The 57,671-nt window shown below is 35.9% G+C and carries 47 protein-coding genes and 2 riboswitches (2 of these 49 cut by a window edge); of the genes, 38 read left to right on the top strand and 9 right to left on the bottom strand.

What is annotated here, in order from left to right; genetic code table 11:
* Nucleotides 1–463, bottom strand: the 5' portion of a protein-coding gene (locus CXF59_RS14505) for an electron transfer flavoprotein subunit beta/FixA family protein (RefSeq protein ID WP_101138441.1). The gene continues 284 nt to the left of window position 1, outside the view; only the first 463 of its 747 coding nucleotides appear in the window; it begins with the start codon at nucleotides 461–463; its stop codon lies off the left edge, out of view.
* Nucleotides 464–739: 276 nt separating this feature from the next.
* Between CXF59_RS14505 and CXF59_RS14510 the strand changes: the two genes are divergently transcribed.
* The 5 genes from CXF59_RS14510 (at nucleotide 740) to CXF59_RS14530 (ending at nucleotide 8,170) form a co-directional block, all read left to right on the top strand.
* A complete protein-coding gene (locus CXF59_RS14510) occupies nucleotides 740–1,717 on the top strand; it encodes a pyruvate dehydrogenase complex E1 component subunit beta (protein WP_101138442.1) in 978 nt (325 codons plus the stop codon).
* Nucleotides 1,718–1,785: 68 nt separating this feature from the next.
* Complete coding sequence (locus CXF59_RS14515) at nucleotides 1,786–4,272, top strand: DUF5686 and carboxypeptidase-like regulatory domain-containing protein (protein WP_101138443.1); 2,487 nt, start codon at nucleotides 1,786–1,788, stop codon at nucleotides 4,270–4,272.
* Between the two features lie 88 nt (nucleotides 4,273–4,360).
* Nucleotides 4,361–4,969 (top strand): DNA-3-methyladenine glycosylase, encoded by a 609-nt coding sequence (locus CXF59_RS14520; RefSeq protein WP_101138444.1) that lies wholly within the window; start codon nucleotides 4,361–4,363, stop codon nucleotides 4,967–4,969.
* Between the two features lie 101 nt (nucleotides 4,970–5,070).
* Nucleotides 5,071–5,601, top strand: a complete 531-nt coding sequence (locus tag CXF59_RS14525; RefSeq protein ID WP_101138445.1) for an inorganic diphosphatase — start codon at nucleotides 5,071–5,073, stop codon at nucleotides 5,599–5,601.
* Nucleotides 5,602–5,713: 112 nt separating this feature from the next.
* Nucleotides 5,714–8,170, top strand: coding sequence for a sodium-translocating pyrophosphatase (locus CXF59_RS14530; protein WP_101138446.1), 2,457 nt, complete (start codon nucleotides 5,714–5,716; stop codon nucleotides 8,168–8,170).
* Nucleotides 8,171–8,268: 98 nt separating this feature from the next.
* On the opposite strand, the gene CXF59_RS14535 is transcribed toward CXF59_RS14530, so the two are convergent.
* From CXF59_RS14535 to metK, 3 genes are all read right to left on the bottom strand, one after another.
* The gene (locus CXF59_RS14535) at nucleotides 8,269–8,883 is read right to left on the bottom strand and encodes a deoxynucleoside kinase (RefSeq protein WP_101138447.1); all 615 of its coding nucleotides are present in this window, start codon (nucleotides 8,881–8,883) and stop codon (nucleotides 8,269–8,271) included.
* Nucleotides 8,883–9,674 (bottom strand): hypothetical protein, encoded by a 792-nt coding sequence (locus CXF59_RS14540; protein ID WP_101138448.1) that lies wholly within the window; start codon nucleotides 9,672–9,674, stop codon nucleotides 8,883–8,885. Before CXF59_RS14540 ends, CXF59_RS14535 begins: the two co-directional genes overlap by 1 nt.
* Before the next feature lie 140 nt (nucleotides 9,675–9,814).
* Nucleotides 9,815–11,065 carry a methionine adenosyltransferase gene (gene metK / locus CXF59_RS14545; protein ID WP_101138566.1) on the bottom strand — a complete coding sequence of 417 codons (1,251 nt, stop codon included), beginning with the start codon at nucleotides 11,063–11,065 and terminating at the stop codon, nucleotides 9,815–9,817.
* A 658-nt stretch (nucleotides 11,066–11,723) separates the two neighbouring features.
* Between metK and CXF59_RS14550 the strand changes: the two genes are divergently transcribed.
* From CXF59_RS14550 to CXF59_RS14580, 7 genes are all read left to right on the top strand, one after another.
* Entirely contained in the window at nucleotides 11,724–12,029 is a 306-nt protein-coding gene (locus CXF59_RS14550; protein ID WP_101138449.1) for a hypothetical protein, read from the top strand.
* A gap of 206 nt (nucleotides 12,030–12,235) precedes the next feature.
* Entirely contained in the window at nucleotides 12,236–12,433 is a 198-nt protein-coding gene (locus CXF59_RS14555; RefSeq protein WP_101138450.1) for a hypothetical protein, read from the top strand.
* A gap of 580 nt (nucleotides 12,434–13,013) precedes the next feature.
* The gene (locus CXF59_RS14560) at nucleotides 13,014–14,288 is read left to right on the top strand and encodes an O-acetylhomoserine aminocarboxypropyltransferase/cysteine synthase family protein (RefSeq protein ID WP_101138451.1); all 1,275 of its coding nucleotides are present in this window, start codon (nucleotides 13,014–13,016) and stop codon (nucleotides 14,286–14,288) included.
* Nucleotides 14,289–15,197: 909 nt separating this feature from the next.
* Nucleotides 15,198–15,306, top strand: a riboswitch (SAM riboswitch).
* 80 nt (nucleotides 15,307–15,386) lie between these two features.
* Nucleotides 15,387–18,773 (top strand): bifunctional aspartate kinase/homoserine dehydrogenase I, encoded by a 3,387-nt coding sequence (gene thrA, locus CXF59_RS14565; RefSeq protein WP_101138452.1) that lies wholly within the window; start codon nucleotides 15,387–15,389, stop codon nucleotides 18,771–18,773.
* A 116-nt stretch (nucleotides 18,774–18,889) separates the two neighbouring features.
* A complete protein-coding gene (locus CXF59_RS14570) occupies nucleotides 18,890–19,324 on the top strand; it encodes an OsmC family protein (protein ID WP_101138453.1) in 435 nt (144 codons plus the stop codon).
* 98 nt (nucleotides 19,325–19,422) lie between these two features.
* Complete coding sequence (locus CXF59_RS14575; RefSeq protein ID WP_101138454.1) at nucleotides 19,423–20,595, top strand: PLP-dependent aspartate aminotransferase family protein; 1,173 nt, start codon at nucleotides 19,423–19,425, stop codon at nucleotides 20,593–20,595.
* A 102-nt stretch (nucleotides 20,596–20,697) separates the two neighbouring features.
* Entirely contained in the window at nucleotides 20,698–21,108 is a 411-nt protein-coding gene (locus CXF59_RS14580; RefSeq protein WP_101138455.1) for an Rrf2 family transcriptional regulator, read from the top strand.
* Nucleotides 21,109–21,199: 91 nt separating this feature from the next.
* On the opposite strand, the gene CXF59_RS14585 is transcribed toward CXF59_RS14580, so the two are convergent.
* Nucleotides 21,200–21,988, bottom strand: a complete 789-nt coding sequence (locus CXF59_RS14585) for a sulfite exporter TauE/SafE family protein (protein ID WP_101138456.1) — start codon at nucleotides 21,986–21,988, stop codon at nucleotides 21,200–21,202.
* A gap of 327 nt (nucleotides 21,989–22,315) precedes the next feature.
* Between CXF59_RS14585 and CXF59_RS14590 the strand changes: the two genes are divergently transcribed.
* The 11 genes from CXF59_RS14590 (at nucleotide 22,316) to CXF59_RS14645 (ending at nucleotide 36,361) form a co-directional block, all read left to right on the top strand.
* Nucleotides 22,316–23,017: a phosphoadenylyl-sulfate reductase gene (locus tag CXF59_RS14590; RefSeq protein ID WP_101138457.1), complete on the top strand. Its 702-nt coding sequence runs from the start codon at nucleotides 22,316–22,318 to the stop codon at nucleotides 23,015–23,017.
* Nucleotides 23,018–23,129: 112 nt separating this feature from the next.
* The gene (cysD, locus tag CXF59_RS14595; RefSeq protein ID WP_101138458.1) at nucleotides 23,130–24,029 is read left to right on the top strand and encodes a sulfate adenylyltransferase subunit CysD; all 900 of its coding nucleotides are present in this window, start codon (nucleotides 23,130–23,132) and stop codon (nucleotides 24,027–24,029) included.
* Between the two features lie 171 nt (nucleotides 24,030–24,200).
* A complete protein-coding gene (locus CXF59_RS14600; protein ID WP_101138459.1) occupies nucleotides 24,201–25,445 on the top strand; it encodes a sulfate adenylyltransferase subunit 1 in 1,245 nt (414 codons plus the stop codon).
* Between the two features lie 190 nt (nucleotides 25,446–25,635).
* Nucleotides 25,636–27,729: a HEPN domain-containing protein gene (locus CXF59_RS14610; RefSeq protein WP_101138461.1), complete on the top strand. Its 2,094-nt coding sequence runs from the start codon at nucleotides 25,636–25,638 to the stop codon at nucleotides 27,727–27,729.
* A complete protein-coding gene (gene cobA / locus CXF59_RS14615) occupies nucleotides 27,719–28,513 on the top strand; it encodes a uroporphyrinogen-III C-methyltransferase (protein ID WP_101138462.1) in 795 nt (264 codons plus the stop codon). Before CXF59_RS14610 ends, cobA begins: the two co-directional genes overlap by 11 nt.
* Nucleotides 28,500–29,081: a bifunctional precorrin-2 dehydrogenase/sirohydrochlorin ferrochelatase gene (locus CXF59_RS14620; protein ID WP_101138463.1), complete on the top strand. Its 582-nt coding sequence runs from the start codon at nucleotides 28,500–28,502 to the stop codon at nucleotides 29,079–29,081. Before cobA ends, CXF59_RS14620 begins: the two co-directional genes overlap by 14 nt.
* Before the next feature lie 168 nt (nucleotides 29,082–29,249).
* Nucleotides 29,250–30,302, top strand: a complete 1,053-nt coding sequence (locus CXF59_RS14625) for an NAD(P)/FAD-dependent oxidoreductase (protein WP_101138567.1) — start codon at nucleotides 29,250–29,252, stop codon at nucleotides 30,300–30,302.
* A 93-nt stretch (nucleotides 30,303–30,395) separates the two neighbouring features.
* A riboswitch (SAM riboswitch) is annotated at nucleotides 30,396–30,516 on the top strand.
* A 204-nt stretch (nucleotides 30,517–30,720) separates the two neighbouring features.
* On the top strand, nucleotides 30,721–31,722 hold the full coding sequence (locus tag CXF59_RS14630; RefSeq protein WP_101138464.1) for a homocysteine S-methyltransferase family protein: 1,002 nt from the start codon (nucleotides 30,721–30,723) through the stop codon (nucleotides 31,720–31,722).
* 335 nt (nucleotides 31,723–32,057) lie between these two features.
* Nucleotides 32,058–34,742, top strand: coding sequence for a methionine synthase (gene metH / locus CXF59_RS14635; RefSeq protein WP_101138465.1), 2,685 nt, complete (start codon nucleotides 32,058–32,060; stop codon nucleotides 34,740–34,742).
* A gap of 93 nt (nucleotides 34,743–34,835) precedes the next feature.
* Complete coding sequence (gene metF, locus CXF59_RS14640) at nucleotides 34,836–35,792, top strand: methylenetetrahydrofolate reductase [NAD(P)H] (RefSeq protein WP_101138466.1); 957 nt, start codon at nucleotides 34,836–34,838, stop codon at nucleotides 35,790–35,792.
* Between the two features lie 161 nt (nucleotides 35,793–35,953).
* Complete coding sequence (locus CXF59_RS14645) at nucleotides 35,954–36,361, top strand: hypothetical protein (RefSeq protein WP_232758912.1); 408 nt, start codon at nucleotides 35,954–35,956, stop codon at nucleotides 36,359–36,361.
* Between the two features lie 128 nt (nucleotides 36,362–36,489).
* Here the strand turns inward: CXF59_RS14645 and gldA are convergent, their stop codons facing one another.
* Nucleotides 36,490–37,389 (bottom strand): gliding motility-associated ABC transporter ATP-binding subunit GldA, encoded by a 900-nt coding sequence (gene gldA / locus CXF59_RS14650; protein ID WP_101138468.1) that lies wholly within the window; start codon nucleotides 37,387–37,389, stop codon nucleotides 36,490–36,492.
* A 361-nt stretch (nucleotides 37,390–37,750) separates the two neighbouring features.
* Here gldA and CXF59_RS14655 point away from each other — a divergent pair, with 361 nt between their 5' ends.
* The 12 genes from CXF59_RS14655 to kynU all read left to right on the top strand — a co-directional run bounded on the left by CXF59_RS14655 (nucleotide 37,751) and on the right by kynU (nucleotide 50,503).
* Nucleotides 37,751–39,004 carry a dicarboxylate/amino acid:cation symporter gene (locus CXF59_RS14655; RefSeq protein ID WP_101138469.1) on the top strand — a complete coding sequence of 418 codons (1,254 nt, stop codon included), beginning with the start codon at nucleotides 37,751–37,753 and terminating at the stop codon, nucleotides 39,002–39,004.
* Between the two features lie 383 nt (nucleotides 39,005–39,387).
* Nucleotides 39,388–40,215: a prephenate dehydratase gene (locus CXF59_RS14660; RefSeq protein ID WP_101138470.1), complete on the top strand. Its 828-nt coding sequence runs from the start codon at nucleotides 39,388–39,390 to the stop codon at nucleotides 40,213–40,215.
* A 102-nt stretch (nucleotides 40,216–40,317) separates the two neighbouring features.
* Nucleotides 40,318–41,463: a pyridoxal phosphate-dependent aminotransferase gene (locus CXF59_RS14665; protein ID WP_101138568.1), complete on the top strand. Its 1,146-nt coding sequence runs from the start codon at nucleotides 40,318–40,320 to the stop codon at nucleotides 41,461–41,463.
* 243 nt (nucleotides 41,464–41,706) lie between these two features.
* Nucleotides 41,707–42,567, top strand: a complete 861-nt coding sequence (locus tag CXF59_RS14670) for a prephenate dehydrogenase (protein ID WP_101138471.1) — start codon at nucleotides 41,707–41,709, stop codon at nucleotides 42,565–42,567.
* 73 nt (nucleotides 42,568–42,640) lie between these two features.
* Entirely contained in the window at nucleotides 42,641–43,723 is a 1,083-nt protein-coding gene (locus tag CXF59_RS14675) for a bifunctional 3-deoxy-7-phosphoheptulonate synthase/chorismate mutase type II (RefSeq protein ID WP_101138472.1), read from the top strand.
* A gap of 110 nt (nucleotides 43,724–43,833) precedes the next feature.
* Nucleotides 43,834–44,358, top strand: coding sequence for a hypothetical protein (locus CXF59_RS14680; RefSeq protein ID WP_101138569.1), 525 nt, complete (start codon nucleotides 43,834–43,836; stop codon nucleotides 44,356–44,358).
* A 113-nt stretch (nucleotides 44,359–44,471) separates the two neighbouring features.
* Nucleotides 44,472–45,452, top strand: a complete 981-nt coding sequence (gene rsgA, locus CXF59_RS14685) for a ribosome small subunit-dependent GTPase A (protein ID WP_101138473.1) — start codon at nucleotides 44,472–44,474, stop codon at nucleotides 45,450–45,452.
* Between the two features lie 35 nt (nucleotides 45,453–45,487).
* Nucleotides 45,488–45,940: a D-aminoacyl-tRNA deacylase gene (gene dtd, locus CXF59_RS14690; protein ID WP_101138474.1), complete on the top strand. Its 453-nt coding sequence runs from the start codon at nucleotides 45,488–45,490 to the stop codon at nucleotides 45,938–45,940.
* A gap of 1 nt (nucleotide 45,941) precedes the next feature.
* Nucleotides 45,942–46,268: a nucleotide pyrophosphohydrolase gene (locus tag CXF59_RS14695; protein WP_101138475.1), complete on the top strand. Its 327-nt coding sequence runs from the start codon at nucleotides 45,942–45,944 to the stop codon at nucleotides 46,266–46,268.
* Between the two features lie 99 nt (nucleotides 46,269–46,367).
* Nucleotides 46,368–47,597 carry a 3-phosphoshikimate 1-carboxyvinyltransferase gene (gene aroA / locus CXF59_RS14700; RefSeq protein WP_101138476.1) on the top strand — a complete coding sequence of 410 codons (1,230 nt, stop codon included), beginning with the start codon at nucleotides 46,368–46,370 and terminating at the stop codon, nucleotides 47,595–47,597.
* A gap of 184 nt (nucleotides 47,598–47,781) precedes the next feature.
* Nucleotides 47,782–48,831, top strand: coding sequence for a tRNA preQ1(34) S-adenosylmethionine ribosyltransferase-isomerase QueA (queA, locus tag CXF59_RS14705; protein WP_074721045.1), 1,050 nt, complete (start codon nucleotides 47,782–47,784; stop codon nucleotides 48,829–48,831).
* Between the two features lie 388 nt (nucleotides 48,832–49,219).
* Nucleotides 49,220–50,503, top strand: coding sequence for a kynureninase (kynU, locus tag CXF59_RS14710; protein WP_101138477.1), 1,284 nt, complete (start codon nucleotides 49,220–49,222; stop codon nucleotides 50,501–50,503).
* Between the two features lie 119 nt (nucleotides 50,504–50,622).
* Here the strand turns inward: kynU and CXF59_RS14715 are convergent, their stop codons facing one another.
* Complete coding sequence (locus tag CXF59_RS14715) at nucleotides 50,623–51,261, bottom strand: flavin reductase family protein (protein ID WP_101138570.1); 639 nt, start codon at nucleotides 51,259–51,261, stop codon at nucleotides 50,623–50,625.
* A 549-nt stretch (nucleotides 51,262–51,810) separates the two neighbouring features.
* Between CXF59_RS14715 and CXF59_RS14720 the strand changes: the two genes are divergently transcribed.
* The 3 genes from CXF59_RS14720 (at nucleotide 51,811) to CXF59_RS14730 (ending at nucleotide 56,183) form a co-directional block, all read left to right on the top strand.
* Nucleotides 51,811–52,209, top strand: a complete 399-nt coding sequence (locus CXF59_RS14720; protein ID WP_101138478.1) for a glycine zipper family protein — start codon at nucleotides 51,811–51,813, stop codon at nucleotides 52,207–52,209.
* Between the two features lie 165 nt (nucleotides 52,210–52,374).
* Entirely contained in the window at nucleotides 52,375–54,762 is a 2,388-nt protein-coding gene (locus CXF59_RS14725; protein WP_101138479.1) for a penicillin acylase family protein, read from the top strand.
* A 62-nt stretch (nucleotides 54,763–54,824) separates the two neighbouring features.
* Nucleotides 54,825–56,183, top strand: a complete 1,359-nt coding sequence (locus CXF59_RS14730; protein ID WP_101138480.1) for an NAD(P)/FAD-dependent oxidoreductase — start codon at nucleotides 54,825–54,827, stop codon at nucleotides 56,181–56,183.
* A gap of 27 nt (nucleotides 56,184–56,210) precedes the next feature.
* Here the strand turns inward: CXF59_RS14730 and CXF59_RS14735 are convergent, their stop codons facing one another.
* The gene (locus tag CXF59_RS14735) at nucleotides 56,211–56,570 is read right to left on the bottom strand and encodes a cupin domain-containing protein (protein WP_101138481.1); all 360 of its coding nucleotides are present in this window, start codon (nucleotides 56,568–56,570) and stop codon (nucleotides 56,211–56,213) included.
* Between the two features lie 352 nt (nucleotides 56,571–56,922).
* Nucleotides 56,923–57,671, bottom strand: the 3' portion of a protein-coding gene (locus tag CXF59_RS14740; RefSeq protein WP_101138482.1) for a carbon starvation protein A. Its footprint extends 673 nt past the window's final position; only the last 749 of its 1,422 coding nucleotides appear in the window; its start codon lies off the right edge, out of view; its stop codon occupies nucleotides 56,923–56,925.

A 57,671-nucleotide genomic window follows, 5' to 3' on the forward strand; every position in this document is an offset into this window, starting at 1 on the left:
GAATTGCTGTTACAGCTGATCCGTCAATGGTAAGGCTAGTACAAGAATTAATGAAATTATAACCAAGGATGCCTGAAATCATTCCAGGAACCATTCCTCCATTATAATCTAACGATTCTTTTCCTGCGATAACAAGATCATATTCACCATTTTTTATTACATCGGCAAGTTGTTTTGCTACGAAGAAACCATCAGTAGCGGTCGCGTTTACACGAATTGCTTCGTTTGCTCCAATAGCTAATGCTTTCCTTAGAGTAGGTTCAGTTTCTGGTCCTCCAACATTTACAACAGTTACTGTTGCTCCTTGTTTTTCTTGAAACCATATTGCACGTGTTAATCCGAATTCGTCATTTGGATTAATTACATATTGTACCCCATTGGTATCGAATTCTGAATCACCATTGGTAAAATTAATTTTTGAAGTAGTATCAGGAACGTGACTGATGCAAACTAATATTTTCATAGGATTGTTTTTTATTTTTCTAATAGTCTTTTACAAAATTAGAATAATATTTCGAATAATATACTATGCGCGCATAGTTTTTTTAGCTAGCTATTACGTTTTCGTTCTGGTGACAATAGCGGCATCTTTATTGCAGTAGAGTTTATTGGAACTAAACCACAGGAAGATGTAGCATCTAAGAGGAAGCGCTGCTGATTATTTTAGAGCAATTTATGCGAAAAAGTGAGATAAAATATTTATTTTTGTATTCGAAATTACACACATACAATATCAAATATGAGAACGATACAATTTAGAGAGGCCATTTGTGAAGCAATGAGCGAAGAAATGCGTAATGATGAGTCTATATACTTAATGGGTGAAGAGGTTGCTGAATATAATGGCGCTTACAAGGCATCAAAGGGTATGCTTGCAGAATTTGGAGAAAAAAGAGTTATCGACACTCCTATTGCGGAGCTAGGATTTACTGGAATTGCAGTGGGTTCAGCAATGAATGGTTGCAGGCCGATTGTGGAATACATGACTTTTAATTTCTGTCTTGTCGGAATTGATCAAATTATAAATAACGCAGCCAAAATGCGTCAGATGACTGGAGGTCAGTTTAATGTGCCTATCGTTTTTCGTGGACCAACTGCTTCAGCTGGACAATTAGGGGCAACGCACTCACAGGCATTAGAAAACTGGTTTGCAAATACTCCGGGTCTTAAGGTAATTGTTCCTTCGACGGTTTATGATGCGAAAGGGCTTTTGAAAGCAGCTATACGTGATAACGACCCCGTGATTTTTATGGAATCCGAACAAATGTACGGTGATAAAGGTGAGGTGCCAGACGGCGAATATATTATTCCAATCGGTGTTGCGGATATTAAACGTGAAGGAACTGACGTGACTATCGTTTCTTTCGGAAAAATCATAAAGGAAGCGCATATTGCAGCAGAGGAATTAGCCAAAGAAGGTATTTCATGTGAGATTATCGATTTGAGAACGGTTCGTCCAATGGATTATGACACTATTTTAACGTCCGTTAAAAAAACAAATAGATTAGTTGTTCTTGAAGAAGCTTGGCCTTTTGCAAGTGTTGCTTCTGAGATCACCTATATTGTTCAAGAACGTGCTTTTGACTTTCTTGATGCACCAATTCAGCGTATTACAACTGCTGACACGCCAGCTCCTTATTCTCCAGTCTTGTTGAAAGAATGGTTGCCTAACGCTGATGACGTGATTAAAGCGGTTAAAAAAGTAATGTATAAATAATATAACAATTATACTATTAAGGCTTCATCATGCGTTAGTATGATGAAGTTTTTTTTTTAAAGTGAATTATGAAAAAGATTATAATATTTAGTCTACTTTGTGTATTCTTACAAGCGAGCGCTCTCTTTGCCCAAACGAAAGTGAGTGGTATAATTGTGGACAAAATGAACCAGCCGGTTCCTTTTGCAAATGTAGTCTTCAAGGGTGCTAGTGAAGGGACTGTTGCTAATGAAGAGGGTCGTTTTTACCTTGAATCAACTAAGAAATATACTGCATTGCTAGTTGCATCCGTTGGTTTTTCCGATCGGGAAATTACGTTAGCGAACGCGGTTAGTTATAATTTCAGGATTCAGTTAAACGAAGCCGAAAACCTGAAAGAAGTCGTTATTTTTACCGGAAAAACTTCGAAAAAAGACAATCCTGCTTTAGACATACTTAGAAAAATTTGGGAAAGAAAGCGCAAAAATGGCTTGAGTCAGTTTGACCAATACCAGATGGAAAAGTATGAAAAAGTTGAGTTTGACATGAACACAATTGACAGTGCTTTTATGAAAAGCAAGATTTTTAAGGGGATGGAATTTATATTCGATCAAGTGGATACGTCTAGAGTCACGGGAAAAACTTATTTGCCTATATTTATAAACGAATCATTGTCTGATGTTTACGGAAGTAACAAGCTGAATAAAGTAAAAGAAAAATTAAAGGCAAATAAAAACTCCGGCTTCAGTAATAATCAACAAATTATGTCTTTTGTGAAAGATTTGTATTCAGATTATGATATTTACAATAATTATTTGACCTTTTTTGATAAAAGTTTCACTAGTCCGTTGTCAAAAACAGGGATTGATGTGTATAATTATGTTCTTAAGGATAGTGCTTATATTGGTGAGAAATGGTGCTACAATATTGTGTTCTATCCCAGAAGAAAGAACGAATTGACTTTTAAAGGTGATTTTTGGGTAAATGATAGCACGTTTGCCATTAAGAAAATTAATATGGCGGTTACAAAAAGCGCCAATATCAACTGGGTAAAGGAAATCTATATCGAACAGGAATTTGATGTGCAGAATGACTCGATATTTTTGCTGACGCGAGATTACATGATGTCCGACTTTGCATTAAATAAAAAAGAAGAGTCTAAAGGGGTTTATGGCAAGCGAACAACACTTTATGATAATCACGTATTTAATAAAGAGAAACCGGCAGCTTTTTATCGAGAAGAGGTAAGCTTTATAGATAATGAAGTCTACAATAAATCAGAAGAATATTGGCGGGAAAACCGGTATGAAAAGTTGACTAAAGACGAAATAGGCGTTTATAAAATGCTGGATACTTTGAAAACGGTAAAGAAATTTCAGCAAATATATAATTTGGTTCAAATTCTGGGTAGTGGTTACGTACAAGTTGGACATTTTGATTACGGCCCCATTTTTTCGTCATTTGGTTTTAATGAAGTAGAGGGTGTTCGATTAAGGACTGGGGGAAGAACTTATTTTGGACCAAATGATACTTGGCGTCTACAGGGTTATACTGCCTACGGTTTTAAAGATGATAAATTCAAATACGGACTTTCTGGTAAGTGGATGGTTGATAAGAAAAAGCGAATTATTTTGTCAGGAGGTAATAGACGCGATGTTGAACAAATAGGGGCAAGTTTGACCACGACAAATGATATTTTGGGCAGAAGTTTTGCCTCATCATCCGTTTTTTCGTCTGGAAGTAACGGTAAACTGACTAATATCAACCTTACCAATGTTGGTGTCGAGATGGAACCTGTCAAGAATTTGACTTTCCAAACGGGATTTTCGTATAGGACATTGGAAGCGGCTTCTGATGCTTTCAGTTTGGATTATTATACGGATGCGGCACGTACGGTGACGAAAAGTGACGTGAAACAATCAGAGGTTAATTTCCAGGTAGAGTATACGCCCAATAGAAAAACAATAGGATATGGCGTAGAAAGGGATAATGTCGACAGTCCGTTCAGTCGTTTTTACCTGAATTACAGTCACGGTTTTAAAGGACTTTTGGACAGTGATTTCCAGTATGAAAAAATACAATTGTATTACAAACAGCCCATAATCATTGGGCCATTAGGACGCACGAACATAATTATGGAAGTGGGGAAGACTTTTGGAACGATTCCTTTGGGGTTGATGAGTGTCATTCCCGGAAACCAAACGTATTTCACTATCGAAAATACGTTTAGCAACCTTAATTTCTATGAATTTGTGACCGACCAGTATGCAACTTTGGAGTGGAACCACAATTTCAGCGGAAGGCTTTTTGCCAGGATTCCTTTTATGAGGAAACTTAATTGGAGAGAGATTATTGGCGTAAAAGGGGTTTACGGAACCATTTCAGACGAAAATCGAGCTATCAATGCATCTGGTTTGGTTTACAGTGCACCGGAAAAAGTGTATTGGGAATATAGTGCAGGAATTGGAAATATATTCAAGGTATTTCGTATCGATTTTGCCTGGAGAGGAAATTATTTAAACGCACCAGATACGCAGCGATTTTCAATAAAAGGATCTTTTGGATTTTATTTTTAGGACCCATTTCCAGCTGTACACTATATCTTTGGTGCCAAACCCTGGCACAAAAGGATGTCGTTTCCATCTGGGCTAAAGAAATCAGCACATGAAAGAAGCTATTGACTACCTTTCAGCAGTAGATCCTATTTTCAATGTCATAATTGAAAAATACGGAATACCAATCACGCCAAGGCGTCCGCAAGGATTGGAGACCTTAGTATTGCTGATTTTAGAACAACAAGTGTCTATTGACTCAGCCAAAGCTACTTTTTTAAAATTAAGGGAAAGGATAAAAATCTTTGAGCCGACTATTTTTTTGGATTTAGCGGATGAAGAATTTAGAAGTATTGGCGTAAGCCGGCAAAAGACGTCCTACATCAAAGCTTTGTCGACAGCAGTGCTTAGCAAGAATGTCGATTTGGAGTCTTTAGCAAGCAAAACTCCAGAGCAGGTGCGTGAAGAACTTATTAAAATCAAAGGAATAGGAAACTGGACTATCGACGTCTATTTAATGTTTAGCCTTCAAGCCCCGGATTTAATTCCGTTGGGAGATGTCGCAGTGGTAAATACCATCAAAGAATTACTTGATATTAACGAGAAAGAAGCCATGGAACTGCATACTGAAAAATGGAGTCCACATCGTTCTTATGCTACTTTTTTATTATGGCATTATTATCTCAAAAAAAGAAATAGGACAATAGTCTATCAATATTAGTTTTTTTGCTGGCGAATGCGTAGATAAGAGCAATTTTATATTGTAAAAACAGATGGTTTGCTTATTTTTGTCGCGATTATTATAGAAAAGAAAAAAGTAAAATGACTGCAGACAAAATCAACACTTTCGATGTGCTTATCGAAATTCCAAGAGGAAGTAGAAATAAATATGAATATGATTTCGAAATAAAAAGAATGCGTTTCGATAGAATGTTGTTTTCATCAATGATGTATCCGGCTGATTACGGATTTATTCCAGAAACTCTTGCATTAGATGGTGATCCGCTGGATGTATTGGTTTTAGTAAATGAGCCAACTTTTCCTGGATGTGTTATGGAAGTAAAACCTATTGGTGTTTTTCACATGGCAGATGATAAAGGACAGGATGAAAAAATAATTTGTGTACCAGTATCTGATCCAATATGGAATTCATTAAATGATTTATCAGATATGAACCCGCATCTATTAAAAGAAATAGAACATTTCTTCCAAGTGTATAAAGATCTTGAAAATAAAACGGTTGATGTAGGCGGATGGGGTGATGTACACGAAGCGTATGATATCATAAGAAATTGTACGGAACGTTTTGATCAAATCGAGAATAAACCAGAGGGATTATTTAGTATTAAGTAATAAATACCCTTGTATTTTATAAAAAAAGCAACATTCTGTTAAGAGTGTTGCTTTTTTGTTTACATTCGTTTTTGTGCTATATTGATTATTAACCAAAAACCAAAATGAATTTATGAATACAATTATGATTTATTTGCCAATAGTAATGGCAATTATAGGACTTCTGTTCATGTGGATTAAAAGATCTTGGGTATTAAAACAAGATGCCGGAGATGGTAAGATGAAAGAAATTTCAGATTATATTTACGAAGGTGCATTGGCATTCTTAAAAGCAGAATACAGGTTACTCGCTTTCTTCGTAGTTGGAGCAAGCATCGTTTTAGCAGGATTGTCTTATTTTGTTCCTACTACACATATTTTAATAGTTGTTGCCTTTGTGTTCGGTGCAGTTTTCTCAGCTTTTGCAGGGAATATGGGAATGAAGATCGCAACAAAAACAAATGTTAGAACTACACAGGCGGCACGAACAAGTTTGCCGCAAGCATTAAAAGTTTCTTTTAGTGGTGGAACCGTAATGGGACTTGGTGTTGCTGGTTTAGCTGTTCTAGGTTTAACTTCTTTCTTTATCTTTTTCTTCCATTTCTTTATGAATGGAACATGGACTTCAACTGAGGATATGACTATCGTCTTAGAAACATTGGCTGGTTTCTCTCTTGGAGCCGAATCAATCGCCTTGTTTGCCCGTGTCGGAGGAGGTATTTATACAAAAGCGGCCGATGTTGGAGCTGATTTAGTAGGGAAAGTAGAAGCAGGAATTCCAGAAGATGACCCACGTAATCCAGCTACGATTGCTGACAATGTAGGAGATAATGTAGGAGACGTTGCCGGAATGGGAGCAGATTTATTTGGTTCCTATGTAGCGACTGTTTTGGCGGCTATGGTTCTTGGGAACTATGTTATTAAGGATATGGGAGGAAGAATAGATGATGCCTTTGGAGGTATCGGGCCCATTTTATTGCCAATGGCGATTGCCGGCTTCGGAATCCTATTCTCAATTATAGGAACCCTTTTAGTTAAAATTACGGACGAAAATGCTAAAGAAGCACAAGTACAAAAAGCGTTAAATATTGGAAACTGGGTTTCTATTGGATTAACAGCTATTGCTTGTTACTTTTTAGTTCAATATATGTTGCCTGCTAATATGAAAATGGAATTCTTTGGTGAGGGGATGCAAGATATTTCGTCGATAAGAGTTTTCTACGCTACGATTGTTGGACTTGTAGTTGGTGCTGTTATTTCATCTGTTACAGAATATTACACAGGACTGGGAACAAAACCAGTTATGGCTATAGTTCAAAAATCAAGTACGGGAGCAGGGACTAACGTAATTGCAGGTTTAGCGACAGGGATGATTTCTACATTTCCTACCGTTTTACTTTTTGCTGCTGCAATTTGGACTTCTTACGCGCTTGCAGGATTTTATGGAGTTGCATTAGCCGCTTCAGCTATGATGGCGACTACTGCAATGCAATTAGCGATCGATGCTTTTGGCCCTATATCTGACAATGCAGGAGGAATTGCCGAAATGAGTGAATTGCCAAAAGAAGTGCGCACACGCACTGATATCTTGGATTCCGTAGGGAATACGACTGCAGCAACTGGTAAAGGTTTTGCTATCGCTTCAGCAGCGTTAACTTCATTGGCATTATTTGCAGCTTATGTGACTTTTACAGGAATTGATGGAATCAATATTTTTAAAGCGCCTGTTTTAGCGATGTTATTCGTAGGGGGTATGATACCGGTTGTTTTTTCTGCATTAGCTATGAACTCTGTCGGTAAAGCTGCCATGGACATGGTGTATGAAGTGCGTCGCCAGTTCAGGGAGATTCCTGGAATTATGGAAGGAACTGGTAAACCGGAATATGCAAAATGTGTAGATATTTCTACTAAGGCTGCACTAAGAGAAATGATGTTGCCTGGAATTTTGACCATTGGATTTCCTATAGTAGTGGTACTTCTTGGGAAACTGGTTTATGGGGACAACAATCAATTAGTTGCAGAAATGCTTGGAGGATATATGGCTGGGGTTACTGTTTCGGGAGTGCTTTGGGCTGTTTTTCAAAACAATGCCGGAGGTGCTTGGGATAATGCCAAGAAATCTTTTGAAGCAGGGGTTATGATTAACGGTGAGATGACTTATAAAGGGTCTGAAGCACATAAAGCTGCCGTAACTGGAGATACTGTTGGAGATCCTTTCAAAGATACTTCAGGACCCTCCATGAACATCTTAATTAAATTGACTTGTTTGATAGGATTAGTGATGGCGCCAATCTTAGGAAGTGGAAGTCATACTATAGCTGATAATGCCACTTGTTGCATTACAACTGGCGCATGTACTTCAATGTCTGAACAAGAATGTTTGGCCAAAGGCTGTACGAATATGACTTGTGAGTATATGAAAGGTGTAACTATAGCGCATGGTGTTACTAAACAAGTGACTATTGAGAAAACAAATGTCAATGGTGCAGTTGCTGCCACAATAACAACAACAGTAAACGGTAAAGTTGAAACACAAGTTTTTGAAGGGACTGATGCTGAAGTTCAAACAAAAATTGATGCTTTGAAATAGCTATGTGCTTTTTTATAAATAGAAAATGCCTCGCGAAAGTGAGGCATTTTTTTATTGGCAGTTTATTTTTTTATATTTTTCACGAGGGAAGAGAAAGATTAAAACAATCCGTTTATTTCCGCATCTATTCTAGTGATAATATCCCCTAAATCTTCGGGTTTATCAACGAAGTTGATATTGTCTACGTCGATGATAAGTATTTTTCCTCTGTCGTAAGTATGTACCCATGCTTCATAACGTTCGTTCAGACGGCTTAGATAATCGATAGAAATTGTAGATTCATACTCGCGACCTCGTTTGTGAATTTGTCCAACTAAATTAGGGATTGAACTTCTTAAATAAATTAATAAATCAGGTGCTTTAACTGTTGACTCCATCAATTCAAAAAGCGAGGAATAATTCTGAAAATCACGATTGGTCATCAAACCCATCGAATACAGGTTAGGTGCAAATATGTGGGCGTCTTCATAAATCGTCCTATCTTGAATGATTTTCTTTCCGCTCTCGCGGATTTGCATAACTTGACGGAAACGACTGTTTAAGAAGTAAATCTGCAAATTAAATGACCAGCGTTCCATTTGATGATAAAAATCATCTAGGTACGGATTGTCAACCACATCTTCATAATGCGGTTCCCATTTAAAGTGTTTTGCCAATAAACGCGTTAGAGTCGTTTTTCCTGATCCGATATTTCCTGCTACTGCTATGTGCATTAAGGTGTTGTGATTTTATAATTTATAATTCCCTTCGATGTAAAAATAGATAAAATTTGGTCTCTGTAATAGAATTTTTTAAACGTTTTTTCTGAAATCTCTATTTCATATTTTTGGTTTTTCTCTAAGTCTTCAAAAAAGAGCTTGTTATTATTGGAGTAGATAAATTGATGATCACTCATGATTTCAATAGCGTCAAAACCGGGTGTTTTACCTCTTGTAGTTATCACTCCAAAAACATCGCAAGAATACCAGTTGTTTTTGTGGTCTATCCAGTAGAAGGTATTGAAATCTGTTTGATAGTGTTTTATATTTTCCGGAAAGGGTGTGGATATCGTTTTATATTCGTTTTTTATATAATCAAAAAGACCAATCTGTTGATTTAAACTGTTGTAAGCCCAAAGTCGATTTTGCGAGGCAATTCCAGTTGCTGATACCGCCAAGGGGCTCGTGTTTTCTAAAAAATTTATTTTTTGGGTTTCATTTAATTGATTGTCAAGTAATATAACCACATTGAAATTCTCATAGAAAAGGACAATGTTTAGTGGGTTTTGGATGTCAATTTTTGTTATTTTTCCAAGTGAAGGGTTTTTATATTCAAGGGATGTAGTGCCTTTTATTTTGTAGAGAGCGTTATCCTTGATGTAATAATAGAAATCAAATTGATCATAACCGATAAAGTCATCAGCAACAACATTGAGAGTGTCTGTTGTATTGGCGTAAATTTTTTGGTTTTGCCCAAATGCAACTGAAAGGGAAAAGAGAAAAAAGAAGGTAATTAGCTTTTTCATATTATGAGCAAAGTACAAAAAAAAACGGCAATAGTTTTGAATTTTAATTATAATGCTTTGGCCGTGAGTTTAATGAGTGCTTATAAATAGAAAACCAGCTCAATTGAGCTGGTTTTTTTATAAGTTTTAGTTGCATCTAATTACAATCCAAAAGCTTCTTTCACTTGGTCAACAAAATCTAATTTTTCCCAAGTAAATAACTCAACTTCAACAGTTTTTGTCAATCCGCCTGGAGCAGAGAAAGTTTTAGTTACTGTTTCTGGTGTACGTCCCATGTGTCCATATGCAGCAGTTTCACTATAGATAGGGTTTCTTAATTTCAAACGTTGTTCGATAAAGTAAGGACGCATATCAAAGATAGCTTCTACTTTTTTGGCAATTTCTCCGTTTGTCAAGTTTACTTTTGACGTTCCGTAAGTATCAATGAATATTCCCATTGGTTTTGCTACGCCAATAGCATAAGAAACTTGTACTAAAATTTCATCGGCAACACCTGCAGCAACTAAGTTTTTAGCGATGTGACGTGTAGCATAAGCTGCACTACGATCTACTTTACTTGGGTCTTTTCCAGAGAAAGCACCACCACCGTGAGCTCCTTTTCCTCCATATGTATCTACAATGATTTTTCTTCCTGTAAGTCCTGTGTCTCCGTGCGGCCCACCAATTACAAATTTACCGGTTGGGTTAATATGATATTTAATAGCATCATTAAATAAGTGAGCGTGCGCAGGGTATTTAGCAATGATTCTTGGAATCAAGATCGATACTAAGTCTTTTTTAATTTTAGCTAGCATGATTGATTCTTCATCAAAATCATCATGTTGAGTCGAGATTACAATAGCATCAATGCGTGTAGGCTTGTTGTCATCACTATATTCTAAAGTTACTTGTGATTTAGCATCTGGGCGTAAATAAGGAATCTCGTTATTTTCACGTCTAAGAATGGCTAACTCTTGTAATAACTTATGGGACAAATCAAGTGCCAAAGGCATGTAATTTTCAGTTTCACTGGTAGCATAACCAAACATCATTCCTTGGTCACCAGCTCCCTGATCTTCAGGATTAGCTCTGTCAACACCTTGGTTTATGTCTGCTGATTGTTCGTGAATAGCAGAAAGTATACCACAAGACTCGGCTTCAAACATATAGGCGCTTTTCGTATAACCAATTTTTTTGATTACATCACGAGCAATTTTTTGAACATCAAGGTAGGTGTTTGACTTTACTTCGCCGGCTAATATTACTTGTCCGGTTGTTACTAGTGTTTCACAGGCTACTTTGGAATCAACATCAAATGCCAAAAAATTATCGATTAATGCGTCTGAAATTTGATCTGCAATTTTGTCTGGGTGCCCCTCACTTACAGATTCTGACGTAAATAAATATGCCATAATAAATATAAATTTAAAATTAAGGGAGGAAAAATAATTGCGGGAAATACTAAAGGAGAGTTTCTGCTTTAGCATTTTTTCTACTGAAAATTTTTCAGCATCCATAATGAATTCATTTCATTATGAAGAGGTTGCAATCAGTTCAAATTTTTCCTCTTGTAATTGAGTGCAAATGTATGAAACCATTTTGAATTGCATATTAAATTAAGTTTTTTTTTGATTGGGATGGGGCTGTTATTTTTGAATTAACGTAAAACCCATACATACCGACATAGTAAAAGTTTTGTTTTATGTGTTTTTATTATTTAATTGTTCTATGACAATCTGTTTACTTATGGTTCAAATCATAAAAGTATTTTAATAATACTTTAACTTATGTTCAGATACCGCGATTTTCATAACGTTTTTCTTAATTCTGACGCCGAAAAAACGTTGTGTATCTGATATTGGGGTATTTTAACGAGTAAATTTTAGTTCATTACTTCTATATTTTAAATTTGTAAAAGAGTCAATCCAAGGATTTAAAAAAGTTGCCTTTTTTTAAGTATATGTTTTATTCAGTTTTCAAAACTGGAAAAAAAGCGGGAGATCTCAGATGCAATAAAAAACAACAACAAAGAGCAGGGGAACAATTTATAAACCATAAAAATATTTTATTATGAGAGCAAATGAAAGAGTTTTAGTACTTGAAAAAGTAGAACAAAGAAAGCATAATATTGGAAGTTGTAAATGGGATAGATACTTGGACGATTATAATAATTATGTTAAGGAATACAATAAACATTATTTGAATGCGCAAAAAGGGGATGAAAGATCCATATCATTATACCCCTATATGAAAGAGAAATGGGAAGCTTTGAAAAAACGACTTGTTAAAGCATACAACAACAAACGATTAAGCGAAAAGCAAGTTAGGAGAGTAATTAAAATTAACATGAAGATTGTTAAAGTGTACTTTAAGTAAAATTACCTGCTCGGGAATCTATTAATAATAGATTCATTATGGCGTTTCTATTTCAGTAAAATAAGGTAGCAAACGTATTTTACAATTGTTTTTTTAGCGGTTGTTTAGTAGTAGCAATAGTGTAGATCAAAAGGGATGTAAAAATTTAAGCAATTGAATTTAAATAGCTTAAATAGAGGAAAAGCAAACGACTAAAAATAATCATCATGAAAACATCAAAAACAACTTCGGGAAATTCAGATTTTAAATTAAGCGAGCAAAAAGGAGAAAAAGAAGAGTTAGTAAATAAATTAGTTCATCCAAGAATTAAAGCCAAAACAACGAACTCTTTTGGGGATAAAAACGCTTCAAATTCATTATTGCTTCAAATGTATTCTCAAGAAAATGAAATTTTATTTATCTAGTTTAATGGAGTCCTAAATTAATGAAATATAATATGAGCAAAAATACTTTGTAGCATCTGTAAATAGATCTAATATTAAGCTTAGCATTAAGTTTAATGAATTTTTTTATAAATAATTGATTATTCGTGTTTTAACAGAAACGGCTTTAATTGTTATTTTTTGAAATATATTAGGATATAGAAATTATTGTTAGCAGATTTGTGATAAGAAAAAAAAACAATACTGTGAAATTAAATGTGTGTGATATGTCAAAAGCCATGAAGGAAAATTCCTGAGGGTATATTGCTTGAATTTAAGATCTTAAATATAGCAAAAGCTTCCCTCAAAAAGGGAAGCTTTTTTTTAAAACTAAACAAGAACATTTTTTTAAATATAAATATAATTCAAAATGATCAATATAAATCTCAAACAAGTCAATCAAACTGTTGCCAAATCTATGATTTGTGCAAAAACCATGATGTGTGTTTGTTTCAGGTGATCCAAAAGTATAAGTTTATATTACAACTTAACCCCCTTTTGGATACCCATCTAATAGGGTTTTTCATTTAATAAAAAATAATAAAATCAAAAAACTAAAATTATGAGTACTAATAAATTTGAAACAAACGCATTACACGCGGGACATGATGTAACAAAACACGCAGGAACTAGAGCAGTGCCTATTTATCAATCATCATCATATGTTTTTGATAATTCCGAGCACGCTGCGAATTTATTCGGCCTTTCTGAAGCAGGGTATATTTATACAAGATTAAATAATCCAACAAATGATATATTGGAACAACGCCTTGCAGCATTAGAGGGAGGAATAGGAGCTGTAGTTACCGCTTCTGGAACAGCGGCTATTACAACAGCTTTATTAGTATTGTTGAAAACGGGTGATCATATTGTGGCTTCAAGTAGTTTGTACGGAGGAACATTTAATCTATTGCAAACTACTTTGCCTAGACTCGGGATTACAACCACTTTTGTCGATCCTTCTGATCCGGCTAACTTTACTAAGGCAGCGAATGAAAATACAAAAGTGTTTTTTATCGAAAGCTTGGGTAACCCAAAGTTAGATGTATTAGATATTGAAGCCATTTCCACTGAAGCAAAAGCGTTAAAGGTGCCTTTGATTGTTGATAACACTGTGGCTTCTCCTTATTTGCTAAATCCGATAGCGCACGGAGCAAATATTGTTATTCATTCTTTGACAAAATATATCTCAGGTAACGGAACTTCTTTAGGAGGTGTTGTTGTTGATGCGGGAACTTTTGACTGGAGTAGTGGTCGTTTTCCTGAATTTACAACACCTAATGCTGGTTATCATGGTTTGGTTTATCACGAAGCTTTAGGAAACGCCGCTTTTATTGCCAGAGTTAGAATCGAGGGCTTACGTGATTATGGTGCTGCTTTGAGTCCGTTTAATGCGTTCCAAATCATTCAAGGTTTAGAAACATTAGCCGTTCGTGTAAAAAGACATAGCGAAAACGGATTAGCATTAGCACAATGGCTAGAAAGTCAAGACCAAGTAGAGTGGGTAAATTATCCAGGTTTACAATCGAGTAAATATTATGACTTGGCAAAACGTTATTTACCAAAAGGACAAAACGGATTAGTAACCTTTGGTTTAAAAGGTGGTTTTGAAGCAGCTAAAAAAGTAGCAGACGACACAAAACTATTTTCGTTACTAGCAAATATTGGAGATACAAAATCTTTAATTATTCATCCGGCAAGTACAACGCATCAGCAATTATCTGACGAACAACAATTAGCTTCGGGTGTTTCTAAAGATTTAATACGCCTTAGTGTAGGTTTAGAAGATATTGAAGATTTAAAAGCCGATTTAAAAGCTGTTTTTGATTCATTTTAATTGACCCGTTTTTAAAATTTCTGTTAATCTTGAAGGTAATTTTGGGTGTGATTATTGTCGAATTTGAATATTAACTGTTTTTGTAATTACAATCATGAAATTAGCGTTAATTTATCGTGAATCATTTGTAATTCAGAAGATTAAATGTCCTTTTTTTTTGGAGGAAAATAGTAAAGATGAATTTTAATATTTGTAAACCATTTTTAGTCGTATCGAAGAAATTCGGGAGCTTGCAATTGCCTTAAAATTATATAAATAGGTAATAAAATAAAAGCCTCCCAATATAATTGGGAGGCTTTTATTTTTAAACAAATTTTAGCTTTCATAATAAAAAAATAAATGAAGATATTTTTAAATAAGAAGATTCAGATCCTTGTCGCAATGTTTTGAGCGGAGGCCTGTTGATACTAAAAATATAAGCTCGTATGACTTAAATCCTTTTGGTGTTTTTTCTAAGAGGATTTTTTATACTAATATCTCGATCAAAGAATAATAATAGAAAACAAACAACTTAAATGCATATGTCATGAGTATGGCAAACAAACTTTCAAGGTCATGGGGACTTCTTAAAAATATAAGGGGCAAAAAAAACAGCAACAATATAATTGCAATTGATGAATGAGTTAATCCAAGATTAGATATGAATATATCCAACGGGAAAAATGCCGATAATATCTTTAATTCAATACTCCTTTTAATGTATTCAAAGGAAAACGATACTCTTTTTATTTAATTGAAAGTTATAAGACATAGCTTTTTACACGCGAGTAATTTCTGAATTGTTTGATTCAGCTAGGTCTTGCGTTTTTTTGTTAAATATATTTTTCGCTAATAATCAGAATGGTAAAAGTTTGGTTGTTATAAAAATATGTAGTTAATTTGCAGTAGTAAGTTCACGCACGTATTGAAATGTTATAAAGAAAGGACGAGGGATTAGACCCGATGAAGCCTTAGCAACCCTTCGAGAAATCGGAGAAGGTGCTGCATTCTACCACTACTAAAAGTGGGAAGATAACAACAAGGATTTTTCTAGTATTTACCTAGTTTTTTCTTTTTAATATTTCCAAATACAAATCAAAAAACATAAAAGATTTGAAATTGGAAAATAAAGCATCCCATATTACCGTCCAAAATTTCACCACACATAATGGTGCTTTTTATGCTACACTAAACTTAAGTTTTCAGGTTTTTGGTGCTCCTTTGCATACCGCTCCTATTATTTTAATTAATCACGCCTTGACGGGGAATTCACAAGTAATTGGGGAATCTGGATGGTGGAATGATATCGTGGGAGTAGATAAAACCATAGATACTAGAAAATATACAATTGTCTCTTTTGACGTTCCAGGTAATGGTTTCAATTCAGCTACTATCGAAAATTACAGAGATTTTATAGCAAGAGATATCGCTAGAATTTTTATCGAAGGGCTTCGCGCTTTAAAGATTTATAATTTATTCGCTCTCATCGGAGGTTCTGTGGGTGGTGGAATTGCTTGGGAGATTTTGGCTTTAGAGCCAAAATTAGCTCAAAACTTTATTCCCATTGCTACAGATTGGAAAGCGACTGATTGGTTGATTGCTAATTGTTATTTGCAGGAGCAAATCCTAAATAATTCTAAAAGACCTATTGAAGATGCGCGTGTTCATGCTATGTTGTGCTACCGCACTCCGGAGTCTTTTAAGGTGAAGTTTAATAGAGATATCAATACACAATTAGAAACTTTTCAAGTGGAGAGTTGGCTTAATTATCATGGAGAAAAGTTAGAGAAAAGGTTTCAACTTTCAGCTTATAAAATGATGAACCAACTTTTAAAAACGATTGATATTACTCGGAACAACGAGTCGCTAGAATCGATTATTTCAAAGGTAGATGCTAATATCTACATTGTAGGAATCAATTCGGATTTGTTTTTTACTGCGAAGGAGAATAGAGATACCTATAATGAAATCAGAAAATTTAAAAATAATGTATTCTATAGCGAGATTGACTCACAACACGGGCACGATGCCTTTTTGATAGAATACGAACAATTAGACAATTTATTAGAGGTTGTTTTTAAAAATAAAAAGCAGATGAAAATAGTGAAGTTTGGTGGTAAATCTTTAGCAAATGGAGAAGGCGTCAATACAGTTTTAGATATTATCGAGGGTAAAATAAAGCAAGAAGAGAAAATCGCTATCGTGGTTTCGGCAAGAGGGAAAGCAACTGATGAGCTGGACGATATTCTTACTATTGCAGCAAAAAACGGAAATTACAAACCGCTTTTAGAGAGTTTTAAAACGTATCAAAAAGGAGGTTTTGATGCAGTCGATTTTTCAATAGAATTTGATAAATTAGATAAGCTTTTTGAAGGCGTTAGTTTGATTGGGGATTATAGTGTGAAGATTCAAGACCAAATTTTAGCTCAAGGGGAAGTGCTTTCGGCTAAATTAATAGTGTTTTTATTGAATCATAGAGGTATTCCTGCAAAACTAGCAGACACTAGAGAACTAATTATTACTGATTCTAATTTTGGAGACGCACAACCATTAGATGCGATTTCTAAAAAGAATATTATCCAAATATTTAATGATAATAAAGAGGCTGTTCTGGTGATTACAGGTTTTATTGGTTCGAATGATAAATACGAAACCACAACTTTGGGCAGAAACGGAAGTAACTACACTGCATCATTAGTGGCTAATTATATCAACGCGGAAGAATTACAAAACTTCACTCATGTAGATGGCATTTATACTGCTAATCCGGAATTGGTGTTAGATGCTAAAAAAATTGAATCCTTGTCTTATAGCGAAGCAAATGAAATGGCTAATTTTGGGGCAACTATACTGAATGCTAAAACAATTATTCCGCTGCTAGAAAAGAACATCCCACTCCGAATTCTGAATACGTTCAATCACGAGAATAATGGGACATTAATCACTTCAAACTCTAATGCATCAGGTATTAAAACATTGTCAGTTTTAGAAAATGTGTCGTTAATAAATCTAGAAGGAAGAGGATTGCTCGGGAAAACTGGAGTTGATGCACGGATTTTCAGGGTAATGGGAGACAATGATATTAGCGTAAGCATCATATCACAAGGATCTTCAGAAAGAGGAATTGGCCTTGTGGTTGCTGCTGATAAAGCGAATAAAGCGATCATTGAGCTAGAAAAAGAATTTGAAAATGATTTCTATTCTAAGGATGTCAATAAAATCACAGTTGTTGACAACGTTTCTGTAATTTCAATAATAGGTCAGGACTTGAGTACCTTTCATAAGCCTTACACGGCATTGATAAAAAATAAAATCGTACCTATTTTATTCAACAATACAGTAACGGGTAAAAATGTGAGTTTGGTTGTCAAAAAATCAGAACTAAACAAAGCCTTAAATGTTATTCACGGAGAGATTTTTGGCGTAGCCAAGAAAATAAATATTGCCATTTTTGGACATGGATTAGTAGGTGGTACTTTGATTAATCAAATATTAGAGTCGGCTGCGGCCATTGAAAAACGAAAAGATATTAAGCTCAATGTTTTTGCTATTGCTAATTCTAAAAAAGTGCTGCTTAACAAAAACGGAATTAATACGAACTGGAAAAAAGAGATACATACTGATGGAATTGCGTACAATTTAAATGATATAATCGAGTTTGCAACTGAACATCATTTAGAGAATTTGATTGCGATAGATAATACGGCATCATCTACTTTTGTAGAAAATTACATTCCGCTGGTTGATAGTAGTTTTGATTTAATTTCATCTAATAAAGTGGCTAATACATTGAGTTATGGTTTTTATAAAGAACTGAGAACTGTTTTAGAAAAAAATCAAAAGAATTATTTATACGAAACCAATGTAGGCGCTGGATTACCATTAATTGATACCATAAAATTATTGCATCTTTCTGGTGAGAATATCACCAAAATAAAAGGGGTTTTCTCAGGTACATTAAGTTATTTATTCAATAATTTTTCGTCAAAGGATGTCCCGTTTAGCGAAATATTGAAAGAAGCTATTGATAACGGATTCACGGAACCGGACCCAAGAGAGGATTTATGTGGAAATGATGTGGGTAGAAAATTATTGATTTTGGCTAGAGAGTTGGATTTGCAGAATGAATTTGAAGAAATAGATATTGAGAATTTAATTCCAAAACATTTACGTGAAGGAAGTGCGGGCGATTTCTTGAATAAATTAAAGGAATTTGATCCTATTTATGACAAAATAAAAAGAGAACAAAAACCACATCACGTGTTGCGATACATAGGTGAATTGTCGGGGGATTTGCAACATGACAAAGGAATACTGGAAGTAAAATTAGTTTCCGTACCTTCGGATACTGCTTTAGGAGGATTGAAAGGTTCTGATTCTTTCTTCGAAATATACACAGAATCATATGGTGACAGACCTATTGTGATACAGGGAGCTGGAGCTGGTTCTGCAGTTACTGCCAGAGGAGTTTTTGGGGATATATTGAGACTTTCTGATAAAGGGTAAGTTAAGTGTTCTGTATTTTATTAGTGAGTATTCAGAAAGAGTAGGCCAGTAAAAATTAAAAATCCGCTGAACGGACGTTTTAAAACCGTGTCATCAGCGTTCAAAAAAATAAAAATATGAAAATTACATTAAACAGAGTAAACGAGAATTACCATTTTGAATTAAAAAACGAACGTGGACATTTAGTAAATGTAGATAACCGTTCTGAATTTGGCGGCGATGATCTCGGAGCTAGCCCTATGGAGTTAGTTTTGATGGGTGTTGCGGGATGCAGCGCTATCGATATGATTTCAATTCTAAAGAAGCAGCGACAAGAGATCAGTTCTTTTAAAGCTGAGGTAGAAGGAGAGCGTGTTCAAGTAGGAGAAGCGAAGCCGTTTAAAGATATTCATGTTATTTTTTATCTAGAAGGTGACATTAAAGAAGATAAAGCTGCTAAAGCCGCACAACTTTCTTTTGAGAAATACTGCTCCGTTTCTAAAACATTAGAACCAACCGCAACGATACACTATAAAGTAGTTTTAAATGGAGTGGAATTAGTAAAAGTCTAATTATAAACGTTTTAGAACAAGATAAAACATAATACTATTTTGTGAACCTTAGAGCTTCCTTTTTGAATCTTTGTGGAACACTTTTAATAATTAACTGCATGAACGAAGAAGAATTTGGTTTTGAAACTGAAGCCATCCGTACCCAATTAGAGCGCACCCAATATTTAGAGCACTCGGTGCCATTGTACTTAACTTCTAGTTTTGTATTTGAAGACGCCGAAGATATGCGTGCCTCATTTGCCGAAGAGAAAGATAGAAATATTTATAGCCGCTACAGCAACCCGAACACTAATGAGTTTGTGGAAAAAGTATGTAAGATGGAAGGGGCAACTGCTGGTTTTGCCTTTGCTTCTGGAATGGCTGCCGTGTATTCAACGATGGCTGCTTTATTAAATTCTGGCGATCACATTGTCTCTTCGAGTAGTGTTTTTGGAGCGACACATTCCTTGTTTATCAATTATTTTCCAAAGTGGAATATTCAAACATCGTATTTTGATATTAACAAGCCAGAAACGATCGAAAGCTTCATCACACCAAGTACAAAGATTCTTTTTGCTGAATCGCCTACGAATCCAGCAGTCGACATTATAGATTTGGAACTGCTAGGAGTAATTGCCAAAAAGCATAATTTGATTTTAATAATAGATAACTGCTTTGCAACTCCTTATTTACAGCAACCTATGAAATGGGGTGCGCACTTGGTAGTACATTCAGCTACAAAGTTAATGGACGGTCAAGGACGAGTTTTGGGCGGAATAACCGTTGGTGATCCTGAATTGATTCAAAAAATTTATTTGTTTTCTCGACTTACTGGGCCTTCTTTGTCCCCATTCAACGCTTGGGTGTTATCAAAAAGTTTAGAGACGTTGGCGATTCGTTTAGATAGACATTGTGAAAATGCCCTGAAGGTAGCGGAGTTTTTAGAGCAGCATCCAAATGTGAATCGAGTAAAATACCCGTTTTTAAAATCGCATCCACAATATGAAATTGCTAAAAAACAAATGAAGTTGGGAGGTAGCATCGTAGCTTTTGAAATAAAAGGTGGTCTTGAAGCAGGAAGAAACTTTTTGGATAAAATAAAATTATGTTCGTTATCCCCTAATTTGGGAGATACCAGAACCATTGTTACACATCCGGCATCAACAACACACAGTAAATTATCTGTTGACGAAAGATTAGCGGTAAGCATTACTGATGGTTTAGTGCGTGTTTCTGTAGGGCTGGAGACCGTGAAAGATGTCATTGCCGATTTAGAGCAGGCGCTGTCATAGATTTTAGATTTGGGATTAACGATTTTACATTGTAGATTTGGTACTAAGAATTGAAAAATCTTAAATTGGTACTCGATATTCAACAATCATAAATCGTTACAAATGCTCTCAAAGAAGACAAAATACGGAATAAAGGCATTGACATTTTTGGCGCGCCAAGAAAATCAGACCCCTGTTGCTATTGCTGATATTGCAAAAAGCGAAAACATTTCGGTTAAGTTTTTAGAAAGTATTTTGCTGCTTTTGCGTCATTCAGGATTTTTGGGTGCCAAAAAAGGAAAAGGCGGTGGTTATTATTTAATAAAAGAGCCCAAAGACATTAACATGGCTAAAGTCTATCGTGTTCTGGAAGGACCGATTGCATTATTACCCTGCGCCAGTCATAACTTTTATGAAAAATGCGATGACTGTACAGATGAAGCTGCTTGTGCAGTGCGTAAACTAATGACCGAAGTCCGCGACAACACGCTGCAAATATTAGAAAACAATACTCTGGCAGACATTGCTTTTTAAGCAATTCGATTAAAGCCAAGCGCAAAAAAAAAAGACCCTCTCATTGTTTATATAATAAAAGGGTCTTTTTTTTGAATTAATAACTACAAGTTTAAGCCATAAAAACCAGTTTGTATCCTACAAAAAACAGCATTACCGCAATGGCATTTCTAAGAAATAAATCGGGTACTTTTCCACTTAGCATACTTCCTATGAATATTCCAGGAAGTGATCCTATTAGTAGCTGCCCTAGTAAGCCTAAATCTAAATTCCCCATGGTAGCGTGTCCTAATCCTGCTACAAGTGTTAAAGGGACAGCATGAGCAATCTCGGTGCCAACTAATTTTGGTGTTGCCAAAAGTGGATATAAGAAAAATAAAGTTACAGTACCTAAAGCTCCTGCGCCTATCGATGTTAGCGTTACAGTTGCACCTAGTAGGACACCTATTGCAACGGTTAATACATTTTGTGTTTTGCTCTCGCTATGAAACTTGTCACCAGAATGTTTCTGAGAAAAAGTCAATAGCTTCTTTTTGAACAAAACAGCTATCGAGGTTAAGAGCAACGCCCAACCTAAGCTGTATTTAATTACCGCGTTTAAAGCAGTAATATCTGTTTTAATACTATGTAAAATCCACAAAGTTAATAATGCCGCAGGAACACTTCCTAAGGATAGCCAGCCAGTAATGGTCCAGTTAATATTATTTTTTTTGTGATGCACATAAATACCCCCCATTTTGGTAAATGCAGCATATAATAGATCCGTACCAACAGCTGTTGTTGGCGGTATACCAAACCATAATAATATGGGCGTCATCAAGGAACCGCCTCCTACACCAGTTAAGCCAACAATGAATCCTACGGTTAATCCTGCAACCACTAATCCTAATTGAAAATCCATATTATAAATATTTTGGGCAAAAATAATAACTATTTCATTATTAACCTATAGGATAGATAGACTATTAAATTTTTTTGCTGTGTTTTAAGAATATATTCTTGCTTTTGGGCTAATAATGAGAATTATAGATTTTGACCTATTGTTTTCAAATAATTCTGTATTATTTAGTTGCTGTTCGTGTAAAGTCCTTTTTATGAAGGACTAAGGGAGCGTGGTGTTTTTAATAAAATACTATTTTTTGTTTTGTAATTTGGAAATAAGTAGTATTTTTGCAAAGTAATCTACTAAACCGATAGGGTAATAGATTTATTAAAATAAAAAAGAAGAATGAGCACAACTACAGCACATACATTAATAGAAAAAACTAAAGACTTCTCAATTGAAGAGACTTTTGTTTTTTTGGCCAATGAATATAAAGATAAAGTAGTGTTTTCCACATCTTTTGGACAAGAAGACCAAGTGATAACAGCTTTAATTGCTAAAAGTGATGCCGCAATCAACATCTTCACTTTAGATACAGGCCGTTTGTTTCAAGAAACCTACGATGTTTTTCATAAAACTTTAAAGAAGTATAAAAAACATATTCAGGTTTATTTCCCTGAAGCTACGGATGTTCAGAATCTATTGAATGCAAAAGGACCAAATAGCTTCTACGAGTCTGTTGAAAATAGAAAAGAGTGTTGTTTTATTCGAAAAGTAGCTCCATTAACTAAGGCACTAAATGGGAATGCAGTTTGGATTACGGGTTTAAGAGCAGAACAATCAGAAAACAGAAATGATTTACATCTTTTTGAATACGATGAAAAGTTCGAAATAATCAAATTCAATCCATTATTGAAGTGGGCTCTAAAAGAAGTAGAGGATTATTTAGAAAAAAATAACGTGCCGCAAAACGCATTACATAATAAAGGATTTGTAAGCATAGGTTGTGCGCCTTGTACCAGAGCAATCGCCGAGGGAGAAGACATCAGGGCTGGAAGATGGTGGTGGGAATCGAGTCACAAAGAATGTGGTCTGCACCAAGGGTAAATAAAGAAAACAGAAAAATAAATAAAGAGAATAGAAATTATAAATAGTAGAGAGGTTTTAGTTTAGGATACAACAACCTGAAACTTTAAACCTGAAACTGTAAACTAAAAATATGAGTTCAATATTAAAAACAAACGCATTAGAAAGCGAAGCGATATATATATTCAGAGAAGTTATTTCTCAATTTGACAAGCCAGTATTGCTTTTTTCCGGAGGAAAAGATTCAATTACTTTGGTACGTTTAGCACAAAAAGCATTCTTCCCTGCAAAAATTCCTTTTCCATTATTGCACGTAGATACAGGTCATAATTTTCCTGAAACAATCGAATTTAGAGACCGATTAGTTAAAGAATTGGGATTGGAATTAATCGTTCGTAATGTGCAAGATGCTATAGATGAAGGTAAAGTAGTGGAGGAAACTGGTAAATATTCGAGTAGAAACAGCTTACAAACAACAACTTTGCTTGATGCGATTGAGGAATTCAAGTTTGATGCTTGTATCGGTGGTGCGCGTAGAGATGAAGAAAAAGCTAGAGCTAAAGAGCGTATTTTCTCAGTTCGTGATGATTTTGGTCAATGGGATGAAAAAAACCAACGTCCAGAGTTGTTCGATTTATTGAACGGGAAAATTGAAAACGGACAAAATGTGCGTGTATTTCCTATTTCAAATTGGACTGAATTAGATGTTTGGAGTTATATCGAGCAAGAACAAATCGAGATTCCATCGATTTACTTCTCTCATAAACGTAAAGTATTCTTGAGAGACGGAATGATTTGGTCACACTCTCCATATGTTTATCAAGAAGAAAACGAAGAAATTGAAGAAAGAATTGTTCGTTTTAGAACAGTAGGAGATATGAGTTGTACAGCAGCAGTTGATTCGTATGCAGCAACAATAGCTGAAGTGGTAGGCGAAATTAGATTGTCAACTATATCTGAAAGAGGTGCTAGAATTGATGATAAACGTTCTGAAGCAGCGATGGAAAAAAGAAAACAACAAGGGTACTTTTAGAATCCCCACCCCACCCCTCTCTGGAGGTGAGGTAGCCATAACTGAATATATAAATGGATACTAAGGGCTAGGTTTAAGAGATAAGAAGAAAAAAGACGCAACACGATTTTACGTCTCTACTCCCTCTCCTTTGGAGGGGGTTGCGGGGAGGATTATAATAGAAGAATTCATATGGAAGTTTTAAAAATAGCAACAGCAGGAAGTGTAGATGACGGAAAAAGTACATTAATTGGAAGATTATTATACGACACGCAATCTTTGACTACAGATAAGTTAGAAGCGATAGAAAAAAGTAGCAAACAAAAAGGATATGATTATTTAGATTTTTCTTTGGCTACAGATGGATTAGTTGCCGAGAGAGAGCAAGGTATCACAATTGATGTGGCACATATTTACTTTTCTACAGCTAAGAAAAGTTATATTATTGCTGATACTCCGGGTCACGTGGAATACACCCGGAACATGGTCACTGGGGCTTCGACTTCGCAAGTTTCCATCATTTTGATTGATGCTCGCAAAGGAGTAATTGAGCAAACGTACCGTCACTTTTTCATCAATAATTTATTGCGTGTAAAAGAGGTAATTGTTGCAGTAAATAAAATGGATTTAGTTGATTATTCGGAAGAAGTGTATAATAAAATCAAAGCCGACTTTGAAGCGTTGAACGCCAAAAGTACTTTCAAAGAGCAAAACGTAAGTTACATTCCGTTGAGTGCCTTAACAGGAGACAATGTGGTTGAGAAAACGGATGCTATGCCGTGGTACAAAGGACAAACTATCCTAGAACACCTTGAGGCACTTGAACCGGCAGATGTATATGAAAGAGGACAAGCTCGTTTTCCGGTGCAAACAGTGATTCGACCAAAAACGGAAGAATACCACGATTTTAGAGGATATGCTGGTAAACTTTACGGAAATAATTTAAAAGTGGGGGATGCCGTTACAGTACTGCCTTCTTTGACGGAGTCCAAAGTGAGTAAGATTCATTTTTTTGATAAACAATTTGATGAAGCTTCAGTAGGTTCGTCGATTACTATCGAATTAGAAAATGATATTAATGTGACCAGAGGGGATATGATTGTAAAATCATCTGAATTGCCTAAAGTTGAGAAAGATATCAATACAACAGTGTGTTGGATGGACAGTAAAAAACTGATTCCAGGCGCGAAATATTTTGTACAACACAATACTAATCGAGTTTTGGCTAAAATTGACAGCGTGAAAAACATAATTGCAACTGATTTTTCAGGAGCAACAGAAGCGTCCCAATTAGCAATTAACGAAATAGGAGAAGTAAATATCAAGTTAAGTAAAGCAATTTATTTTGATGCATACAACGATAACAAATCAAATGGTGCTTTTATCTTAATTGATGCAGCAACAAATACAACTGCTGGAGTAGGGTTTATTAGATAGGATCCCCATCCCAGCCATCCCTGAAGCGGAAGGGGAAATTGTAGATAAACTTTGTGGATATAAGTTTATAAGCTAGAGAATTAAAAATGCCGATGTCAAACTGGTTATAAATCAGAAAAAAATAAGAATTAAAATCTTCAATGCTTGTTCCTCTTTCTTGGGGAGGCAGGGGAGAATAAAATAAATGCATATGGAAAGTTTTAGAACCGAAATAGAAGATCCGATTGTTCAAAAAGAGATCGTTGATTTAGAAAGAAAAATTGCTTTATTCAAAGAAGGCAAGATTGATGATGAGCGTTTTCGCAGTCTTCGTTTAGCACGTGGTGTTTACGGACAGCGCCAAGAAGGCGTTCAAATGATTCGTATTAAATTACCATTTGGAAAAGTAACGAGTGAACAATTAGAACGAATCACTAAGGTCTCTGATGAATATTCTACAGGACGTTTGCATATCACTACACGCCAGGATATCCAAATCCACTATGTAAGTTTAGATAGAACTCCTGAGCTTTGGGCACAATTAGCAATCGATGATATTACACTTCGTGAGGCTTGTGGGAACACTGTAAGAAACATTACAGCAAGTGAACTTGCAGGTGTTGATGTAGACGAACCTTTTGACGTCTCACCTTATGCCCATGCGATGTTTCAGTTCTTCTTGAGAAATCCAATTTGTCAAGAAATGGGACGTAAGTTCAAAATATCATTTTCGTCTTCAGACAAAGATACCGCATTGAGTTACTTGCATGATTTAGGATTTATTCCAAAAATTGTAAATGGTGAGCGCGGATTCAAAGTAATGCTAGGAGGAGGATTAGGTTCTCAGCCTGCACATGCCGAATTACTCTCGGAATTTATTCCAGTAAACCAAATTATTCCAACTACGGAAGGGGTGTTGAGGATATTTGATCGCTACGGAGAAAGAGCGAAGCGTTTAAAAGCTCGCATGAAATTTTTAATTAAAGATATAGGGAGAGATGAATTTATGCGATTGGTTGATGAGGAAAAGGCAGCCTTGTCGTATCAAACCATAGAAATTGACACCACTGATTTTGATGTTGCTATTCCAGAGACTTTATTAGAAGTGCCAAAAGTAACTATTGAAGATAAAGCCGCTTTTGAAGCTTGGAAAAAATCAAATGTCATAGCTCAAAAACAAGCGGGGTACTACGCCATAGGAATAAAAGTTCTTTTAGGAGATTTTTATACTGATAAGGCAAGAGTATTAACTGATTTAATCAAAAATTATGGTGCTAATGAATTGCGCTTTTCGCTAAAACAAAATATTGTTGTTCGAAATATAAAAGAAGAAAACTTAGCTTTTTTCTACCAAGAACTAGCAAAATTAGACTTTGTGACTTTGGGTTACGATACGATTAACGATATCACCGCATGTCCAGGAACTGATACGTGTAATTTAGGGATTGCAAGTAGCACTGGAATTGCTGAGGAGTTAGAAAGAGTATTAAAGTTAGAGTTCCCGCAATATAAAGAGAATAGAGAAATCACTATTAAAATTAGTGGTTGCATGAATGCTTGCGGACAGCACAACATGTCAGCAATTGGTTTTCAGGGGATGTCAATCAATGCTGGAAAATTAGTAGCCCCAGCACTTCAAGTACTCTTGGGTGGTGGGAATTTAGGAAACGGCTCAGGACGTTTTTCAGATAAAGTAATCAAAATCCCAAGTAGAAGAGGTCCAGATGCTTTGCGTTATATTTTAAATGATTTTGAAGCTAATGCGAATGGGAAATCATTTTTAGACTATTATATAACACAAGGCGAAAAGTATTTCTACGAATTCTTAAAACCATTGGCAGACACAACAAATTTAGTTGATGCTGATTTTATTGATTGGGGGAATGCTGATAACTACGTAAAAGCTGTTGGAGTAGGAGAATGTGCGGGCGTTGTAATTGACCTTGTTGCTACCTTATTATTGGAAGCCAAAGATAAATTGACTTTTGCACAAGAAGCGTTTGAAGATAAAAATTGGGCTGATGCTATTTATCATGCTTATGCCGGTTTTGTAAACGGAGCTAAAGCGTTGTTGCTATCAGAAAACGAGAAGACAAATCATCAAGCGGGAATCATAAACTTATTTGACACTGTTTTTATCGAAACAAATAAAATCGAGTTGCAATCGACATTAAAGGACTTAGTATTCCAAATCAATAAGGAGGAACCATCTGAAGAATTTGCTAGAAAATACATTCAAGAAGCAATTGCTTTTTTTGATACGATTGAAGCATTCAGACTTAAAGATTTAAGCGATGAAAAATAATATAGAACCGCAGGTAACACTCGTAGGTGCTGGTCCTGGAGATCCGGATTTACTGACCATCAAAGGGGCAAAAGCATTGGCTGAAGCGAATGTTGTTTTGTATGATGCTTTGGCTAATGAAGAGTTGTTGTCTTTTGCTCCTAAAAAAGCATTAAAGATATTTGTTGGAAAAAGAAAAGGGTGTCATGCTTATTCGCAAGATGAAATTAACCAACTAATTGTAGATAACGCGCTTACTTACGGTAATGTGGTCCGATTAAAAGGGGGGGATCCATTTATCTTTGGAAGAGGAAGTGAAGAAATAGAATTCGTAGAAAGCTTTGGAATTCCTACCTTTGTAGTTCCCGGTATTTCATCGTCTATCGCAGTACCAGCCAGTCAAGGAATTTCTTTGACAAAAAGAGGAGTTTCAGAGAGTTTTTGGGTGATTACAGGAACAACTTCATCAAGAAAGTTATCGACGGATGTAGCTTTGGCAGCAAAGTCGACGGCAACAGTTGTTATTCTGATGGGGATGAGCAAGCTGGATGAGATTGTCGCTCTATTTCAAAATGAATTTAAAGGAGAAATGCCAGTAGCCATTATTCAAAATGGTACTACGCCAGAGGAAAAAGTAGGAATTGGGACTATTGACACAATTCAGGAAACTGTGGCATTGAATAAATTAAGTTCGCCGGCTATAATTGTAATTGGAGAAGTCGTAGGGGACAGTAAGAAAAGAGCAGGTTTTTACAAAGAATTAAAATCAAATCACAATACGGTACTGGTGTATGGAAAGGAATGAATTGTATCCGATATTTTTAAAAATGCATCAAGTCAATATGCTTATTGTAGGAGGGGGAAATGTAGGCTTAGAAAAACTTTCGTTTTTGCTGAAATCGAGTCCTAATGCAAATGTTGAGGTTGTTGCTCCTAGATTTTTACCGGAATTAGTTGACTTAGTTAATAAGCATGATTCGGTAAAACTGACAATGAAAAAATTTAAGAAAAAAATGCTCAAGAAAAGGCATATGGTTATTGCTTGTACGGACGATCTTGAAGTGAATAAAAGAATTTTTGAATTGTGCAGAGAACGATATCTCATCTGTAATATTGCTGATACTCCTGAATTATGCGATTACTATTTGGGTGGTATCGTGACCAAGGGAAATGTGAAAATCGCAATTTCAACAAATGGGAAATCACCCACAACGGCCAAAAGATTGCGAGAGTTTTTTGAAGAAATAATCCCGGAGGACATTAGTCAAATGGTTTTGAATCTTAATGAATATCGTAAAACCTTAAAAGGTGATTTTGAGGAAAAAGTCCAGAGAATGAATGAAGTTACCGCATCGCTAAAAAACAAACAATAAATTAAACAAAGTTATTTTACATAATTCCCTTTCTTATCCAGGTTAATGATGCCTATTAAGACTGGGAAAGGAGAAATAAATGATACTGACCACTTGATGAAGTAAGAATGAATCGTAAATTTGTAATAAATTAGTTAGCACAATATAAAGTACATGAAGAGTATAGAAATGATTAAAACAGATATCCTAATTATAGGAGCCGGTCCTACTGGTTTATTTGCCGTTTTTGAAGCAGGATTATTAAAATTAAAATGTCATATATTAGACGCGTTACCACAAGTGGGAGGTCAACTTTCAGAACTTTATCCTAAAAAACCAATCTACGACATTCCTGGGTTTCCAGAGGTTTTAGCAGGAGATTTAGTGAGTAATCTGATGGAACAAATAAAGCAATTCGAGCCAGGATTTACATTGGGAGAACGTGCTGACACCATAGATAAACAAGAAGACGGGAGTTTTATTGTTACCTCTAATAAAGGGACACAAATTCAGGCTTCGGTTGTAGCTATTGCGGGAGGCTTGGGAAGTTTTGAACCAAGAAAACCACTTATAGATGGCATCAATTTTTATGAAGACAAAGGAGTGAAGTACTTCATCAAAGATCCGGAAGAATTTAGAGACAAAAGAGTCGTTATAGCTGGCGGTGGAGACTCTGCTTTAGACTGGAGTATCTTCCTTGCAGATATTGCTTCGGAAGTTACCTTAATTCATAGAAGAAATGAATTTAGAGGTGCATTAGATTCTGTAGAAAAAGTACAGGAATTGAAAGATCTAGGAAAAATAAGACTAATCACTCCAGCTGAGGTTGTGGGCTTGAACGGTGCAGAACATATTGAATCAATCGTTCTTAATGAAAATGAGGCCGAAAGAACAATTCCTACAGACTATTTTATTCCTCTTTTTGGTCTTACGCCAAAGCTAGGACCAATTGGAAACTGGGGATTAGAAATTGAGAAAAATGCTATTAAAGTTGATAATTCGTTGGATTACCAGACTAATATTCCGGGTATTTTCGCCATCGGGGACGTGAACACGTATCCGGGAAAATTAAAATTAATCCTCTGTGGTTTTCACGAAGCAACACTAATGTGTCAGGCAGCTTATCAAATTATCAATCCAGGCAAGAAATATGTGTTAAAATACACTACAGTTGCAGGAGTTGACGGATTTGACGGGACGCGCAAAGAAGCACCAAAAGCAGTGGTTAAGGCCATTGTTTAACAATTTGAATAAAAACTAATACAAAAATATAGCGTTAATACTTGCAAGTGTTAACGCTATATCTTTACTTTGCAGTGTTCCTATATTTATTGATCGTTATCACGAAAGGCGGAGGGAAAGACCCGATGAAACCTTAGCAACCCTTTATCTTATAAAGAAGGTGCTACATTCTACTTTGTATTGATTTTTTTTCAGTAACTAAGATAGATAACACAAGAATACTTCTTTAGTATTTCTCAAACTTTTTCTTGACAACATTTTAATATATTTTTAGAGCGAATGATTGGTGCTTTTTTGCCATCATCCTTCCTGCTGTACGCTATATCTATTGCGCCGAACTTCGGTACAATAGGATACCGCTTCCATCAGGGCTAAAGAGTATATATAGTGAACATTTAAATTTTTAAAAAAAGTTAAAATGTCAACAATTCAAGAAGCTATAAAAAACAACATACTGGTACTCGATGGGGCAATGGGAACTATGTTACAACGCTATAATTTTTCGGAAGAAGATTTCCGAGGCGAACGTTTCAAAGACTTTCCACATTCTCTAAAAGGAAACAACGATTTGTTGTCCATAACCCAACCACATGCCATCCGTGATGTTCACGCTAAATATTTTGAAGCGGGAGCAGATATTGTGGAAACGAACACCTTTTCAAGTACGACAATCGGTATGGCTGATTACCATTTAGAAGACATTGTTTACGAATTAAACTATGAATCGGCAAGAATCGCCCGTGAAGTAGCAGATGTATTTACAGCCAAAAACCCAGATAAGCCTAGATTTGTCGCGGGTTCCATAGGACCAACAAATAGAACGGCGAGCATGTCGCCAGACGTAAATGATCCCGGGTACAGAGCGGTAAGTTTTGATGATTTACGCATCGCGTACAAACAGCAAGTAGAGGCCTTAATTGATGGCGGTAGCGATTTGTTATTGGTGGAAACTATTTTCGACACGTTGAATGCTAAAGCAGCGCTTTTCGCTATAGAAGAAGTAAAAGATGAGCGCAGTATTGATATTCCAATCATGGTGTCAGGGACGATTACGGATGCTTCAGGAAGAACACTTTCAGGTCAAACCGTAGAGGCTTTTCTAATCTCGGTTTCACATATTTCCTTGTTAAGTGTTGGTTTCAACTGTGCCTTAGGTGCGGATCAATTAAAGCCCTATCTCAAAGAATTAGCACACAATACTTCATTTAATATTTCGGCACATCCTAATGCAGGCTTACCTAATGCCTTTGGAGAGTACGACGAAACACCGGAGCAAATGCAGGTGTTTATTAAAGAGTATTTAGAGGATAATTTAATTAATATAATTGGCGGATGCTGTGGGACGACACCAGAGCATATTAAGTTGATTGCGGATATTGCAAAGGATTACAAACCGAGAGGCGCTATCGTGGTGTTATAGAATACTACTATGATCCTATGTCAAAGTTTTAAACTTTGACATAGGTGAGGAAATCAAAACACTGATGATGTGAGATTTCTCATAAGTTTTTGAATCCTGTATGTGTGTTTTGAATATATGTACGAGCGTGATGCTAGCACCGCGTGAGGGATAGCAGTGGAGTTCCTTTTTTTTAAAGCGGTTTAGCCAAAGAAAAAGAGCGTGAACGAATAGCCTGACCCTTGGGTCACGCCCAAAAGATTCATCTTATGTTGGAATGACAATTAAGGGGGTAAAGAATAAAAATAGTAAACCTACGCCGTTTCGAAAATGGGGAAGGATTAAAAACAAATAAAATGGCAGAAAAAGCAGCAGAAACGAAGTATTTAAAATTATCAGGTTTAGAACCCTTAATCATTACTCCAGAAAGTAATTTTGTAAATGTTGGGGAGCGAACTAATGTTACTGGGTCTAGAAAATTTTTGCGCCTTATTAAAGAAGAAAAATATGCTGAAGCCCTAGCTGTAGCGAGAGATCAGGTAGAAGGTGGCGCCCAAATCATCGATATTAATATGGATGAAGGGCTGCTGGATGGTGTTTATGCCATGACTACTTTTTTAAATTTAATTGCTTCTGAACCAGATATTTCTCGAGTGCCTTTGATGATTGATAGTTCTAAATGGGAAATTATCGAAGCGGGATTGAAAGTAGCTCAAGGTAAAAGTATCGTAAACTCTATTTCCTTGAAAGAAGGTGAAGAGAACTTTATTCGTCAAGCTAAATTAGTAAAACGGTACGGTGCCGCAGTGATTATAATGGCATTTGACGAAACAGGTCAAGCGGATAATTACGAAAGACGTATCGAAATTTGTAAGCGTTCCTATGATATATTAGTGGATGTAGTGGGCTTCTCTGCCGAAGATATTATTTTTGATCCCAATATTTTTCCAGTTGCAACTGGGATGGACGAACATAAATTAAATGCGCTGGATTTTTTCAGAGCGACTAAATGGATCAGAGAGAACCTGCCGCATGCAAATGTAAGTGGAGGGGTTAGTAATGTGTCTTTTTCATTTAGGGGAAATGACACGGTGCGGGAAGCGATGCATTCTGTTTTCTTGTATCATGCGATTCAAAACGGAATGACGATGGGGATCGTAAATCCAGAAATGCTGTCGATTTATGATGAGATTCCAAAAGATCTTTTAGAGCATGTGGAAGATGTGATTCTCAATCGACGCGATGATGCTACAGAACGGTTATTAGACTTTGCTGAAAATGTAAAAGGGGATGTGAGAACTACTGAAAAAGCGATTCAAGAATGGCGTTCAGGAACAATTCAGGAAAGACTGACTCATTCTTTGGTAAGAGGAGTGGATGAATTTATACTTTTAGATATTGAAGAAGCGAGGTTAGCAGCTTCAAAACCGATTGAGGTAATCGAGATTAATTTGATGACTGGTATGAATGTCGTAGGAGACCTGTTTGGAAGCGGAAAAATGTTTTTGCCTCAGGTAGTGAAATCAGCAAGGGTAATGAAAAAAGCAGTAGCTTATTTATTGCCATTTATTGAAGCTTCCAAGGAAGCCGGCGACAAAAGAGGGAATGGAAAAATTCTTATGGCGACAGTGAAGGGGGATGTCCATGATATTGGAAAAAATATTGTAGCTGTCGTTTTAGCTTGTAATAATTATGAGATTGTCGATTTGGGAGTGATGGTAACTCCAGAGCGAATTATAGCAGCTGCAATAGAGCACAATGTAGATATCATTGGTTTAAGTGGGTTGATTACGCCTTCATTAGATGAAATGGTTTATTTGGCCAAAGAATTAGACAAACAAAATATAAAAATTCCAATCATGATTGGTGGTGCAACAACATCACGCGCACACACCGCTGTTAAAATTGCTCCGCAATACAGACAAACAGTAATTCACGTAAATGATGCTTCTAGAGCGGTAACGGTTGCCGGTAGCTTATTAAACAGTGATAAAAAAATATATGCAGCCTCAATCAGGGAAGAATATGACGCTTTTAGAGAGACTTTTTTAAACCGTTCCAGAGATAAAAATTTCTTGTCAATTGAGCAAGCGCGTAAAAATAAATTACAATTGGATTGGGATAAATATACTCCTATGATACCTAATTTTATTGGGCAAAAAACAATAGAAGTAGACTTAGAGGGGCTAGTTCCTTATATCGATTGGACCCCATTTTTTAGAACATGGCAATTGTTTGGTAAATATCCTGCTATTCTTAGTGATGATGTTGTGGGCGAAGAAGCGACTTCCGTTTTTGCAGATGCGAAGGAAATGTTAAAAGTTATTTTGAAAGAAAAGAAACTGACAGCTAAAGGAATTTATGGTATTTTTCCAGCGAATCAAGTTAACGATGATGATATTGAGTTGAGAAATGAGAACGGGAAAGTGTTGGAGAAGTTCTTGACTTTGCGCCAGCAATCCCATAAAACAAAAGGAGCGCCAAACATCGCTTTGTCTGACTTTATAGCGCCTAAAGACAGCGGGAAAACGGACTATATGGGAGCATTTTGTGTAACTACCGGTTTTGGGGTTGATGAATGGGCAGCAGAATTTGAAAAGGATTTAGACGATTATAATTCGATAATGGTAAAAGCATTGGCAGACCGTTTTGCGGAAGCTTTTGCTGAATACCTACACGAAAAAGTAAGAAAAGAAATCTGGGGTTATGCAGCTGATGAGGTTTTAAGTACCGACGATATGATTGCAGAAACTTATAAAGGTATTAGACCAGCTCCGGGTTATCCCGCTTGTCCTGATCATCTGGAAAAACCAACTATCTGGAAATTACTAAATGTTGAAGAAGAAATCGGGGTGACATTGACAGAGAGTATGGCAATGTGGCCCGCATCGTCAGTATCAGGCTATTATTTTGGGAATCCAGAAAGTAAATATTTCGGACTTGGAAAGATAAAAGAAGATCAAGTGATTGATTATGCAAAGCGTAGAAGTGTACCAACTGAAGTAGCTATGAAGTGGTTAAACCCAAACATAGCAGATTAGGGACCCTTCGGGTAACTAGAAAAGATAATGATTAATAATAATCCTGACGACCTCTTTCAGGAATTCTCTCTTCGGGGATTAAGGGGCTGAATTATGAAAGTAACAAATCACATAGAAGATGCCAAAGGAGAAACATTATTCTCATTTGAAATTATTCCGCCACAAAAAGGGAAAAGCATCCAAGACCTGTATGACAATATTGATCCGTTGATGGAGTTTAAACCACCATTTATTGATGTAACTACTTCGAGAGAAGAGTTTATTTATGTAGATAAGGGAAATGGTTTACTTGATAAAAAACTAACTAGAATGCGTCCAGGGACATTAGGGATTTGTGCGTCTATAAAACATAAATATGATGTAGATACCGTACCGCATGTACTTTGCGGTGGTTTTACAAAAGAAGAAACTGAATATTTATTGGTAGATTGTCATTATTTAGGAATCAATAATGTGATGGCTTTGCGTGGTGATGCTATGAAAGACGAACAATCTTTTGTTCCAAAAATAGGGGGGAATAACTTTGCCGTAGACTTAGTTCAACAAATAAAGCTACTAAATGAGGGGAAATATATGCATGATGTAATGCATGTTGATAATAAAGCTAATTTTTGTATTGGAGTAGCGGGTTATCCGGAGAAACATTTAGAATCACCATCGCTATTATCAGATTTAAAAAGACTAAAAGCAAAAGTTGATGCAGGCGCTGATTATGTGGTAACACAAATGTTTTTTGATAATGCAAAATACTTTGAGTTTGTTGCCAAAGCACGCGAAATGGGAATTATGGTTCCTATCATTCCCGGAATTAAGCCATTAGCAGTTCAAAGGCACCTACAAATATTACCGCAGATTTTCAGGATAGATTTGCCCGAAGATTTAATACAAGCCGTAGAGGGATGTAAAACAAATGCTGATATAAAAGAGGTAGGTATCGAATGGGCTATTCAACAATCATTAGAACTTAAAGCGGCGGGAGTTCCTGTTTTGCATTATTATTCTATGGGAAAATCAGAGAATATCAGACAAATTGCCAGTAAGATTTTTTAATTGACGACTAAAAAAGTTTGATTGTAGTGGCATTAAAGAAGTTAAGTGGATTGAGGGCAAATTTTATTTTGGAGAAAGGTTTTTAAAGACTTATATTTGATTATCACCAAAATAAATACGCTGCTATGAAATCATATTTTTACTTCCTCTTTATTTTTTTAATGACATTGACATCTTGTAAAGATGAAAGCGTAAAACAGGTTGATACTAATTCAACAAATGTGGTGCCTTTTTATCAGAATGTCACAACGCCTAATAATCCGGCAGTGGCGCCATCTGTGAATCAACAGGCAACTTCAGTAGCTCCAGTGTCGGTAGCTAAAGGAATGAATCCGCAACACGGTCAGGCTGGGCATCGTTGTGATATCGCTGTCGGCGCTCCGCTAAATTCGCCGGTTGCAGCCACGGCAAATAGTCAGCCTCAAAGTGCTCCTGCTACAACTTATACAGTAAATAATACAGCAGCCTCGGCAGAAGCAACGCCTACAGCTGAAGGAATGAATCCGCCACATGGACAACAAAATCACAGATGTGATATTGCAGTGGGGGCTCCTTTGGATAGTAAGTAGTTGTTACTTTATTATAACACAAATAAAAAAGCTCGCTTAAATCCCATTATTTGGGGATTTAAGCGAGCTTTTTCTCTGTAATTTATGTAAAATCTTTGGGTGAACACTGAAAAACGGTTCGCTGAACACTACTTCTTCGTGATTTCTCTAAAGATTGCTTCCAGATTCTTGTTTTTTTGATTCAGTTGAAGTGTTTTTAAACCATTTGCTGTAGCAAAATCAAAAACCGCAGGTCGCATATCTTTGTCGGTTTTAAAAGTCAATTCCCAAATCATGTCATGCGTGTTTTTACAGGAAGTAAGGTTTTCTATTTTAGCAATAGCCTGTTCCTCTATTTTATAATCAAATTCCACTTCGATTACTTGTTCTTTATCGGCGGAGATTAAATGATCTAATTTTTTATCGGCTACGATTTTCCCGTTATTGATGATAATGACACGGTCGCATATTGCTTCCACTTCCTGCATGATGTGCGTGGAAAGAAAAACAGTTTTGTCTTTACCTGCATTTTTGATAACGTTACGTATTTCGATTAATTGATTCGGATCTAAACCAGTTGTTGGTTCGTCTAAAATCAGAACATCGGGATTATGAAGTAAAGCATTAGCAAGCCCTACACGTTGACGGTACCCTTTAGAGAGTTGTCCTATTTTTTTGTGACTTTCTGTAGTTAAGCCAGTCATTTGTACTACTTCCTCGATACGTGATTTGGCAACTTTATAGATATCGGCATTAAAAGCTAGATATTCCCGCACATACAAATCCAAATACAACGGATTGTGTTCCGGCAAATAACCGATAGAAAGCTGTACGGCTTTTTGATCTGAGGTTACATTATGACCATTCACCAAGGCAGTTCCTTTATCGGCAGCAATATAAGTAGTCAGTATTTTCATTAAAGTAGATTTTCCGGCTCCATTCGGACCCAAGAAACCAACGATTTCTCCTTTTTTGACAGAAAACGAAATATTGTCTAATGCCTTTTGGGCACCATAACTTTTAGATATATTATTTACTTGTATTGACATGACGTAGTATTTGTTGCAAAAGTAAACAGAAAAAAGATTGATTTGTTATTTTTTGAATACATTTGAGAATGAATTTATTGTTAATTTTTATCCCGTTTGGGACTTTATATTGGTAGAATAATTATTATTTATGGCAACTTTGTCTCGTCGAGACTTAACAAATTATGGCAAATACATGTCCCCATTAATAACATATTTTATTGCTACAGATATTAGGTATTAAAGTAACAAGAGCAGTATTTTAAATAAATAAGCATTTTTGTTTTTATCGTGAATTCCATCCAAATGAATAAGATAACAAACAGTATTATTTTCCCAGTTAGATTGATATATTTATAAAAATTTTTAAAAAGTATAGGGTATGGGCAAAGCAACTAGTGAGTCAGGTAGTTTATTTAAAACTTATAGTAGTATCATATGGCTTCTTTGCGGAATTACGGCAGGGAGTATATTGGGTTTGGTTTTTGGTGAAGATGTGGAAGTTATCAAACCGTTAGGTGATATATTTTTGAATTTACTTTTTACGGCAATTATTCCTTTGATTTTCTTTACGATTGCTTCGTCTATTGCGAGTCTTGAGAAATCAGAAAAGTTAGGAAAGTTATTTGTCGTTGTCATTGGCGTTTTTTTAAGCACAGTAATTATTTCGGCAATTTTGATGATGATTGGCGTGTTACTTTTTCCTATTCATCAGGATATTATCATTTCGAAAATTCCATTAGAAAGCATGCAGAGTGCGAGCGCAGGGTCTCAAATAACAGAGTTGCTCACAGCCAATGATTTTTATAAATTACTTTCAAGAGAAAAAATGTTAGCTTTAATTATCTTTTCTTTCTTGATTGGATTTGCAAGTTTGCGTTCTGGAGAAAAAGGAACGAGCTTTAGAAGCTTCTTAAGTTCAGGGGATGAGGTGATGAAGCAATTGCTACACTTAATAATGAAAACGGCTCCAATAGGATTGGGAGCTTATTTCGCTTATCAGGTGGGTATATTTGGGCCGCAATTATTTGGCGCTTATGCTAAACCATTAGGTCTTTATTATGGAGTTTGTGCTTTCTATTTTGTTATTTTCTTTAGTTTATATGCGTTTATCGCTGGAGGGACAAATGGGTTAAAAGTATTTTGGGGAAACAATATCACCCCTTCATTGACCGCTTTAGGAACTTGCAGCAGTATTGCCACCATTCCAGCTAATCTGGAAGCAACAGAGAAAATGCACATTCCAGCTCATATTAGGAACATCGCTATTCCACTGGGTGCTCCTTTACACAAAGACGGTTCTAGTATGTCCTCAATTATAAAGATAGCCGTTATTTTTGCTATGTTCGGAAAAGATCTTAGCGATCCACATACTTTGTTGGTTGCTTTGGGTATTACAATAATAGTTTCAGTGGTCGAGGGCGGAATCCCAAACGGCGGATATATCGGGGAGATTCTCGCTATCACTATTTATGGCTTTCCAATGGAACAGGCTTTACCGGCAGCTATGATTGTGGGAACTTTAGTGGATCCTATGGCAACATTGTTAAATGCGAATGGTGATGTAGTTTCAGCGATGTTAATTACCCGCATTTCGGAAGGAAAAAAATGGCTTTCAAATGCAGTGACTGCATAATCTGTTTTTGTAAATTATTTTCAAACAAAAGCAGCTGTTTTTGTTACGGAACGTGTTTATAGGCAGTTGCTTAAATACTGTTTTAGGTCGCTTTTTTTAACTATTGTGTAATTAAAAACTAGTTTTGAAGAGAATTCCTTTTTAGTTTGGTAAAACTGGGATTTTTTTTTGGTGGACTCGAAATAATTTATAAATTAGCACAGAATTAATATACAACGCACACAATGTTAAACAATCGATTTTATTTTAGCAATACTTATTATTTCTTCTGGAAAGAGGAAAGGGATTGTGGTATGGTTATTTAATTAGAAAATTAAATTTATAATTATAGATATACAATCCCGATGCAAATCGGGATTTTTTTTTGCTTAAAAGTTTGTTATATGAATGCTAAAATTGCAATACAAGGTATAAAAGGTTCTTTTCATCATCAGGTGGCACAGGAATATTACGAGCATAGCGTAGTAGTAGACGAATGCTTGTCTTTTGAAGAATTGGTAGATAGTTTGCTTTCGGGCAGAGCAGGTCAGGCAGTTATGGCAATAGAAAATTCAATTGCGGGACCTATTATTCCTAATTATGCTTTAATAGACAAGCACAATTTACATATAATAGGGGAACATTATCTAAGAATTCATCAAAATTTGATGGCGCTTAAAGGCCAAAAAATAGAGGATATTGTAGAAGTACATTCGCATCCGATGGCGTTGTTACAATGTATGGATTTCTTTAAAAATTACCCAAACATAAAATTAGTTGAGGATAAAGATACTGCCGAAACGGCCCGTAGAATACAGGAAAATCAGTTAAAAGGGATTGCTGCAATTGCCAGTGTAACCGCCTCTGAAATGTATGATTTGGAAATTTTAGCTCCAGAGATTCAGACGATAAAAAACAACATGACCCGTTTTGTCATTATTAAAAAAGAAAATTCATTTCTGGCAGAAGAAGATATCAATAGGGCTTCTTTAAAATTTGAATTGGATCATAAGCGTGGTAGTCTGGCAGCAGTACTAAATGTGATGAGTGATTGCAAAATGAATTTAACAAAAATTCAATCCTTACCAAAAATAGAAACCCCATGGAAATATTCCTTTTTCGTAGATGTGACTTTCGAAAAGTATGCCGACTATGCAAAAACAAAATCACTATTGAAAATTATGGCAGAATACTTTAAAGTATTGGGAGAATATAAAAACACGAAACCATAATCTAGCACTCGAAGCGAACAAATAAAATATAAAGTCCCCCATTTTCCAGTAATGGCCCCCCTTCCTTCGGAGGGGGTGGGGAGTAAAAATACAAATAACAACATGATTCAAGTAGCGAAACGTTTAGACATAATTGAAGAATACTATTTCTCTTCTAAATTGAGAGAAGTGCGACAATTGGCTTTAGAAGGTAAACCAATTATAAATATGGGAATTGGAAGCCCAGATTTACGTCCGTCACAATCCGTTATTGATGCTGTGAAACTAGCGTTAGAAGATGAAAATGCACATCAGTATCAGAGTTATCAGGGATTGCCGGAATTGCGAAAAAGTATGGCTGATTTTTATTTGAATAATTATGAGGTAGCCTTGAATCCCAATACGGAAATTTTGCCTTTGATGGGTTCTAAAGAAGGTATTATGCATATTTCATTGGCTTTTTTAAATGAAGGAGATGAAGTTTTGATTCCAAATCCGGGTTATCCAACATATACTTCAGTAACAAACTTAGTGGGAGCAGTACCTGTTTACTATGATTTAAAAGAGGATACGAATTGGGAACCTGATTTTGAAGCTTTAGAAAAATTAGATTTAACTAAGGTGAAAATTATGTGGATTGGCTATCCGCATATGCCAACAGGAGCAAGGGGAAGCTTGGGCTTGTTTGAAAAGTTAGTGGCTTTCGCCAAAAAACATCAAATATTGCTGATTAATGACAATCCGTATAGTTTTGTTTTGAATGATAATCCGATGAGTTTATTGCAGGTTAACGGCGCTAAGGATGTGGCGCTAGAACTCAACTCATTGAGTAAAACCTTCAACATGGCAGGATGGAGAGTGGGAATGGTGTTAGGAAATGCGAAGGCGATTGATGCTATATTGAAAGTGAAAAGCAATATGGACAGTGGTATGTTTTTCGGAATTCAAAAAGGAGCAATTGCTGCGCTTAACAGTGACAAATCTTGGTTTGATTCGATGAATGAAATTTATAAAAAACGCCGCGTCTTGACGGAGCAGTTAGCTGAGAAATTAGGTTGTAAAGTACATAAAGAAGGAGTCGGTTTATTTGTTTGGGCTAAATTACCAGTAGGAAGTGTATCTGCAGAAAAGTTTATTGATCAGATTTTACAAGAGAAGTCTATTTTTATAGCACCGGGAACTATCTTTGGAAGTAACGGAGAGGGTTATATCCGATTTGCATTATGTGTGAAAGAAGAAAAAGTGCAGGAAGCAATTAATCGATTTTGATTCTTCCCAGTCCTGTCCGAAGGGGGAAGACGATGTGGATGTGCGTGTGAAATAGTGAGGTCTATCGTGTCTGAATTATCATGGTAAATGACAAAGGTGCGGGTAAAAACATAAATATCTAGCCCTGATAGCAGTGGAAATCCTTTTTTTAAGTAAATCCTGAAAGGTTTGCTCAAAAAAAATTGTAGCGAATAGCAGGAAATAGCTCCTGATAAAAATCAGAATAATTGTTAAAAATAAAAAATGAAAATTTATATAATAGGAATTGGATTGATTGGTGGTTCGATGGCATTAGATATTAAAGGATTATATCCTGAAGCTACTGTTTACGGCGTTGATACTGATGAAGATCATTTACAAGAAGCATTAGCTTTAGGAGTGGTAGATGCAGGGGCGCAAATAGAAAACTTGTCAGATGCAGATTTCGTGATTCTTTCGGTTCCAGTAGATGTTGCGCTGACTCTGTTGCCAAAAGTTTTAGATGTGATCGGTGAGAATAGCATTGTTTTTGAGGTAGGTTCGACGAAAGCTCCTATTTGTGAAGCGGTAACAAATCATCCGAAAAGGAGAAATTTCATTGCAACGCATCCCATTGCAGGTACGGAGTTTTCCGGACCATCGGCAGCAATAAAAGGCCTCTATGAAGGTAAAACCAATATTATCTGCGAAGTGGAGCGCACCGCTTTTAAATTGCAGGAAAAGGCATTGGAGCTTTTTAAAGCTATGGGAATGCGTATTCGATACATGGATCCAAAAGCACATGACAAACATATTGCATATGTCTCTCACTTATCTCACATTAGTGCTTTTATGCTGGGTAAAACAGTAATAAATAAAGAAAAACACGAGCAGGATATATTTGATATGGCAGGTTCAGGATTTGAAAGTACCGTTCGTCTTGCCAAAAGTTCACCAGCGATGTGGACGCCGATTTTTAAACAGAATAAAGTACAGGTAATAGAGACGTTAGAAGAGTTTATTTCAAATCTTACCCAGTTTAAAGATTTGCTGATCAAGGAAGACTATAATGCCATTTTTGAAGAAATGGAAAGCGTGAATAGAATAAAAGAAATTTTGAATGGTATGAATATAAAAAAGGAGTGAATATTCAAGCGAAGTTTAAAGTTAATAAAAGAAGAACAACACAAAAAAACAACAAAAAAAATAATTAGAAAAGATGGAAAACAAGAAAGAAATGAGAACATGGTTGAACGATTTCAATTTAACTCATCCATTTGTGATCGCGGGACCTTGTAGTGCAGAAACGGAAGAACAAGTATTGAAAATAGCACATGAATTGAAAGATTCTGATGTAAGTGTTTTCAGAGCAGGAATATGGAAACCTAGAACGCGTCCGGGAGGATTTGAAGGTGTTGGGGAAATAGGGTTGAAATGGTTGAAAAAAGCGAAAGAAGAAACAGGTTTGTTGATGGGGACAGAAGTCGCTAATGCAGCTCACGTAAAATTAGCTTTAGAATATGATATTGATGTATTATGGGTGGGAGCCAGAACAACGGTAAACCCTTTTGCAATGCAAGAATTAGCAGATGCTTTACAAGGAACTAAAAAAATTGTATTGGTAAAAAACCCTGTTAACCCAGATTTATCTTTATGGTTAGGTGGAGTTGAGCGTTTATATAATGCAGGTATCGAGAAGTTAGGAGTAATTCACAGAGGGTTTTCTACTTACGAAAAAACAAAATACAGAAACATTCCAGAATGGCAAATTGCTATCGAATTACAAAATAGATTCCCTGATTTACCATTACTAATTGATCCTTCACATATTACAGGAGATCGCGACATGATTCTTGAGGTAACACAAGAGGCCTTAGACTTGAATTATGACGGTATGATTATCGAAACTCATTACGATCCGGATAATGCATGGAGCGATGCTGCACAGCAAGTAACGCCAACTGCCCTGAAACAAATTTTTGTAGATTTGAAAGTAAGAAAGGTGGATGACAAGTCTACTGAGTTTACACAAAAAATGAAGAAACTTAGAGCAAATATTGATGTTCTAGATGCAAGTTTATTGGATTTGTTGGGAAAAAGAATGAAAGTGGCAGATGAAATTGGTCTGGTTAAAAAAGAAGCTAATGTAGCGGTATTGCAAAACAAACGTTGGAATGAAATTTTAGGAAAAATGATTTTAGAAGGCGAGAAAAAAGGATTAACTGAAGAGTTTGTTCTTAGAATGTTCAAAGCAATCCACCAGGAGAGTATAGGTCATCAAGATAAAGTACTTAATGCATAATAGGTTAAACAAATTTTACTATTTTTTATTTATTAAAACCTACAGTTTATTTGTAGGTTTTTTTTGTATTTTTGTTAAAAACAAAGTTTTTATCTTTAAATTTAATAAAAATGAAACAAATTATTTTAGTTTTAGCGTTAATATTTGGTACTAACGCAGTAAGTGCTCAGCAAGATGTGATCAACAAACATAGTGGTGAAGTTGTCATAGGTAAAGTTGTCAAGCTTGAAGAATATACAATTGTATTCAAATATGAGGGTGAGGATGCTGAAAACACAATTAGTAAGTATGCGGTTGAAAAAATAATTTATGGGATAAGTGGTCGCTTAGAGGAAATAACTGAAAAAATTGTTATTAATGGGGAAGAGGATTGGAATAAAGTGGTTATCCTAGAAGATAGAGGTTATATTTCTGGATTGAAAAAAGGAGATGAAGTAAGAGGAAAAACGGGGTTGGTTAATTTTCAAACCGGCAATACTGGAGATAAAAAAGCGGAAAAAAAATTAAAGATGGATGCTGCAAAATTGGGATGTCAATTCATTTTGTTAACAGCTGATAAAGTTACCGTTGGTGCAAATTCAAATGTTATTGGAGGCTCACAGGCCATAAAAAAGGGAATTGGATACAAGTACTAGTGTGTTATTTTATTATAGACACAAAAAGGTTGCGGAATTATTCGTGACCTTTTTTTATAGAATTAATTTAAACTTTAAACTTTAAACTTCAAACAATATTTTATCTTTGCAGCATGACAGGACTCGTATATAAATCTACAGGAAGTTGGTACACCGTAAAATCTGAACAAGGGGATTTTATTGAATGCCGTATGAAAGGGAAATTCCGAATTAAAGGAATTAAAAGCACCAATCCTATAGCTGTTGGGGATATAGTGGATTATGAACTGGAAGAATCTTCGGATACAGTAACAGGTACCATTCACAATATTCACGAGAGAAAGAATTACATCGTTCGTAAATCAGTGAATTTATCCCATCAAATGCATATTATTGCGTCTAATATTGATCGGGTTTTCCTGTTAGTTACCATAAACAATCCCCCTACGACTTTCAATTTTATTGATCGGTTTTTAGTAACAGCCGAGGCTTACGGAATAGAAACTATTTTAGTATTTAATAAAATAGACACTTTTGATGAAGCAACTTTAGATGAGCAATTGTACATGCAGCATGTCTATCAGGAAATTGGATATAAATGCCTTCGCGTTTCTTCTACTGAAATGAAAGGGATAGAAAAGTTGAAAGAAATGATGATTGGTAAAGTGAGTATGTTCTCAGGGCATTCTGGGGTAGGGAAATCAACTTTAGTGAATGCTATGGAGCCTTCACTGCACCTAAAAACAAAAGTGATTTCAGAAGCCAGTAAGCAAGGGCAACACACAACTACTTTTGCCGAAATGTATGATTTGTCTTTTGACGCCAAAATTATTGATACACCCGGAATCAAAGGTTTTGGAGTAGTGGATATGGAGCCTGCAGAAATCAGCGGGTATTTTCCTGAATTTTTCAAATTAAAAGAGCAGTGCAAGTTCAATAACTGTTTACATAAAGATGAGCCCCATTGTGCGGTGAAAGCAGCTTTAGAAAAAGATGAAATTGCATGGTCCCGTTATAGAAGTTACCTTAAAATTCTTGAAGGTGATGACGAAAACTATCGCACAGATATTTATAATGACGATAGAATGGAAAGTGACGAAAACAGAAAATCGTAAAGACTTAGTAAATCAGGTCTGTTTAAAATAATAAAATGAAAATTGTCCTTCAAAGAGTTTCCTCCGCATCCGTAACTATTGAAAATAAAATAGTGACCGATATTCAAAAAGGGCTATTGATTTTAGTTGGTATTGAAGATACGGACAGTCAAGAAGACATTGATTGGCTGGTTGGGAAAATCACCAAAATCCGTATTTTTGATGATGAAAACCGTGTGATGAACCTATCCGTTCAGGATATCGATGGTGATGTAATTGTAGTGAGTCAATTTACACTTCACGCCAGTACCAAAAAAGGCAATCGTCCTTCCTACATTAAAGCGGCTAAACCAGATATTGCCATTCCGTTGTATGAAAACTTTGTGCAGCAGCTGGAAAAAGAATTAGGAAAGAAAATACAAACGGGAGTTTTTGGGGCAGACATGAAAGTGAGCCTTATAAATGACGGACCGGTTAGTATAATTATAGACAGTAAAAACAGAGAGTAACATGAACTTAAAAGACTCCCAATTAGACGTAGACAACTGGATTAAAGAACACGGCGTTCGTTACTTCAACGAATTGACTAATATGGCACAACTGACCGAAGAAGTTGGCGAAGTCGCGCGTATAATTGCTCGCCGTTACGGTGAACAATCAGAGAAAGAAAGTGATAAAAACAAAGATCTAGGCGAAGAATTAGCTGATGTTGTTTTTGTGGTTTTGTGTCTCGCAAATCAAACCGGAATCGATTTACAAGCCGCTTTCGATAAGAAAATGGATTTTAAATCGATACGGGATAAGGATCGTCACAAAAACAATGAAAAACTGAAATAATTTGTGGATTATAAATTATGAATTACAGGCGGGGATTGGTAAATTGCGTGCTTGAATTATACGGATCATAATTCATAATTCATCACTCATAATTACAACATGAACTTACTGTTACAAACCACCCATTCTAATTTAAAAGCCCAAATTGCTGTAACCGGCTCAAAAAGCGAAACCAATCGTTTGTTGTTGTTGCAAGCTTTGTTTCCTGATATCACTTTAGCAAACACATCGAACTCTGACGATAGCGAAGTGATGCAAAAAGCATTAAAAGGAAATGATGAGGTGGTAGATATTCACCATGCAGGGACTGCAATGCGATTTCTTACCGCTTTCTTTGCAGTAAACCAGGGACGCGAAGTAGTTTTGACCGGGTCGCCCAGAATGCAAGAGCGCCCTATCAAAGTATTGGTAGAAGCCTTGGGGCAACTTGGGGCAATAATCTCCTATGAGAAAGAAGTGGGTTATCCGCCTATTCGAATCAAAGGGCAAAAGATAACGGCGTCGAAGGTAAATATTCCTGCAAATGTAAGTAGTCAGTATATTTCGGCTTTAATGTTAGTAGCGCCAAAATTAGAAAACGGAATCGAAATAAATTTGGTTGGAGAAATTACTTCTGTGCCTTACATTAGGATGACTTTGGCTTTGCTCAATGATCTAGATGTTAAAACGAGCTTTGAAGGAAATGTAATCAAAGTATATCCAAAGGCAACTGTTAATCCAAAAGAAATGACAGTAGAGTCCGACTGGAGTTCCGCTTCTTACTTTTTTAGTTTAGTGGCTTTGTCAGAAACGGCCTCAATCACTTTGAGTAGTTATAAAGAAACAAGTTTGCAAGGAGATTCCGCTTTGGTCGAAATCTATAAGCAAATGGGAGTTGAAACGCATTTTGACGGGAATAAAATGACTTTGACTAAAGTGCCTGATTTTAAATTTGGAGATGTTGATTTCGAACTTAACAATACACCAGATATTGCACAAACTATTGTTGTCACTTGTCTTGGTTTAGGCATTGGTTGTCATCTTACAGGACTACATACTTTAAAGATTAAAGAAACAGATAGACTAGAAGCACTTAGAATTGAGCTTACAAAACTGGGATCAAATATTTCGGTAACAAACGACAGCCTGGTACTTGTGGCCTCAAATACAATCAATCCTAATATTAAAATTGCAACCTATAACGACCATAGAATGGCAATGGCATTTGCTCCTTTGGCGCTAAAAGTGCCAATAATAATCGAAAATGCCGAAGTTGTTTCTAAATCATACCCTGATTTCTGGGAAGATTTGAAAAGTTTAGGTTTTAATATTGCTGAGCTTACGGCGTAATTGCCAATGTTTACGGGGGTAAACACTTGTCGCTTTGTTACTTTGCAATTTTGTATTTAAATTAAATAGCAAAACACTTGACAACGCCTATCTCACAGTCGTATATTTGCATTCTTAAATAAGTTTTACTATTAGGCTAAATAATTAGGTCTTATACTAGAAACTTTTAAACAAAAATATAAAGATGAAATTATCACATTTTCAATTTGATTTACCTAAGGAATTGTTGGCAGAATTTCCGTCTGAACACAGAGATGAAGCTCGCTTAATGGTTATTGATCGTAAGAAACAAACTATCGAACATAAAACGTTCAAAGACGTTATCGATTATTTTGACGATGGCGATGTTTTAATTTTGAATAATACTAAAGTTTTTCCGGCACGTTTATACGGAAACAAAGAAAAAACGGGTGCGAGAATCGAAGTTTTCTTACTTAGAGAATTAAACGCTGAACAACGCCTTTGGGATGTTTTAGTTGATCCGGCGCGTAAAATCAGAATCGGAAACAAATTATATTTCGGTGACGATGATTCATTAGTAGCTGAGGTTATTGATAATACAACTTCTCGTGGAAGAACATTGCGTTTCCTTTACGACGGTTCGTATGAAGAATTCAGAAAAAAATTGACGGAACTTGGAGAAACTCCAATCCCAAAATACATAAGCAGGGATGTTACTCCAGAAGATGCAGAACGTTACCAAACAATTTATGCTAAAGAAGAAGGAGCTGTTGCGGCACCTACTGCAGGATTGCACTTCTCTAAACATTTATTGAAGAAACTAGAAATCAAAGGAATCAAATTTGCCGAAGTTACACTGCATGTTGGGTTGGGAACATTCAATCCTGTTGAGGTTGAGGATTTGTCAAAACACAAAATGGACTCTGAGGAATTAAAAATTACTCAAGCAGCTTGTGATATTGTAAATGACGCAAAAGTGCATAAAAAACGTATTTGTACTGTAGGTACTACGTCGATGCGCGCTGTAGAAAGTTCTGTTTCTTCACATGGAACACTAAATCCGTTTGATGGTTGGACAAATAAATTTGTTTTTCCTCCTCACGAATTTACAATTCCTACTTGTATGATAACAAACTTTCATACGCCAAAATCTACTTTATTAATGATGGTTTCTGCATTTTGTGGACATGATTTAATGAAAAGAGCCTATGAGGAAGCAATCAAAGAAGAGTATAAATTCTATTCTTATGGTGATGCCATGTTGATTATTTAATCTGAACTACTTTCAGATTCTCTATATAAATCTCGTCAGTAATGGCGAGATTTTTTTTTGGGCGTGTCCCAAAAGGGTCGGGCTATCCGTTACAATCTCCCTAAAAACGGGAGGATTTTTACTTCTATCCCTCACGCAATACTGGATGTATAATAACGTTTTTGGTAAACCAAAAAACTAAAAAACGAGTCAACTAAAGATGCTAATTTTTTTATAATCGGAGCGTAACCACATAATTTGTGCCTTTAATTAAGGATAGGAGCTGAACAGAGATTATAGCCAGTACTCCTTTACCTGAACATAGGGATTTATTTAAGGCATAAAATAAAGGAGTTGCATTTTGAGGAGCAATAAATATTGGTTATTTTTACAGAACTAAATTATAACCATGACTTTCGAAAACACTAAGGAATTTGCCAGGCAACTTGACTCACAGGACAAATTAAATAAATACAGAGACGAATTCATTTTTCCAAAAGTGAATGGAAAAAATGTACTTTATTTCACAGGGAATTCATTAGGCTTACAGCCCAAAAGAACTAGAGCTTATGTCGATGAAGTAATGGATGATTGGGCAAACTTAGCGGTTGAAGGACATTTTTATGCTGAAAAGCCTTGGTGGGATTATCACGAGCGTTTAGCTAAGCCCTTAGGTAAAATCATGGGGGCACTCCCATCTGAAATTACCGTAATGAACACATTAACGGTGAATCTTCATTTGTTGATGGTCTCATTTTACAGACCTACAAAAAAGAGATATAAAATTATTTGTGAGGAAAAAGCATTTCCTTCTGATCAATACATGTTTCAAAGTCAGGTCAACTTTCATGGATACAAAGCAGACGATGCCCTTGTAGAGATTAAACGTCGTGATGGAGAGCATAATATCCGTACAGAGGATGTATTAGCAAAAATTAATGAAGTAGGAGACGAATTAGCTTTGGTTTTAATAGGTGGAGTGAATTACTATACGGGTCAGGTTTTTGATATGAAAACAATAACTACCGCTGGTCATGAAGCGGGTGCCGTTGTAGGTTGGGATCTAGCTCATGCTGCAGGAAACATAAAATTAGAATTACATGATTGGGATGTTGATTTTGCTTCATGGTGTAGTTATAAATATATGAATTCAGGACCAGGGAATGCTTCTGGATGTTTTGTGCATGAAAAACACCATAGCAACTCTGATTTACCACGATTTGCAGGATGGTGGGGACACAATAAGGAACGTCGTTTCAAGATGGAGCCGGTATTTGATCCCGCTCCGGGAGCTGAAGGATGGCAAATCAGTAATATACCAATACTTTCTCTAGCGCCTTATTTAGCTTCGGTAGAAATGTTTGACGAAATAGGGATGGATGCAATAATTGAGAAAAGAGATCAGATCACGTGTTATCTAGAATATATTTTAAATGAAATTAGCAAGGAGGTTGAAGGTGGCTTTGAAATAATTACGCCAACAAATCCAGACGAGAGGGGATGTCAATTATCCGTTTTTCTTCATGGGCAAGGTCGAAGCTTATTTGACTATCTAATGAAAAACGGGGTAATTACGGATTGGCGTGAGCCTAACGTAATTCGGTTTGCTCCAGTTCCCTTGTATTGTTCTTTTGAAGACATGTATGATTTTGGGCAAATATTAAAAAGCGGTATTAAAGAAGTGAGCCAATAATAGTGAAAACCATTGACGAATTAAATATTTATTCGTTAATGGTTTTTTTCATTGTGCTAATAGTTTGCTACTAATGGACGGTAAATAAAGATAGTATTGGTCTACATAGAAAAGCTATTTTATTTATAAAATGACTTCGTAGGGATGTCTTTGCGCGCGTACTCAAAACGATCAATTAACTTGGGTAAACAATAACCATCAAGGCCATTTATAGCGACCACATTTCCTTTTTCTATTTGTAACCAACCATCTTTGTGTCTCAGGTTTTCATCAAAAAAAAGACTTTCTATTGAGGCAATAACATGCACGGTATCATTTTCCTTAATGTAATATTCATTTACATACTTGCAATATAATTGAACCGGACTGCCTTTTGTAAAAGGAAACGCGATGCCTTCTTTGTATTCTTCTTTTAGATTGGTTTTGCTAAATTCCGATACGCCAGTTTCATAATTAGCCGACGTGTGATGTGCGTCAGTAATCATTTCTTCAGTAATATGATTGACTGTAAAATATCCGGTTGCTTTTATGTTTTCGTAGGTGTTACGAGGAACTGTCGTGGGGCGAACAATAAACCCTATCAAGGCAGGATTGCTTCCTAAATGCGTTATACTGCTAAATATAGCAACGTTGACTGCTCCATCTAGTGATTTTGTAGCAATTAAGTTGGCTGATTTGTAACCAGTGCAAGAATTAATTAAATTTAATCGTTCCACTTTTTCAAGTTGAGAAATATCGTCTCGAGAAATTACAGTCATAGTATTTTTTTTAATTTTTTTGTTGAACAAAAATACAATAATAATAAACAAAACTATAAACGCAATGCGATTTTATATTTAATAGAAGGAGTCATTTCTGCAGTTCTCTAATTCTGATTTAGTTTTCACTTTCCTATTTTCTATTTTAATTGTGATTTTGCGAAACGTATAAAGAGTTCGATGGCAATTTTGTACTAGTTAGGAAGCCAAATGAACTAAAAGAAGCTAGTAGTTATCCATTGTACTTTAAGGCGAAAACCCAGTTGATGTGACTACTTAATGAAAAAGAACTTAATCGTAGATTGGTGTCACTACAATTTAATTTGGTTTGCATCAATACCATGGTCCTATTTTTAGAGAAAGATGTAATCTTAGGCAGATTCTGAGTAAGGGTATTTTTAATTAAACAATGGACTTAGCTAAAGAGTATATAAGAAGTCCAGTTGTTTGCTATAGTGGGAATTATATAAAAAATACTTTAAATAGTATAAGGGAGATATCGCTTATTAGATATTTATTTGTTATATAATAATATAAAAACAAATAATTATGAAAGTATTATACTTTATAGCACTGTGTCTGTTAATCGTTTCTTGTAAAAATCAAGGAAAAATGGATTTAGAGGCGGCGAAGACAGCGACTGTTGATTCCATGGAAGTGGCAATGGAAAAGCAAAGAGTGATTGATTCCATGCAGATGGAAATGGCAAAGGTAGAAACGCAGAAGGAAACTATTATAGTTAATCAGCCTGGAAATAACACTACAACCACTACACAAAAGAAAGGGTGGAGCAGTACGGCAAAAGGAGCCGTAATTGGTGCAGGAGTTGGTGCAGCTACTGGAGCGATTATAAGTAAGAAAAAAGTACAGGGAGCAATAATCGGCGGTGTGGCTGGAGCCGGAATTGGAGCTGGAACCGGTGCCATTATTGATGGAAGTAAAAAGTAATAAGAATTTTTTTTTTTGATTAAAGAGTGTTTAAGTTCCAATTGGAATTTAAACACTCTTTTTATTTTTAAACTAACTCAGATTTCTCAAAAAAAAAGAGAATGAAATACAATTCGGTCAAATATATTCGAAATTATTTATATTTGTTTCTCACAAATGGTCAAAATGAAAACAGTCAAAAAAGTTCTATTAGTTGTAGTGTCATTAATTGCGATTCTAATCGTTGGATTGGTGTTATATGGTTTTTATCTAAAACCTAAATATGAAGGCAAAGTAAAGCTACAAAGCATTCACGACGAAACAACGGTGTATTTTGATGATTTCGGGGTGCCTCATATCTACGCTAATAACTCCATAGACGCCATGACTGCTTTGGGATATGTTCATGCGCAAGATCGTTTGTGGCAAATGGAGTTAATGCGACGCATCGCACCGGGCCGTTTGTCTGAAATTTTTGGAAAAGTCGCTTTAAAGAATGACACGTTTTTCGCCGGTCTTGGTATTGAAGAAGCTTCGGAAAAAGCGATTGCAGATCTGGACAAAAACAGCAAAAGTTATAAATTTACAGTGGCTTACCTGGATGGAATCAATCAATATATGGAAGAAGGGGTTACGCCGATAGAATTTCAGTTGGTCGGTGTAAAGAAAGAGAAATTCACCATAAAAGATGTGTATAATATTTTTGGATACATGTCCTTTAGTTTTGCTATGGCACAAAAAACTGATCCGTTATTGACTGATATTCGTAATAAATATGGAATGGAGTACCTTAAAGATTTTGGGCTTGATGGGGAACTGAATACTACAATAAATAAAAATGCGAAGGAAAAGCCACAGGAGTTTTTAGCGATGTCAACATCAGTAGCAGCCTTATTAGACAATTCACCTATTCCTCCTTTTGTGGGAAGTAACAGCTGGGTTATTGCGCCAAAGAAAACCAAAAACGGAAAAGTGATATTTGCTAATGATCCACATATTGAGTTTTCGCAGCCTGGAACATGGTACGAGGCCCATATAGTAACTCCTGAATTTGAATTGTATGGCTGCTATCTGGCAGGAACGCCCTTTCCTTTATTGGGACATAACAGGGATTATGCATACGGCTTAACTATGTTTCAAAACGATGATATTGATTTCTATCAAGAAGAGAATAGTCCAGATAATGATAATAAGTATAAAACACCTACAGGTTTTAGTGATTACATAATTAGGAAAAAAATTATAAAGGTAAAAGACAGCACTGATGTAGTGCTGAATGTAAAAGTAAGTCGCCATGGCCCTCTAATGAACGGTTTATTAGCTGGTGTATATGACAAGAAGCCGGTAGCCATGTCTTGGATTTATACCCAGCAACCCATTTACATTTTGGATGCGGTTTATGCTCTTTCGCATGCAAAAAGTAAAGCTGATTTTAAAAAAGGGGTGGAGCTTATTTCAGCGCCAGGATTAAACGTGATGTACGGGGATGCCGAAGGGAATGTCGCCTGGTGGGCAAGTGGTAAATTGTACAAACACAGGGATGGGGTTGATACTCATTTCATCTTGGATGGTGCCTCCGGAGAAGATGATATTAAGGAATATCTGGATTTCTCCAAAAATCCTTCGGCAGTAAATCCAGAATGGAACTACGTGTACTCAGCAAATAGTCAGCCTGAAGCGGTGGATGGGTTTTTATATCCTGGTTATTATCTTCCGGAAAACAGAGCCAAAAGAATTACTCAATTATTAGAACCAAAGTCAAATTGGGATAAAGAATCTGTTGGTAAAATGATTACTGATAATACTTCTTCAGTAGCTCCAGATATGGTTAAGAATTTAATTTCCGATTTAAATGTCAATTCACTTTCGAAAAATGAAAAAGAAGCAGTCGTGATTTTAAAATCTTGGAAAGGAACGAATAATACAGAGGATGTAGCTCCTACGATTTACAATAAGTTGGTTTATATGTATCTGAAAAACACTTATAAAGATGAGTTAGGAGAGGAGGGATTCACACAGTTTTTAGCAACACATATAATGAAACAACTAATTGCTAAACAAATAGTGAATGAGAAGTCACTTTGGTGGGATAATATTGAGACCAAAAATAGAAAGGAGTCCAGAACAGAGATTCTTTTGAAATCCTTTAAAGAAACAATCGCTGCATTAGAAGTGCAATTAGGGAAATCAGTGCCCGCCTGGACTTGGGATAAGGTACATGTTGTAGAGTATCAGCATCCGCTCGGAAAAGTAACTATGCTGAGGAAAATATTTAATGTAGGGCCATTTAAAGTTTCAGGCTCTAATGAGGTAATTAACAATCAGATGTTTGATTATACAAATGACTCAAAATATATAGTAAAAGGAGGTCCGTCCTCTAGGAGGGTTATTGATTTTTCGGACATTGAAAATAGCTGGGGTATACTGCCTACAGGGCAATCAGGGAATCCATTAAGTGCCCATTATAGCGACCAGGCAGAAATATACAATGCAGGGAATTTTAGAAAAATGATGCTCAATAAAGGAGAGATTATTAAAACTTCGACAAAATTGGTTTTTATTCCCGCTAAATAGTAACGATTCTTAGCGCCCTTAAAACATTAAATGATTATTTTTGTTTAAATATTATAAAAACAATGCAAACTCCAAAAAAAATAGCCATCGTAGGGTCCGGCCTAGTCGGATCTTTATTAGCTATTTACTTACGCAAAGCAGGCCATACCGTTCACTTATATGATAGAAGTCCCGATATTAGGCAGATTCAGTTCTCGGGGCGTTCAATAAATCTAGCAATGTCAAACAGGGGTTGGAAAGCACTCGATGGTGTTGGGATATCGGATTCAGTGCACGAAATTGCAATATCCATGGACAAACGCGCCATTCATTTGGTGGATAAGCTGAACTTTCAAAATTATGGTCAAGAAGGTGAGAGTATTTATTCTATTTCGAGAGGGGCTCTAAATAAGAGAATGATTGATTTGGCGGAACAGGCTGGAGCCGAATTTTTCTTCGAGCAAAAAATCTGGGATGTTACTTTGTCTGAAGCTACTTTACACATTGGAGAAACGGAAAGAGGAGCTTGGGAAGAAAAGAAATATGATATCGTTTTTGGTGCTGATGGTGCTTTTTCTAGAATACGCCACCGCATGCAACGCCAAAGTATGTTTAACTATTCGCAGGAGTTTTTAAATATTGGTTACAAGGAACTAAATATTCCCGCAAATCCAGATGGTTCCCATAAATTAGATAAAAATTCATTTCATATTTGGCCTCGTGGTGAGTACATGTTGATTGCGTTACCTAATTTAGACGGTAGCTTTACTTGTACTTTATTTATGCCATTTGAAGGGGAGAATTCTTTTACGTCGTTAGAAGACAGAAGAGATGTAGCCCTGTTTTTTGAAAAGAACTTTCCAGATTCTATCGAAGTTATTCCAAACTTAACCGAAGATTTTTTCAAAAATCCAACGAGTACCTTGGTGACAATGAAATGTTATCCATGGACTTATAAAGATAAAATTGCACTAGTAGGGGATTCATCTCATGCGATTGTGCCTTTTTATGGACAAGGTATGAATTCTGGTTTTGAAGATATTTCGATTCTTAATGAAATGATGGAAAAATACGGAGATGATTGGGAAACGATTTTTTCGGAATATCAAAAATCACGTAAACCCAATGCTGATGCTATTGCAGAACTCTCGTACCGTAATTTTATGGAAATGAGTTCTAAAACAGCAGATGACAAATTCCTCTTGCAAAAGAAGATTGAAAAATGGTTCTCAGACAAACACCCTGATAAGTGGATTCCGCTTTACAGTAGAGTTACATTTAGTGACCGACCTTATGCTGAAGCTTTAGCAATCGGTGATGATCAAAATGCTATTATGGAGGAAGTTTTGAAAACGGAAAACATAGAGGCTACTTGGGATAGTAAAGAGGTCGAAAACATGATTTTAGCTCTTTTAAATGAAAAAGAAACAGTCAAGAATTAGAGTTTTAATTCTTGACTGTTGTACTTGTTATTCGCGATGCACTTTGGTGAAATCAAATGCAGGTGTGCATATGGCAATATACTCACAGGGTTCATCAAACGGATTTGAGTATTGAACTCTGGTATTCTTTTCTATTTTTATAGATTGTCCTTCTTCAAGAACAATGGCTTCGTCTTCAATAATAAACTGCTTTTTACCTTTTATGATATAAGTGTATTCTTCAAATTCAGGAGTTTGGAATGGCTCACTCCATTTGGGGGGTGCAATCATATGGGCAATTGAGATTGCGGGATTGTCTGTTGAGGCCAAGCCGTGGTGTTCTTCAATCAACTTTCCATCAGTTGTAGGGACTACGAATGGAGTGTTTTGGATAAAATACTTTTTCATTTTATGTTTCTATTTAAATAGTAATCCCGGATCTATTTCTGGGTTTCGTTGTTTTAGTTTCTCCAAACAGTATTATAAAGGCTTCTTTTTGCGTGTTCTTTTCTTATCGGTCATAGGGTCCAAATAGATTTATCCGAAATATCCGTTAGACTCCCATCAGTAATAACTTGTCCGTAATTAGAAGTTCATTTGATGTAAACGGCTTTGTATTTTGGATTGGAATGGCAGTTTTGACTATTTTTTCCAATAATTAAAACGGCTTGCGTCCTTTTTAGAATCGGATTCTAATCCGCAGATTGACAAAGTTCTACAGTAGCTCCCTTTTCGGGAACCATTTTTTCAGCTTCACTGACTATTCGCTTGGGGGTAATTCCTTGTTTTTTCTCATAACCACAAAGAATAAAATCGTTATTAAAATAGCAATCGTAATTCCAACAATATCTGAGGTTATTATGTCGAATCCAAAACCTATAGTAGGGTCATAAAAAAGAAAGGAACCTAACACTGATGTTATGAAAAACGCAGGTACTAACGCGATAATATAAAGGGTTTTTCGTTGGTATAAATATACGGTTGCAATCCATAAGGCAATTGCTGAGATACTCTGATTCGCCCAAGAAAAATATCTCCATAGAAGTTGGAAATCTATTTTAGTAAGAATAAAGGCGATTACAAAAAGCGGTATTGCAATCATGAATCGGTTTCTAAGAGCCTTTTGATCAATTTTTAAGTAATCTGCAATAATCATTCTTGCCGCTCTAAAGGAAGTGTCCCCGGAAGTTATAGGTAATACGATAACACCTAAAATAGCAATTGTTCCACCAATAGTTCCTAAAAAGACCGTTGCGATTTTATGAACTATTCCCGGAAGCCCTTCATTTGCAAACAAGATACTAAGGTCTTCGCCGCTCATCAAGCTCATTGCAGCTGCTGCCCATATCATAGCAATAATTCCTTCTACTATCATCATTCCGTAAAATATTTTTCGTCCATCTTTCTCGTTTCTAATAGTTCGGGCGATTATTGGTGACTGGGTTGCATGAAATCCAGATAAAGCACCACAGGAGATTGTTAAAAATATAACGGGGTAATAGGGAAGGT

The sequence above is a fragment of the Flavobacterium sp. ALD4 genome (assembly GCF_002836475.1).
GTDB lineage: Bacteria > Bacteroidota > Bacteroidia > Flavobacteriales > Flavobacteriaceae > Flavobacterium.

Coding starts and splice junctions, on each gene's coding strand:
- CXF59_RS14550 (WP_101138449.1), top strand. CDS start 11,724: ATGAGAGCAAATGAAAGAGTTTTAGTACTTGAAAAAGTAGAACAAAGA.
- CXF59_RS14585 (WP_101138456.1), bottom strand. CDS start 21,988: ATGGATTTTCAATTAGGATTAGTGGTTGCAGGATTAACCGTAGGATTC.
- CXF59_RS14675 (WP_101138472.1), top strand. CDS start 42,641: ATGGAAAACAAGAAAGAAATGAGAACATGGTTGAACGATTTCAATTTA.
- CXF59_RS14530 (WP_101138446.1), top strand. CDS start 5,714: ATGAATACAATTATGATTTATTTGCCAATAGTAATGGCAATTATAGGA.
- CXF59_RS14600 (WP_101138459.1), top strand. CDS start 24,201: ATGGAAGTTTTAAAAATAGCAACAGCAGGAAGTGTAGATGACGGAAAA.
- rsgA (WP_101138473.1), top strand. CDS start 44,472: ATGACAGGACTCGTATATAAATCTACAGGAAGTTGGTACACCGTAAAA.
- CXF59_RS14515 (WP_101138443.1), top strand. CDS start 1,786: ATGAAAAAGATTATAATATTTAGTCTACTTTGTGTATTCTTACAAGCG.
- CXF59_RS14665 (WP_101138568.1), top strand. CDS start 40,318: ATGATTCAAGTAGCGAAACGTTTAGACATAATTGAAGAATACTATTTC.
- CXF59_RS14715 (WP_101138570.1), bottom strand. CDS start 51,261: ATGACTGTAATTTCTCGAGACGATATTTCTCAACTTGAAAAAGTGGAA.
- CXF59_RS14580 (WP_101138455.1), top strand. CDS start 20,698: ATGCTCTCAAAGAAGACAAAATACGGAATAAAGGCATTGACATTTTTG.
- CXF59_RS14720 (WP_101138478.1), top strand. CDS start 51,811: ATGAAAGTATTATACTTTATAGCACTGTGTCTGTTAATCGTTTCTTGT.
- CXF59_RS14670 (WP_101138471.1), top strand. CDS start 41,707: ATGAAAATTTATATAATAGGAATTGGATTGATTGGTGGTTCGATGGCA.
- CXF59_RS14610 (WP_101138461.1), top strand. CDS start 25,636: ATGGAAAGTTTTAGAACCGAAATAGAAGATCCGATTGTTCAAAAAGAG.
- CXF59_RS14625 (WP_101138567.1), top strand. CDS start 29,250: ATGATTAAAACAGATATCCTAATTATAGGAGCCGGTCCTACTGGTTTA.
- metH (WP_101138465.1), top strand. CDS start 32,058: ATGGCAGAAAAAGCAGCAGAAACGAAGTATTTAAAATTATCAGGTTTA.
- CXF59_RS14660 (WP_101138470.1), top strand. CDS start 39,388: ATGAATGCTAAAATTGCAATACAAGGTATAAAAGGTTCTTTTCATCAT.
- CXF59_RS14535 (WP_101138447.1), bottom strand. CDS start 8,883: ATGCACATAGCAGTAGCAGGAAATATCGGATCAGGAAAAACGACTCTA.
- CXF59_RS14630 (WP_101138464.1), top strand. CDS start 30,721: ATGTCAACAATTCAAGAAGCTATAAAAAACAACATACTGGTACTCGAT.
- CXF59_RS14570 (WP_101138453.1), top strand. CDS start 18,890: ATGAAAATTACATTAAACAGAGTAAACGAGAATTACCATTTTGAATTA.
- CXF59_RS14735 (WP_101138481.1), bottom strand. CDS start 56,570: ATGAAAAAGTATTTTATCCAAAACACTCCATTCGTAGTCCCTACAACT.
- cobA (WP_101138462.1), top strand. CDS start 27,719: ATGAAAAATAATATAGAACCGCAGGTAACACTCGTAGGTGCTGGTCCT.
- metK (WP_101138566.1), bottom strand. CDS start 11,065: ATGGCATATTTATTTACGTCAGAATCTGTAAGTGAGGGGCACCCAGAC.
- CXF59_RS14620 (WP_101138463.1), top strand. CDS start 28,500: ATGGAAAGGAATGAATTGTATCCGATATTTTTAAAAATGCATCAAGTC.
- CXF59_RS14525 (WP_101138445.1), top strand. CDS start 5,071: ATGACTGCAGACAAAATCAACACTTTCGATGTGCTTATCGAAATTCCA.
- cysD (WP_101138458.1), top strand. CDS start 23,130: ATGAGTTCAATATTAAAAACAAACGCATTAGAAAGCGAAGCGATATAT.
- kynU (WP_101138477.1), top strand. CDS start 49,220: ATGACTTTCGAAAACACTAAGGAATTTGCCAGGCAACTTGACTCACAG.
- CXF59_RS14590 (WP_101138457.1), top strand. CDS start 22,316: ATGAGCACAACTACAGCACATACATTAATAGAAAAAACTAAAGACTTC.
- dtd (WP_101138474.1), top strand. CDS start 45,488: ATGAAAATTGTCCTTCAAAGAGTTTCCTCCGCATCCGTAACTATTGAA.
- CXF59_RS14725 (WP_101138479.1), top strand. CDS start 52,375: ATGAAAACAGTCAAAAAAGTTCTATTAGTTGTAGTGTCATTAATTGCG.
- queA (WP_074721045.1), top strand. CDS start 47,782: ATGAAATTATCACATTTTCAATTTGATTTACCTAAGGAATTGTTGGCA.
- CXF59_RS14695 (WP_101138475.1), top strand. CDS start 45,942: ATGAACTTAAAAGACTCCCAATTAGACGTAGACAACTGGATTAAAGAA.
- CXF59_RS14730 (WP_101138480.1), top strand. CDS start 54,825: ATGCAAACTCCAAAAAAAATAGCCATCGTAGGGTCCGGCCTAGTCGGA.
- CXF59_RS14575 (WP_101138454.1), top strand. CDS start 19,423: ATGAACGAAGAAGAATTTGGTTTTGAAACTGAAGCCATCCGTACCCAA.
- CXF59_RS14645 (WP_232758912.1), top strand. CDS start 35,954: ATGACATTGACATCTTGTAAAGATGAAAGCGTAAAACAGGTTGATACT.
- CXF59_RS14520 (WP_101138444.1), top strand. CDS start 4,361: ATGAAAGAAGCTATTGACTACCTTTCAGCAGTAGATCCTATTTTCAAT.
- CXF59_RS14540 (WP_101138448.1), bottom strand. CDS start 9,674: ATGAAAAAGCTAATTACCTTCTTTTTTCTCTTTTCCCTTTCAGTTGCA.
- CXF59_RS14510 (WP_101138442.1), top strand. CDS start 740: ATGAGAACGATACAATTTAGAGAGGCCATTTGTGAAGCAATGAGCGAA.
- metF (WP_101138466.1), top strand. CDS start 34,836: ATGAAAGTAACAAATCACATAGAAGATGCCAAAGGAGAAACATTATTC.
- CXF59_RS14555 (WP_101138450.1), top strand. CDS start 12,236: ATGAAAACATCAAAAACAACTTCGGGAAATTCAGATTTTAAATTAAGC.
- aroA (WP_101138476.1), top strand. CDS start 46,368: ATGAACTTACTGTTACAAACCACCCATTCTAATTTAAAAGCCCAAATT.
- CXF59_RS14560 (WP_101138451.1), top strand. CDS start 13,014: ATGAGTACTAATAAATTTGAAACAAACGCATTACACGCGGGACATGAT.
- gldA (WP_101138468.1), bottom strand. CDS start 37,389: ATGTCAATACAAGTAAATAATATATCTAAAAGTTATGGTGCCCAAAAG.
- CXF59_RS14655 (WP_101138469.1), top strand. CDS start 37,751: ATGGGCAAAGCAACTAGTGAGTCAGGTAGTTTATTTAAAACTTATAGT.
- CXF59_RS14680 (WP_101138569.1), top strand. CDS start 43,834: ATGAAACAAATTATTTTAGTTTTAGCGTTAATATTTGGTACTAACGCA.